General features: G+C 63.7%; 60 protein-coding genes (1 of these 60 running past the window's edge). 24 read left to right on the top strand and 36 right to left on the bottom strand.

What is annotated here, in order from left to right; all coding sequences use genetic code 11:
* Together SKA58_RS14860 and SKA58_RS14855 are read left to right on the top strand one after the other, a co-directional pair.
* A protein-coding gene (locus SKA58_RS14860) for a YjbE family putative metal transport protein (protein ID WP_037543696.1) crosses the window boundary here: on the top strand, positions 1 to 714 show its 3' portion. The gene continues 6 nt to the left of window position 1, outside the view; 714 of the gene's 720 nt are visible here — the last part of the coding sequence; its start codon lies beyond the left edge, outside the window; it ends in the stop codon at positions 712 to 714.
* A 142-nt stretch (positions 715 to 856) separates the two neighbouring features.
* Entirely contained in the window at positions 857 to 1744 is an 888-nt protein-coding gene (locus SKA58_RS14855) for a class I SAM-dependent methyltransferase (protein ID WP_156784222.1), read from the top strand.
* Between the two features lie 33 nt (positions 1745 to 1777).
* On the opposite strand, the gene SKA58_RS14850 is transcribed toward SKA58_RS14855, so the two are convergent.
* Together SKA58_RS14850 and SKA58_RS14845 are read right to left on the bottom strand one after the other, a co-directional pair.
* Positions 1778 to 2728, bottom strand: a complete 951-nt coding sequence (locus SKA58_RS14850) for a quinone oxidoreductase family protein (RefSeq protein ID WP_037543694.1) — start codon at positions 2726 to 2728, stop codon at positions 1778 to 1780.
* A gap of 14 nt (positions 2729 to 2742) precedes the next feature.
* A complete protein-coding gene (locus tag SKA58_RS14845; RefSeq protein WP_009823283.1) occupies positions 2743 to 3441 on the bottom strand; it encodes a dienelactone hydrolase family protein in 699 nt (232 codons plus the stop codon).
* 150 nt (positions 3442 to 3591) lie between these two features.
* Between SKA58_RS14845 and SKA58_RS14840 the strand changes: the two genes are divergently transcribed.
* The 7 genes from SKA58_RS14840 to pepN all read left to right on the top strand — a co-directional run bounded on the left by SKA58_RS14840 (position 3592) and on the right by pepN (position 12095).
* The gene (locus SKA58_RS14840; protein WP_009823282.1) at positions 3592 to 3846 is read left to right on the top strand and encodes a DUF6489 family protein; all 255 of its coding nucleotides are present in this window, start codon (positions 3592 to 3594) and stop codon (positions 3844 to 3846) included.
* A 26-nt stretch (positions 3847 to 3872) separates the two neighbouring features.
* A complete protein-coding gene (gene mnmE, locus SKA58_RS14835) occupies positions 3873 to 5141 on the top strand; it encodes a tRNA uridine-5-carboxymethylaminomethyl(34) synthesis GTPase MnmE (RefSeq protein WP_371388787.1) in 1269 nt (422 codons plus the stop codon).
* 58 nt (positions 5142 to 5199) lie between these two features.
* Entirely contained in the window at positions 5200 to 7050 is a 1851-nt protein-coding gene (gene mnmG / locus SKA58_RS14830) for a tRNA uridine-5-carboxymethylaminomethyl(34) synthesis enzyme MnmG (RefSeq protein ID WP_009823280.1), read from the top strand.
* Positions 7047 to 7691: a 16S rRNA (guanine(527)-N(7))-methyltransferase RsmG gene (gene rsmG, locus SKA58_RS14825; RefSeq protein ID WP_009823279.1), complete on the top strand. Its 645-nt coding sequence runs from the start codon at positions 7047 to 7049 to the stop codon at positions 7689 to 7691. Before mnmG ends, rsmG begins: the two co-directional genes overlap by 4 nt.
* On the top strand, positions 7688 to 8470 hold the full coding sequence (locus tag SKA58_RS14820; protein ID WP_009823278.1) for a ParA family protein: 783 nt from the start codon (positions 7688 to 7690) through the stop codon (positions 8468 to 8470). Before rsmG ends, SKA58_RS14820 begins: the two co-directional genes overlap by 4 nt.
* An 8-nt stretch (positions 8471 to 8478) precedes the next feature.
* Entirely contained in the window at positions 8479 to 9396 is a 918-nt protein-coding gene (locus SKA58_RS14815) for a ParB/RepB/Spo0J family partition protein (protein WP_009823277.1), read from the top strand.
* A gap of 104 nt (positions 9397 to 9500) precedes the next feature.
* Entirely contained in the window at positions 9501 to 12095 is a 2595-nt protein-coding gene (pepN, locus tag SKA58_RS14810) for an aminopeptidase N (RefSeq protein ID WP_009823276.1), read from the top strand.
* 33 nt (positions 12096 to 12128) lie between these two features.
* Here the strand turns inward: pepN and SKA58_RS14805 are convergent, their stop codons facing one another.
* Genes SKA58_RS14805 through SKA58_RS14790 form a run of 4 tightly spaced genes read right to left on the bottom strand, consistent with a single transcriptional unit; the run spans position 12129 to position 15708 of the window.
* Entirely contained in the window at positions 12129 to 12740 is a 612-nt protein-coding gene (locus tag SKA58_RS14805) for an ABC-type transport auxiliary lipoprotein family protein (RefSeq protein ID WP_009823275.1), read from the bottom strand.
* 20 nt (positions 12741 to 12760) lie between these two features.
* Positions 12761 to 13723 (bottom strand): MlaD family protein, encoded by a 963-nt coding sequence (locus SKA58_RS14800; protein WP_009823274.1) that lies wholly within the window; start codon positions 13721 to 13723, stop codon positions 12761 to 12763.
* Between the two features lie 3 nt (positions 13724 to 13726).
* Complete coding sequence (locus tag SKA58_RS14795) at positions 13727 to 14584, bottom strand: ABC transporter ATP-binding protein (protein ID WP_371388786.1); 858 nt, start codon at positions 14582 to 14584, stop codon at positions 13727 to 13729.
* A gap of 14 nt (positions 14585 to 14598) precedes the next feature.
* Positions 14599 to 15708, bottom strand: coding sequence for an ABC transporter permease (locus tag SKA58_RS14790; RefSeq protein WP_009823272.1), 1110 nt, complete (start codon positions 15706 to 15708; stop codon positions 14599 to 14601).
* 98 nt (positions 15709 to 15806) lie between these two features.
* On the opposite strand from SKA58_RS14790, the gene SKA58_RS14785 reads away from it, so the two are divergent.
* The gene (locus SKA58_RS14785) at positions 15807 to 16481 is read left to right on the top strand and encodes an HAD family hydrolase (RefSeq protein WP_009823271.1); all 675 of its coding nucleotides are present in this window, start codon (positions 15807 to 15809) and stop codon (positions 16479 to 16481) included.
* A gap of 4 nt (positions 16482 to 16485) precedes the next feature.
* On the opposite strand, the gene SKA58_RS14780 is transcribed toward SKA58_RS14785, so the two are convergent.
* Positions 16486 to 17412 (bottom strand): 2-hydroxyacid dehydrogenase, encoded by a 927-nt coding sequence (locus SKA58_RS14780; RefSeq protein WP_009823270.1) that lies wholly within the window; start codon positions 17410 to 17412, stop codon positions 16486 to 16488.
* Between the two features lie 5 nt (positions 17413 to 17417).
* Positions 17418 to 18758 (bottom strand): cystathionine gamma-synthase family protein, encoded by a 1341-nt coding sequence (locus tag SKA58_RS14775; protein ID WP_037543692.1) that lies wholly within the window; start codon positions 18756 to 18758, stop codon positions 17418 to 17420.
* Between the two features lie 185 nt (positions 18759 to 18943).
* Between SKA58_RS14775 and SKA58_RS14770 the strand changes: the two genes are divergently transcribed.
* Positions 18944 to 21355 carry a ligase-associated DNA damage response DEXH box helicase gene (locus tag SKA58_RS14770; RefSeq protein ID WP_037543261.1) on the top strand — a complete coding sequence of 804 codons (2412 nt, stop codon included), beginning with the start codon at positions 18944 to 18946 and terminating at the stop codon, positions 21353 to 21355.
* 8 nt (positions 21356 to 21363) lie between these two features.
* Here the strand turns inward: SKA58_RS14770 and SKA58_RS14765 are convergent, their stop codons facing one another.
* From SKA58_RS14765 to gyrB, 4 genes are read right to left on the bottom strand one after another with little or no spacing between them, the layout of a single operon-like run.
* Entirely contained in the window at positions 21364 to 22101 is a 738-nt protein-coding gene (locus SKA58_RS14765) for a DJ-1/PfpI family protein (RefSeq protein ID WP_037543258.1), read from the bottom strand.
* A gap of 36 nt (positions 22102 to 22137) precedes the next feature.
* The gene (locus SKA58_RS14760; RefSeq protein WP_037543255.1) at positions 22138 to 22650 is read right to left on the bottom strand and encodes a hypothetical protein; all 513 of its coding nucleotides are present in this window, start codon (positions 22648 to 22650) and stop codon (positions 22138 to 22140) included.
* Positions 22647 to 23207: a DNA-3-methyladenine glycosylase I gene (locus tag SKA58_RS14755; protein WP_009823265.1), complete on the bottom strand. Its 561-nt coding sequence runs from the start codon at positions 23205 to 23207 to the stop codon at positions 22647 to 22649. The genes SKA58_RS14760 and SKA58_RS14755 overlap by 4 nt, the downstream gene beginning before the upstream one ends.
* Position 23208: 1 nt before the next feature.
* The gene (gene gyrB / locus SKA58_RS14750; protein ID WP_009823264.1) at positions 23209 to 25716 is read right to left on the bottom strand and encodes a DNA topoisomerase (ATP-hydrolyzing) subunit B; all 2508 of its coding nucleotides are present in this window, start codon (positions 25714 to 25716) and stop codon (positions 23209 to 23211) included.
* An 86-nt stretch (positions 25717 to 25802) separates the two neighbouring features.
* On the opposite strand from gyrB, the gene SKA58_RS14745 reads away from it, so the two are divergent.
* The 6 genes from SKA58_RS14745 to SKA58_RS14720 all read left to right on the top strand — a co-directional run bounded on the left by SKA58_RS14745 (position 25803) and on the right by SKA58_RS14720 (position 29141).
* The gene (locus SKA58_RS14745; protein ID WP_009823263.1) at positions 25803 to 26285 is read left to right on the top strand and encodes a hypothetical protein; all 483 of its coding nucleotides are present in this window, start codon (positions 25803 to 25805) and stop codon (positions 26283 to 26285) included.
* 97 nt (positions 26286 to 26382) lie between these two features.
* On the top strand, positions 26383 to 26673 hold the full coding sequence (locus SKA58_RS14740; protein WP_009823262.1) for a YggT family protein: 291 nt from the start codon (positions 26383 to 26385) through the stop codon (positions 26671 to 26673).
* Positions 26670 to 26993: a DUF167 domain-containing protein gene (locus tag SKA58_RS14735; protein ID WP_009823261.1), complete on the top strand. Its 324-nt coding sequence runs from the start codon at positions 26670 to 26672 to the stop codon at positions 26991 to 26993. The genes SKA58_RS14740 and SKA58_RS14735 overlap by 4 nt, the downstream gene beginning before the upstream one ends.
* Positions 26990 to 27886, top strand: a complete 897-nt coding sequence (gene folD / locus SKA58_RS14730; RefSeq protein ID WP_009823260.1) for a bifunctional methylenetetrahydrofolate dehydrogenase/methenyltetrahydrofolate cyclohydrolase FolD — start codon at positions 26990 to 26992, stop codon at positions 27884 to 27886. The genes SKA58_RS14735 and folD overlap by 4 nt, the downstream gene beginning before the upstream one ends.
* Positions 27883 to 28527: a YybH family protein gene (locus SKA58_RS14725; protein WP_009823259.1), complete on the top strand. Its 645-nt coding sequence runs from the start codon at positions 27883 to 27885 to the stop codon at positions 28525 to 28527. The genes folD and SKA58_RS14725 overlap by 4 nt, the downstream gene beginning before the upstream one ends.
* A complete protein-coding gene (locus SKA58_RS14720) occupies positions 28524 to 29141 on the top strand; it encodes a MarC family protein (RefSeq protein WP_009823258.1) in 618 nt (205 codons plus the stop codon). Before SKA58_RS14725 ends, SKA58_RS14720 begins: the two co-directional genes overlap by 4 nt.
* 58 nt (positions 29142 to 29199) lie before the next feature.
* Here SKA58_RS14720 and SKA58_RS14715 read toward each other — a convergent pair whose 3' ends face one another.
* The gene (locus SKA58_RS14715; RefSeq protein WP_009823257.1) at positions 29200 to 31851 is read right to left on the bottom strand and encodes a M1 family metallopeptidase; all 2652 of its coding nucleotides are present in this window, start codon (positions 31849 to 31851) and stop codon (positions 29200 to 29202) included.
* Between the two features lie 165 nt (positions 31852 to 32016).
* The gene (gene queF, locus SKA58_RS14710) at positions 32017 to 32478 is read right to left on the bottom strand and encodes a preQ(1) synthase (RefSeq protein ID WP_009823256.1); all 462 of its coding nucleotides are present in this window, start codon (positions 32476 to 32478) and stop codon (positions 32017 to 32019) included.
* A gap of 133 nt (positions 32479 to 32611) precedes the next feature.
* Here queF and SKA58_RS14705 point away from each other — a divergent pair, with 133 nt between their 5' ends.
* The 5 genes from SKA58_RS14705 (at position 32612) to SKA58_RS14685 (ending at position 37814) form a co-directional block, all read left to right on the top strand.
* Positions 32612 to 33850 (top strand): hypothetical protein, encoded by a 1239-nt coding sequence (locus tag SKA58_RS14705; RefSeq protein WP_232209439.1) that lies wholly within the window; start codon positions 32612 to 32614, stop codon positions 33848 to 33850.
* Positions 33851 to 33921: 71 nt separating this feature from the next.
* On the top strand, positions 33922 to 34767 hold the full coding sequence (gene sseA / locus SKA58_RS14700) for a 3-mercaptopyruvate sulfurtransferase (RefSeq protein WP_009823255.1): 846 nt from the start codon (positions 33922 to 33924) through the stop codon (positions 34765 to 34767).
* Positions 34764 to 35984, top strand: coding sequence for a cystathionine beta-lyase (metC, locus tag SKA58_RS14695; RefSeq protein ID WP_009823254.1), 1221 nt, complete (start codon positions 34764 to 34766; stop codon positions 35982 to 35984). The genes sseA and metC overlap by 4 nt, the downstream gene beginning before the upstream one ends.
* Complete coding sequence (locus tag SKA58_RS14690; RefSeq protein ID WP_009823253.1) at positions 35978 to 37237, top strand: mechanosensitive ion channel family protein; 1260 nt, start codon at positions 35978 to 35980, stop codon at positions 37235 to 37237. The genes metC and SKA58_RS14690 overlap by 7 nt, the downstream gene beginning before the upstream one ends.
* 55 nt (positions 37238 to 37292) lie before the next feature.
* Positions 37293 to 37814, top strand: coding sequence for a sterol desaturase family protein (locus tag SKA58_RS14685; protein WP_009823252.1), 522 nt, complete (start codon positions 37293 to 37295; stop codon positions 37812 to 37814).
* On the opposite strand, the gene SKA58_RS14680 is transcribed toward SKA58_RS14685, so the two are convergent.
* The 10 genes from SKA58_RS14680 to SKA58_RS20110 form a co-directional block, all read right to left on the bottom strand.
* Positions 37783 to 38274 (bottom strand): hypothetical protein, encoded by a 492-nt coding sequence (locus tag SKA58_RS14680; RefSeq protein WP_009823251.1) that lies wholly within the window; start codon positions 38272 to 38274, stop codon positions 37783 to 37785. The genes SKA58_RS14685 and SKA58_RS14680 overlap by 32 nt on opposite strands.
* Positions 38275 to 38342: 68 nt before the next feature.
* Positions 38343 to 38786: a SufE family protein gene (locus tag SKA58_RS14675; RefSeq protein WP_009823250.1), complete on the bottom strand. Its 444-nt coding sequence runs from the start codon at positions 38784 to 38786 to the stop codon at positions 38343 to 38345.
* A 40-nt stretch (positions 38787 to 38826) separates the two neighbouring features.
* Positions 38827 to 39060, bottom strand: a complete 234-nt coding sequence (locus SKA58_RS14670; protein WP_009823249.1) for a hypothetical protein — start codon at positions 39058 to 39060, stop codon at positions 38827 to 38829.
* Between the two features lie 24 nt (positions 39061 to 39084).
* On the bottom strand, positions 39085 to 39336 hold the full coding sequence (locus tag SKA58_RS14665; RefSeq protein ID WP_009823248.1) for a hypothetical protein: 252 nt from the start codon (positions 39334 to 39336) through the stop codon (positions 39085 to 39087).
* Between the two features lie 38 nt (positions 39337 to 39374).
* Positions 39375 to 39719, bottom strand: a complete 345-nt coding sequence (locus SKA58_RS14660) for a hypothetical protein (protein WP_009823247.1) — start codon at positions 39717 to 39719, stop codon at positions 39375 to 39377.
* A 30-nt stretch (positions 39720 to 39749) separates the two neighbouring features.
* Positions 39750 to 40040 (bottom strand): hypothetical protein, encoded by a 291-nt coding sequence (locus SKA58_RS14655; protein ID WP_009823246.1) that lies wholly within the window; start codon positions 40038 to 40040, stop codon positions 39750 to 39752.
* Positions 40041 to 40070: 30 nt separating this feature from the next.
* A complete protein-coding gene (pspC, locus tag SKA58_RS14650; RefSeq protein WP_009823245.1) occupies positions 40071 to 40445 on the bottom strand; it encodes an envelope stress response membrane protein PspC in 375 nt (124 codons plus the stop codon).
* A 1-nt stretch (position 40446) separates the two neighbouring features.
* On the bottom strand, positions 40447 to 40713 hold the full coding sequence (gene pspB, locus SKA58_RS14645) for an envelope stress response membrane protein PspB (RefSeq protein ID WP_009823244.1): 267 nt from the start codon (positions 40711 to 40713) through the stop codon (positions 40447 to 40449).
* 4 nt (positions 40714 to 40717) lie between these two features.
* Entirely contained in the window at positions 40718 to 41386 is a 669-nt protein-coding gene (gene pspA / locus SKA58_RS14640; protein ID WP_009823243.1) for a phage shock protein PspA, read from the bottom strand.
* A gap of 43 nt (positions 41387 to 41429) precedes the next feature.
* Positions 41430 to 41600 carry a hypothetical protein gene (locus SKA58_RS20110; RefSeq protein WP_169534108.1) on the bottom strand — a complete coding sequence of 57 codons (171 nt, stop codon included), beginning with the start codon at positions 41598 to 41600 and terminating at the stop codon, positions 41430 to 41432.
* A gap of 186 nt (positions 41601 to 41786) precedes the next feature.
* Between SKA58_RS20110 and pspF the strand changes: the two genes are divergently transcribed.
* Positions 41787 to 42818, top strand: coding sequence for a phage shock protein operon transcriptional activator (pspF, locus tag SKA58_RS14630; RefSeq protein ID WP_009823241.1), 1032 nt, complete (start codon positions 41787 to 41789; stop codon positions 42816 to 42818).
* A gap of 108 nt (positions 42819 to 42926) precedes the next feature.
* Here pspF and SKA58_RS14625 read toward each other — a convergent pair whose 3' ends face one another.
* The 6 genes from SKA58_RS14625 to SKA58_RS14600 form a co-directional block, all read right to left on the bottom strand.
* Positions 42927 to 43226 (bottom strand): putative quinol monooxygenase, encoded by a 300-nt coding sequence (locus SKA58_RS14625; RefSeq protein ID WP_037543689.1) that lies wholly within the window; start codon positions 43224 to 43226, stop codon positions 42927 to 42929.
* A gap of 126 nt (positions 43227 to 43352) precedes the next feature.
* Complete coding sequence (locus SKA58_RS14620) at positions 43353 to 44783, bottom strand: UdgX family uracil-DNA binding protein (RefSeq protein WP_009823239.1); 1431 nt, start codon at positions 44781 to 44783, stop codon at positions 43353 to 43355.
* 36 nt (positions 44784 to 44819) lie between these two features.
* The gene (locus tag SKA58_RS14615) at positions 44820 to 45284 is read right to left on the bottom strand and encodes a hemerythrin domain-containing protein (protein WP_009823238.1); all 465 of its coding nucleotides are present in this window, start codon (positions 45282 to 45284) and stop codon (positions 44820 to 44822) included.
* Between the two features lie 58 nt (positions 45285 to 45342).
* A complete protein-coding gene (locus tag SKA58_RS14610; RefSeq protein WP_009823237.1) occupies positions 45343 to 45690 on the bottom strand; it encodes a hypothetical protein in 348 nt (115 codons plus the stop codon).
* A 165-nt stretch (positions 45691 to 45855) separates the two neighbouring features.
* Positions 45856 to 46263 (bottom strand): hypothetical protein, encoded by a 408-nt coding sequence (locus SKA58_RS14605; protein ID WP_232209438.1) that lies wholly within the window; start codon positions 46261 to 46263, stop codon positions 45856 to 45858.
* A 92-nt stretch (positions 46264 to 46355) separates the two neighbouring features.
* Positions 46356 to 47603 (bottom strand): putative DNA modification/repair radical SAM protein, encoded by a 1248-nt coding sequence (locus SKA58_RS14600; RefSeq protein WP_009823235.1) that lies wholly within the window; start codon positions 47601 to 47603, stop codon positions 46356 to 46358.
* A gap of 132 nt (positions 47604 to 47735) precedes the next feature.
* On the opposite strand from SKA58_RS14600, the gene SKA58_RS14595 reads away from it, so the two are divergent.
* Entirely contained in the window at positions 47736 to 48893 is a 1158-nt protein-coding gene (locus SKA58_RS14595; protein ID WP_037543687.1) for an FAD-dependent oxidoreductase, read from the top strand.
* Between the two features lie 9 nt (positions 48894 to 48902).
* On the opposite strand, the gene SKA58_RS14590 is transcribed toward SKA58_RS14595, so the two are convergent.
* The 6 genes from SKA58_RS14590 to smpB all read right to left on the bottom strand — a co-directional run bounded on the left by SKA58_RS14590 (position 48903) and on the right by smpB (position 55632).
* On the bottom strand, positions 48903 to 49694 hold the full coding sequence (locus tag SKA58_RS14590; RefSeq protein WP_009823233.1) for a transglutaminase-like domain-containing protein: 792 nt from the start codon (positions 49692 to 49694) through the stop codon (positions 48903 to 48905).
* 759 nt (positions 49695 to 50453) lie between these two features.
* Positions 50454 to 51527 carry a recombinase RecA gene (gene recA / locus SKA58_RS14585; RefSeq protein WP_037543685.1) on the bottom strand — a complete coding sequence of 358 codons (1074 nt, stop codon included), beginning with the start codon at positions 51525 to 51527 and terminating at the stop codon, positions 50454 to 50456.
* A gap of 122 nt (positions 51528 to 51649) precedes the next feature.
* Positions 51650 to 52006, bottom strand: coding sequence for a sensory transduction regulatory protein (locus SKA58_RS14580; protein ID WP_009823231.1), 357 nt, complete (start codon positions 52004 to 52006; stop codon positions 51650 to 51652).
* Positions 52007 to 52089: 83 nt separating this feature from the next.
* Complete coding sequence (locus SKA58_RS14575) at positions 52090 to 54513, bottom strand: hybrid sensor histidine kinase/response regulator (RefSeq protein ID WP_009823230.1); 2424 nt, start codon at positions 54511 to 54513, stop codon at positions 52090 to 52092.
* A 46-nt stretch (positions 54514 to 54559) separates the two neighbouring features.
* Entirely contained in the window at positions 54560 to 55153 is a 594-nt protein-coding gene (locus SKA58_RS14570; RefSeq protein WP_037543243.1) for a DUF2062 domain-containing protein, read from the bottom strand.
* On the bottom strand, positions 55150 to 55632 hold the full coding sequence (gene smpB / locus SKA58_RS14565; RefSeq protein WP_037543240.1) for an SsrA-binding protein SmpB: 483 nt from the start codon (positions 55630 to 55632) through the stop codon (positions 55150 to 55152). Before smpB ends, SKA58_RS14570 begins: the two co-directional genes overlap by 4 nt.
* Positions 55633 to 55661 lie beyond the last annotated feature (29 nt).

Raw genomic sequence — 55661 nt, 5'->3', positions numbered from 1 at the left:
GACCTATTCGCCACCGCCGCTTCGGCTGCTCAAGGGGTCGGCTCACCTGCCGAAATCTGGCAGCATATCATCCATGATTTCAGCAATATAACCTCGCCATCCGCGCTGTCGGCCTTTGTCCAGGTGTTGATGATCGACGTGCTGCTGGCGGGCGACAATGCGATTGTCGTCGGCGCGCTGGCGGCTGGTCTTCCCGCCGCCCAGCGTAAGAAGGTGATCCTGATCGGCATCCTGGCCGCTCTGGTGCTGCGCATCGCCTTTGCGTTGGTGGTCAGCCAGCTGATGCAGATTGTCGGCCTCATTCTGGCCGGCGGTCTGTTGCTGCTCTGGGTCAGCTGGAAGATGTGGCGCGAGCTGCATCCTGCGCGTGGGGCGGATACGCCGGACGATCCCACTGATGACGACGTGTCCGGTTTGCGTCCGGCCAAAAGCTTCGCGGCTGCCGCCTGGGCCGTCGCCGTGGCCGACGTGTCGATGAGCCTCGACAACGTCCTGGCCGTGGCCGGCGCGGCGCGCGACCATCCAGGGATCCTCATGATCGGCTTGGTCCTGTCGGTCGCCCTGATGGGCATCGCGGCCAATGTCATCGCCCATTATATCGAGCGTTTTCGCTGGATCGCCTATCTGGGCCTCGCCGTCATCATCTATGTGGCGTTGAAAATGATCTATGAGGGGTTTGTCGATCAGCAAGTGGGCCTGCTGACCCTGTTTTGATTATATCGGCCCCGCCAGAGCGACGCATACCCCAAGGGATGTGCATCTTTTTTTCGCCTGCTCCTTGATCCCCTTGTCGTGGCTCGGCTACCGCGACCGTATCGGCTTATGCCGAGCGGATCGGCTGGCTGAGGACGGATTAGTGGCAGAATTCTCGAAAATCTTTGACGCGATGCGTGCCACTTCCATGAATGACTGGGTTGGCGGATCGGACCCCGAACAGGTTGGAGACGCCTGCGTCGCCTTGTTTCGAAGTTTGGTTACTTTGAATAGCGAATCCCGCGTCCTCGATTTTGGTTGCGGGATCGGGCGGGGTCTGGTGTCTTTGTACAAGTCTGGCATTCGCCCCAGTCAAGTTGTGGGCATGGACATCATGCCGCCCGTCATAGACTTTTGCGAGCAGCATATTACTCCGCAGTTGCCAAACGTTCGGTTTGAATTGATTGAGGGGGCCAATGATCATTATGATCGGTTTATAGATAAGCGGGACAGGGAAAGCCATGCGGCCCTAGCCAAGAAATATTGCGATCACTTTACGGATGGATATGCATTTTCCGTATTCACCCACGTCACGCAGGATGATTTTGAAACCCTACTGGCCTTTATTTCCGCAATGATGAAACCGGGCGGCCGCTTCTTGCTAACATGTTTCGAGCTCAATGCTTATTCGCGCCATATGGTTATGGCGGGACAGTCCATGTTCCCGCTCGATCGCCAGCGCATGGCGAACGCCGACGATGTATTCATCGCCAACCCTGAAGACCCACTTGCATTCATCGCCTTCGATGCCAGTCTTATCCGCGCCATGATATGGCGTGCCGGTATGGCTGTGACCAAAGTCAAATATGGGTGCTGGATGGGTGGCGGCATCGGAGATGGTTTGCAAGATCTTATCGTCTGTACGAAGCTTCCGGCGATCAACGATGCGGAGGACGTGCCCATGACGGCATTGGTCAGGCGTGACCCCGTGGTCAACGCGCCCTCGCTGTCGTCACGCGCCAGGAAGCTGTTTGAACGGCTGAACTCTTAAGCGGCTACCGCTACACGCTGTTATTCGCGCGACTTACGGGGCAAGCACGGTAGAGCCAATTGTCTGCCTTGCTTCGAGCATACGATGTGCCTGCGCGGCGTCGGTCAGGGCAAAATGTTGGCCAATTTCGGCCTTGATGATGCCTTGGGCCATGCGGTCAAACAGTCTTTGGGCCGTATGCGTCAGCGCTTCGGGCGTAGCCACATAGTCGAACAACGTCGGTCGCGTTACGTACAGTGATCCACCGCGGCTTAAATCGAGCAGATTGACAGGCGGCACAGCGCCTGAGGCATTGCCATAGCTGACCATCATGCCGCGACGTTTGAGGCTGGCGATCGACGCGTTCCAGCTCGCCTTGCCCACGCCATCATAAACGACATCGACACCATGTCCGTCGGTGATCGCACATATATGATCGGCGAGCGTCTCCATGGGATCATGCAGACTATGGTCCGCATCGACCTTCGCAGCTTTCTGCGCCGAGCCACTGTGGGCGATGACGATGACGCCCTTGTCCCGCAGCCAGGGAACCAGCACCGATCCCACACCACCCGCGGCGGCATGAACCAATGCCACCTGCCCGGCTTTCAGTGGGAGCACGTCTTCGGCCAAGTAGCAGGCGGTCATGCCCTTCAGCATCATCGCCGCCGCATCCGTGCTGTCAATAGAATCGGGCAGGGCGACCAGCTGGTCCTGCGACACGACCCAATGGGTGGTGTAGCTGCCCTTGCCCGTGCCGCTCGCCACCCGATCGCCGACGGAAAAGGCAGTGACCCCTGGACCGACCGCCGCTACCCGCCCGGCACCCTCATTGCCCAATGTGAGGGGAAGATCGCCGGGATAAAGGCCAGTGCGAAAATAGGTGTCGATATAATTGAGACCAATGGCCTCGGTCGCCACCAGCACCTGGCCATGGGCCAGAACGGGAGTGTCCACGTCCTCCCGCTCGATCACATCCGGCCCGCCATGCTGCCGGACGATCATGCGATAGGCCTGCGTCAAGACAGATGCTCCGCGAAAAAATCGGCGGTGCGGCCATCGGCCAGAACGGCTGCGGCATCATTCCGACGCTGGCCCATTTCAGTGGCAAAGCCATGATCCAGACCCTCATAATCATGCAACGTCACATGAACATTGTCCTTCAGCCCTTCATGCATCGCTTTCTGCACATCGGGCGTGACGAAATGATCTGCTGTCGGGATATGAAGCATGGTCGGTTTGCCGATCGCGTGCTGTTCGCCCAGCAATCCATCGATGCCGACGCCATAGTAGCCGACAAAGGCGTCGCCGTCGGTCCGACATGCGGCCATGAACGCCAGACGACCTCCCAGGCAATAGCCTACCAGCCCTACCTTGCCGCCGCCGGCCGCGACCCGCGCCGCTTTGATCGTGGCTTCAAGGTCGCGAATACCCTGGTCCTGATTGAACTTCGGCATCAACCCCAAAGCCTGGTCCATCTCGTCGGGGACATCCGGATCAAGTTCGATATGCGGATCGATGCGCCAGAACAGGTCGGGCGCATAGGCGACATAGCCTGCTTTTGCCCAGCCATCGCATTTGCGCCGGATGCCTTCATTGACGCCAAATATCTCCTGGATAACGATGATTGCCGCCTTGGCCTCGCCCTCGGGCTTGGCGACATAGGCGTCAAATTGCGCGTCGCTGTCCAGCGTGTCGACAGGAATGAATGCACCCATTTCTTGATCCTTTCGCAACGAGTCCCGCACGCATATTGGCCCTGCCATCGGGCGGCACAACCATCGATTGGCCCTAAAAATTAGCATTTGCGCGTCCATCTATCGCATGACAGATGATGTGCATGCATATCAGCCGGAAAGGGCAGGGACATGAAGGTTACCGTTGACGTGGACTGCACCCCGGCGGAGGCCCGCGCCTTTCTCGGATTGCCGGATGTGAGCCCGATACACGACAAATATATCCGCACGATGCTGGATAGTTTTGATGGCATTGGCAGTGTCGAGCAAATGGAAACGTTGCTCAAAAGCTTTTCGCCATTGGGCGACGCCAGCATGCGGATGTTCCAGCAGATGATGAATGTCGGGCTGGCCGGTATGGGCGGCGGCAAGGACGACACAAAGTAGCCGTGCGCGAACCGTCGAGGGATACGATTTTCGCTCTTTCAAGCGGCCCGCCGCCAGCAGGGATTGCCGTCATTCGGGTGAGCGGCGCGCTAGCCGGGACGGCGATTGAGATGCTGGCGCATCGAATGCCCGCCCCCCGACAAGCGAGCCTCGCCTTGCTGCGCGATCCGACGGGCGGAATGCCACTCGACCGATCCCTCCTTCTTTGGCTGCCGGGACCTCATACCGTCACTGGCGAAGACATGGCGGAGTTTCACTGTCACGGCGGTCGGGCGGTCATCGACGCGGTCGAAGCCGTACTGAGCGCCATTCCCGGACTGCGGCGCGCTCAGCCCGGGGAATTCACGCGCCGGGCATTCGACCATGGGCGTATGGATTTGAACGCGGTGGAGGGATTGTCGGACCTGCTTGCGGCGGAAACGCAAAGTCAACGCAGAGCGGCCTTGTCCATGGCGGAAGGGCATTTCTCACGACGGATTGACGATTGGCGTGCCCGTTTGCTCGCACTGTCCGCCATGGCGGAAGCGGCTCTGGACTTCTCGGACGAAGATGACGTCCCCGACGCGAGCATCGAAGACGATATCGCGGAGCAATTATCGCTGTTGGAAGGCGATGTTCGAAACGTCCTTGCTGCGCCGTCAGCGGAACGATTGCGGGATGGTATTCGCGTCGTACTGGCGGGTCCGCCCAATGCAGGGAAATCGACCCTGCTCAATGCTTTGGTCGGCCGGGATGCCGCCATCGTGTCGGCCATTGCCGGAACGACGCGCGACCGGATCGAGGTGCCGGCCGCGATTGATGGTGTCGCCTATCTCTTCACCGATACTGCCGGGCTCCGAGACGATGTCGGTGACGATATTGAGGCTATCGGTATCGACCGGGCACGGGCTGCGCTTGAGGCGGCGGATATCATTCTTTGGCTAGGGGCGGCGGATGCGATGCCTCGACCCGACGCTATCCTTATAGCTGCCCAGAGCGACCGACAGAATAATGCTCGGTCCGGTTTGCCGGTATCGGCCCTGACCGGCGAAAATATGGGGGCATTATTGGCGGCGCTCGCAGCGCGCGCCGCCACTCTGCTGCCAGGCGAGGGGGACTATGCCCTCCACCGCAGACAACGCGATCTGGTGGTCCGGTTGGCCGATCACCTCCGCGCGGCGCGCGCACATCATGACCTACTTATAATTGCAGAAGAATGTCGGCTTGGACGCGCAGTTCTTGACACGCTGACTGGTCAAGCGAGCACGGAGGATATGCTCGACCGCCTTTTTTCGGGTTTCTGCATCGGGAAATAATAATGTTCCACGTGGAACGCTTTTGACCAAATAGCCCCGACTCTGATAAGGGCGACGCATGCATAAACCCTATGATGTGATCGTGGTCGGTGGTGGCCATGCCGGCTGTGAGGCGGCCGCTGCTGCTGCACGCAAGGGCGCTGCTGTAGCGTTGCTGACATTTGACCGATCAACTGTCGGAGCCATGTCCTGCAACCCTGCCATTGGCGGTCTGGGCAAAGGACATCTCGTCCGCGAAGTCGATGCGTTGGACGGCCTCATGGCCCGCGCCGCAGATGCATCTGCTATCCATTATCGCATGCTCAACAGCAGCAAGGGTGCTGCGGTGCAGGGACCGCGCGTTCAAGCTGACCGTGTTCGCTATCGGGCCGCCATTCACAGGCTGATCGATGATCTGGATGGTCTGACGATCATTGAGGGTGAGGCGCAGGAACTGCTGCTGGACGCCGGGCAGGTCACTGGCGTCCGGCTGGCCGATGGAAGGATGCTGAACTCATCTGCAATCGTGCTGGCGACTGGCACTTTCCTGGGCGGCAAACTTTTCTGCGGCGACACTCAGGACGTTGGCGGGCGCGTCGGGGAAAGGGCGGCTACCAGTCTCGGAACGCAATTGCGGCTGTTGGATCTGCCGATCGCTCGGTTGAAGACTGGTACGCCACCGCGGATCGATGGCCGGACGATCGACTGGGCTCGTTTGGAAACTCAACCATCGGATGACGACGGGTGGACGATGTCGCCCGTGACGCCAAACCGCATATTGCCGCAATTGGCCTGTGCCATCACGCGGACAAATGATCGAACGCATCGGATCATCCGAGAGGGGCTAGGGCGCTCGCCTTTGTTCAGTGGCGCGATTGAGGGGCGGGGACCGCGCTACTGTCCCTCCATTGAGGACAAGGTTCTTCGCTTCGGCGATCGTGACGGGCATCAGATATTCCTTGAACCAGAGGGGCTCGACAGCCCGTTGGTCTATCCCAACGGTATTTCCACCTCTCTGCCGGCTGACATCCAGCGGGACATGATCCGATCAATGGTCGGTCTTGAATGCGCAGAAATCGTCGTAGCGGGCTATGCCGTGGAATATGATCATGTCGACCCGCGCGCGCTCACCAGCGCTCTGGAGCTGCGGGCGGTATCGGGTCTTTTTTGCGCGGGTCAGATCAACGGCACAACGGGCTATGAGGAGGCGGCGGCGCAAGGGCTGGTCGCCGGTGCCAATGCTGCCGCTCATGCGCTAGGACAATCGCCGATGATCTTGGATCGGGCCAGCTCCTATATCGGCGTTATGATCGACGACCTGGTGCTGCAGGGTGTTACAGAACCCTATCGCATGCTGACGGCGCGCGCGGAATATCGCCTCCGCCTGCGCGCCGACAATGCGGAGACCCGCCTTGGCTCCCTGGGTCTTGCCCATGGCCTGATTGGACCGGATCGTGCGCGACGTCTGCAGCTTCGGTCGGATTGGCGCTCGCGGGTTGAAACAGCGTTGGCCCGGTCGATGACGGCATCTGAAATGGCGAAGGCCGGCGCGGTCGTAAGGCAGGATGGGGCGCGCCGCACGCTGGCCGAATGGGCCCGCTTCCCTGAGGTCCCGCGGCGCTTGCTCATGACGCTCGCGCCCAGCCTGCAAGATGCGCCGGACGATGTGCGAAACGAATTGCTCGAAGATGCCCATTATGCGCCGTATCTCCTTCGCCAGGAGGCGGAAGTCGCAGCATTGCGGCGGGACGAACGAGTGATCATTGCCGCCGACTTTGACTTTCGATCAGTAGGTGGATTGTCCAGCGAGATGATCGAACGTCTGGAGGCCGCTCGTCCGGATACGTTAGCGGCTGCTGGCCGTATCCGCGGTATCACCCCTGCGGCCTTGGCTGCCATCCTGGTTCACGCCCGCCGGATGGCCGCGTGACCGAGGAAGAAGCCAAGGCGTGGCTCCGTTCTCATTTTGACGTTTCACGTGGAACATGGGACCAGCTTGAACGCTTCGTTGCAATCCTGCTGTCCGCCATGGACGAACAGAACCTTATCGCTGAATCGACGCGTACCCAGATCTGGGCAAGGCATATCGTCGATTCTGCCCAGTTGCTGCTTCTGGTCGAAGGAGCCGCTACAGGTACGTGGGTTGATCTGGGTGCGGGGGCGGGATTGCCCGGGGCCGTGATTGCATGCCTTGGTAAGCAGCCAGTGCTGATGATCGAAGCCCGCCGCAAGCGCGTGGATTTCCTAAATGCCGTGATCGCAGAGCTTGGCCTGCAACATGCGGACGTGTTCGGCGGTCGTGTCGAGTCCGTGCCGGCAATGCAGGCAGCCGTCATCAGCGCGCGCGCTTATGCTCCACTGGACAAATTGCTGCATTCGGCGCTGCATCTCTCGGATCGGAACAGCCTTTGGGTGCTGCCAAAAGGACGAACCGCGCAAAATGAACTGGAGGCCGTGCGCCCATCGTGGCAAGGTGTGTTCCACGTGGAACCGAGTGTAACGGACGCGGACAGCGCCATCATCGTTGCCCGGAATGTCGCGCCCGCCGGCAAGAAGAAAGGTCGTTCATGATCCGCATCGCTATCGCCAACCAGAAGGGTGGGGTGGGAAAGACAACCACGGCGATCAATCTGGCTACCGGTCTCGCCGCCACCGGGCTTCGCGTTTTGCTGGTGGATCTTGACCCGCAGGGCAATGCATCGACCGGCCTGGGGGTTGATCAGGCAGCACGCGAGCGCTCCAGCTATGACCTGCTGGTAGGCAATTGCGCGTTGGACGACAGTATCGTGACGACGCGCGTGCCGAAGCTGGATCTGGTGCCCGCGACCCAGGATTTGTCCGGTGCTGAAATCGAACTGATCGAATATGAAGAGCGGACGCACCGGCTCGAGCGGGTATTGTCAGAAGCGCAGCCGGGGCGTTGGGATATCTGCCTGATCGACTGTCCGCCGTCCTTGGGATTGCTGACCATCAATGCCATGGTGGCGGCGCAGTCGCTGCTCGTGCCATTGCAATGCGAGTTTTTCGCGCTCGAAGGTTTGTCGCAATTGCTGCAAACCGTTGAACGCATCCGGGGACGTTTCAACCCTGGCTTGTCGATCATGGGCGTAGCACTCACCATGTATGATCGCCGCAATCGATTGACCGATCAGGTCGCGGATGACGTCCGGGCCTGTTTGGGCGATTTGGTCTTTTCAACCGTCATCCCTCGTAACGTCCGGCTGTCTGAAGCGCCCAGCCATGGCGTTCCGGCGCTTATCTACGACTTCCGTTGCTCGGGGTCGGAAGCTTATATGCGTCTGGCGCGCGAGCTGATCGCGCGCCTGCCCCCAGAGGAGGTTGCGGCTTGAGCGAGGATATGACCGAAAAGCCCAAGACGGCAAAGCGCCCCCAAGGATTGGGTCGTGGCCTGTCTGCTCTATTGGGCGACGTTGCTCGCGAAGAACCGGTTTCTCCCTCTGCGCCCCAGGTCAATGGCAAGGCGGTGCAGAGCATCGAAGTCGCGCTCATCCATCCGCATCCCGAACAGCCGCGCCGCCATTTTGACGATGGCGCCTTGCAGGAACTGGCCGACAGCATCGCCAAACGCGGCGTGATCCAGCCCATCATCGTGCGCCCGCATGGCGGGGGTTTTCAAATCATCGCTGGCGAACGCCGCTGGCGCGCGTCGCAACGGGCGCAACTCCACCGTATTCCTGCGATCGTCCGCGACTTCGACGAGCAGGAAACGCTTGAGATCGCGCTGATAGAAAATATTCAGCGTGAAGACCTGAACCCTATCGAGGAAGCGGAAGCTTATAGAAAGCTGATCGCCGAGTTCAACCATAGCCAAGAGGCGCTCGGTCGTATCGTCGGCAAATCCCGCAGCCATGTCGCCAACCTGATGCGCTTGCTCGACCTGCCGCAGTCGGTGCAACAGCAGGTTATGCACAGCAAGATCAGCATGGGCCATGCCCGGGCGCTGATCGGCGCGCCCGATTGTGAACGGCTTGCTGGCCAGATCGAGGAGAAGGGCCTGTCGGTCCGCGATACCGAACAGCTGGTTCGCCGCGCCAAAACCGGAAATGATGCGCCTGCGGCACGCTCGATGCGGTCCGATCCCAAGGATAAGGACCCCGACATTGCGGCGCTGGAGCAACATCTGGCGGATATATTAGGCCTGAAAGTGGAGATCGCCCATAGCGGTGCAGCCACCGGGGGCACCTTGTCGATGCGCTACTCAAACCTGGACCAGCTCGATATGCTGTGCCAGCGGCTCTCGGGCGAACGCATCTGACGTTGCTCCTCGCAAGCATTTGGAGCGCCTGAAAAGAGGAGGACGCCGGCCGCTCACTTTTCGAAGTGACTGGCTTTTTCCGGTTGCCGCCCTAGGTTGGTAGCATGGATATACACGCTGCCGCCGCCTCGCCTGCCGTCATTCGTCGCTCGGATTATCGTGTGCCGGACTGGCTGGTGCCCGACGTTACGCTTGATTTCGATCTTGATCCTGCGCTCACGACCGTTCGTGCGAAACTCGCCGTAGCGCGCAATGGCGGTCATGACCGATCGCTGCGTCTCGATGGCGACGGACTGGTGCCCTTGGAAGTCAAGGTCGATGGTCGGTCCCTGACGCAGGCGGAATGGCATTTGGAAGCCGGCGCGCTCATTCTGCCCTTGCCGGGCGACGCGCATGAGGTGGAAACGCTCGTCGAACTCGCCCCTGAGCGAAATAGCAAGCTGATGGGGCTGTATGCCAGCGGCGAGCTGCTATGCACCCAATGCGAGGCGGAGGGGTTCCGCCGCATAACCTTCTTTCCCGATCGGCCCGATATATTGTCGCGCTACAGCGTGCGCATGTCCGCGAATAAGGCATGTTTCCCAATCCTGCTCGCCAACGGCGATCCAGTAGAGCAAGGTGATGGCGAAGATGGCCGCCACTGGGCGATCTGGAACGATCCTTATCCCAAACCCTGCTATTTGTTCGCTCTGGTGGCGGGCGACCTTTCCTGCAACCGGGACCGGTTTGTCACCATGAGCGGCCGCGACGTACAGCTTGGGATATGGGTAAAGGAGGCCGACCTTCCCCGCACCATCCATGCCATGGAGGCCCTTAAAAACAGCATGGCCTGGGATGAGCGTCTCTACGGCCGTGAATATGATCTCAATGTCTTCAATATCGTCGCTGTGGCTGACTTTAATTTTGGCGCGATGGAGAATAAGGGCCTCAACATCTTCAATTCGCGTTATATTTTGGCTGATCCGGATACCGCGACCGACATCGACTATGACGGCGTAGAGGGCGTGGTCGCCCATGAATATTTCCACAATTGGTCAGGGAACCGTGTCACGTGCCGTGACTGGTTTCAGTTGTCCTTAAAGGAAGGCTTTACCGTCTTTCGCGACCAGAATTTTTCGGCGGATATGGGCAGCCATGCGGTCAAGCGGATTGAGGATGTCCGCATCCTGCGCGCGGGCCAGTTCCCGGAGGATTCAGGCCCGCTCGCGCACCCGGTGCGGCCTGAATCCTACATGGAAATCAGCAACTTCTACACCGCGACCATCTATAACAAGGGCGCCGAGCTGATCCGGATGATGGCGTTGATGCTTGGACCTGAACGCTTTCGTGCCGGCACGGACCTGTATTTCGACCGGCATGACGGGCAGGCCGCAACCTGTGAGGATTTCGTCCGCGCCATGGAGGATGGGGGCAACATCGACCTCACTCAATTCCGGCTTTGGTATGAACAGGCCGGCACCCCGCGCGTGCGCGCGCTTCTGTCGCATGACGCTGCCACCGGTCGCGTCGATCTGGTTCTGAGCCAAATCATCCCGCCGACCCCAGGTCAGCCAGAAAAACGGCCGATGGCGATCCCAATCCGCGTTGCCCTGTTCGACCGGGAAAGCCGGGCTAATCATGGCGACGAGACTCTGATGCTGACCCGGTCGGAGCAGCGCTTCACGTTCCAGAATGTCGCCACCGCGCCCGTGCTGTCGATCAATCGCGGCTTTTCCGCGCCGGTGATCGTGGATACCAACCGCAGCCAAGCCGACCTCGCCTTTCTATCAGCGCATGACGATGATCCGTTCGCCCGCTATGAAGCGATGCAGCAATTGATGGTCAATGTGCTTGTGGGCCAGATCGGCGGCCAGCCGGTGGATGAGACGACGGTGGTCGATGCGGTCCGCCAGACGCTGATCGACCCGGCTTTGGACTCCGCATTCGTGGCGGAGGCGATCCGTTTGCCCAGCGAAGCCTATCTGGGTGACCAGATGCCTATCGTCGATCCTGATGCGATACACGACGCCCGGGACGCGCTTCAACATCGTATCGGCGCGGAACTGGAGCCGCTATGGCGTGATATGCATGCCCGGCTGCGCGCGAACAGCTTTTCCTTGTCGCCGGCGGCCAAGGGTGCGAGAAAATTACGCAACGCGGCGTTACATTATCTGGTGGCATCGGGCGCGGCGGACGGCCCATTAACGGCCTTTGAGCAGTTCGACAGCGCCGACAATATGACCGAACGTCAGGCCGCACTGGGCATATTGGCGAACGGGGAAAGCCCCGAACGCATCGCTGCCCTCGATATTTTCTATAACCGTTATTGCGCCGATGCGCTGACGCTGGACAAATGGTTCCAGACCCAGGCCTTCGCTTTGCACCCTGATACGGTGGACCTTGTGGAGGAACTGGGCCGACATAAGGATTTTACCCTCAACAACCCCAACCGGGTTCGCGCGCTTTATGGCGCTTTTTCGGGCAATCAGTGGGCGTTTCATCATCGCTCGGGCAAGGGATATCGGCTCGTCGCCGACTGCATCCTCGCCCTGGATCCCATCAACCCGCAGACAGCAGCGCGCTTGGTGCCTCCGCTTGGCCGCTGGAAAAGGTTCGATGCGCAGCGTGCGACCCTGATGCAAGCGCAGCTTCAACGCATTCTGTCTCAGCCGGGCTTGTCGAAAGACGTGATGGAACAGGTCCGCAAGAGCCTGGATTGAGAAACTTGGCAGGATGTCCCGGCGGCCTGTGCCTTAGTCCTTCATCGCCGCAACCCAAGCGGCGACATCAGTCGCCACCTGATTGGCCGCCGCATTGAGCGGGGCGCCGACGCTGGTCGCATTGATCTTCCCGCCGACCGGCGCGCTGGCGGTAAATCGCTGACGCGCCAATGCGACCCCGCTCGGCGTCATTAGCATCGCATCATAGGTTACGATCGCACTCTGCTGCGCTTCGTCGATACCGAAATCGATCAGTTCGCCCGTCAGCCGCTGGCCGCCATCGCCCGAAAATTGGCCCGTATCCAGAACCACGCGGTCGGTCGTGGCCGAAATCGTCTCCGCCAGCAGACGGCGGAACAGGTGACGCGGCGTATCCGCCCACTGCACATCGGTCACATAGGCAACTGACGTCGGGCTCGTCTGGACAGGCACTCGAACCGTATCGACTGTCTTTGGCGCTTCAGGCTCGGTCACGATCAGCGTCCGCCCGTTCCCTGCGACGCGCGGCGTGCCGGACGGCACCTTGTGCGCAGCATCGAGCGACAGCAGCCGCTCGGGCGGTTTCCCCCCGAAGGATACGCAGCCCGACAGCAGGAAAGCCGCAGCCAGCACCGCCGTGACGCCATGGGGTTTCGCGTGGAACATGCGCCTCATCCTTATCTTCCTCATGGCTTGTAATCCGGCAATTTGGGCGATCCGACGATCGACCCGGCGCCTTGCTGGTCGAGCTTTTCAGCAACGCCGCGGAACGCGCGCGACATTTCCCGCAGGTCGCGCACCAGCTGATTGACTTCCGGCATGGTCTGCGTGCTGAAACTCTTCACGCCAGGCTGCGCCTCGCCGATCGTCTTGTCGAGTGTGTCGATGCTGCGGGTTGCGGACTGCACGGTCTTGCGCAGGTCGGCCATCAACGGCTTGCCCTGTTCATTCAGCAGCGAATCCGTCGTCGCGGCCAGCTTGCCGATCTGCTCGACGGCAACACCGGTACGTTGGACAGCAATGCGCGCTTCCGCCAGGGTCGCGGCGATTTCGGGGCTGCGGTCGGCCAGCGATCCCGAAATACGCTCCACATTGGCCAGGATGCCCGCGATCGATTGCTGATTCTTGTCGTCGAGCAATTCGGTGAGGCGTTCGGTCAGTGTGGACAGACGCTCCAGCAGCTGCGGCGCATTGTTAAGCAGTTCGCCCAGCGCACCGGGCTTGGTCGGTATGACAGGCACGCCATCCGGGCAGGCCGCCGGGGCATTTTGCGCGGGGCACTGGATGGGCGGGGCGCCCTTCACCGCGCCGTCCAGCACGATCTCACTCACCCCTGTAAAGCCAACGCCCTGAATCGTGGCGGTGGTGCCTTGCAGGATAGGGGTGCCATCCCGGACGGAGATACGCACCTTCACGAAGCTGGGGTCGCGCTTCCACAATTCGATCTTCTCGACTTGGCCGGACGGCACGCCGGCATAGTTGACGCCCGATCCTTTCGCCAGGCCACTGACCGACTGCTTGAAAAAGATGTCATATTCCTTGTTGTCGCCTTGCGACAGGCGCGAAAACCAGAAGGCGGCAATCATAATCGCGGCCAGCAACAACAGCGTGACCGTGCCGACCAGCACATGGTTGGAGCGGGTTTCCATATCCTATTGCCTTCCCTCGGGCGACGCGGACGCCACCTTGTTCTTTTCGCGTTCCACCGCCGCTGTGGCGGCCCGGCCTCTTGGACCATTGAAATATTCCTGGATCCACGGGTGATCCAGCGCCAGCAATTCCTCGATCGTGCCCACGGCGATCACCTTCTTGTCCGCCAGCACGGCGACCCGGTCGCAAATCGAATAGAGCGTGTCGAGATCATGGGTGATGAGGAAGACGGTCAACCCCAATGTCTGTTGCAGCTTGCGAGTCTGATCATCGAACGCAGCCGCGCCGATCGGGTCCAAGCCAGCTGTGGGTTCGTCCAGGAACAACAAGTCGGGGTCCAGCGCCAATGCGCGCGCCAGCCCGGCGCGCTTGCGCATGCCACCGGACAGTTCGGCCGGATATTTGGGTCCAGCCTCGGCAGGCAGGCCGGTCATGCGGATCTTGTAGGCGGCGATCTCCTCGCGCAGCTTCGGCCCGATATTGGGGTAATATTCGCGGATAGGCACTTCGACATTTTCCGCGACCGTGAGCGTTGAAAACAGCGCGCCGCCCTGAAACAGAACGCCCCAGCGCTTGCGGACCGCCAGCGCTTCATCGTCCAGGCGGCCGACCATGGCCTCGCCAAACACGCACACATCGCCTTCATCCGGGGTCTGCAATCCGATGATGGACCGCATCAAGACGGATTTGCCCGTGCCTGATCCGCCCACGACCCCCAGTATCTCGCCCTTGCGCACGTCGAGGTCGAGTTTTTCGTGCACAACCTGATCGCCGAAACTGTTGCGCAGGCCGCGCACGCGGATTGCAACCCCGTCTTGCGCGATGGCGTCATCGACGCGCCGTTCGTCGGCCTGCTGCATGTCCATCTCGCTCATCAGTTCCACCCGACCCAGGTGAAGAAGACGGCGAAGAAGGCGTCGATCACGATAACGAGGAAAATTGCCTGAACCACGGCTGCGGTGGTGCGCAGGCCGACTTCCTCGGCATTGGCCTTGACCTGCATACCTTGATAGCAGCCCGATAGCGCGATGATGATGCCGAACACCGGCGCCTTGATCAATCCGACCCACAGGTCGGTGATCGGCACGACTTCGCGCAGCCGCTGGACGAAGGTGATGGGCGGAATGTCGAGCGCAACGGCGCACAGGAACCCGCCGCCGATGACCGCGACGATGGACGCGTAGAAACCCAGCAGCGGCATCATCACCACCACCGCCAATGTGCGCGGCATGACCAGCGCTTCCATCGGCGACACGCCGATGGTGCGCATCGCGTCGATTTCCTCGGTCAGCTTCATCGTGCCAAGCTGTGCGGCAAAAGCCGAACCGGATCGGCCGGCAACCATGATCGCGGTCATCAACACGCCCAGTTCGCGGAACGTTAGGCGTCCGACCAGGTTGATGGTCAGCATTTCCATGCCGAACTGCCGCAACTGCACCGATCCTTGCTGGGCGATGACGATGCCGATCAGGAAACTCATCAGGCCGATAATGCCCAGGGCCGACACCCCCACCACTTCGAACCGCTGGACGACCGCATTGACGCGAAACCGGCTTGGATGCCGGATCAGCCCCCATGCCGCAACCAGGCTGGCGCCGAAAAAGCCGAGCAGGCCCATCAAGGTTGTCCCGGCGCTGATCACCGCATCGCCAATCTGGCCGACGACGCGCGTCAGCGGCGACACCTTGTCCGGGCGGAGGGAAAACGGCTCGTCCAGCGTACCGACCGCCTCTATCAGCCTCTGTGCATCTTCGTTCGCGCCGGTGATTGGCGCGTTCAATCGCTTGGCCGCGCTATGCACGGTCCATGCGCCGATCGTGTCGATATGATCGACCTGCGACACGTCGACAGCATTGATCGGCCCCTGCACAGCGTCCAGGCGGGCAGGCAGATCATGAAGGCACGCTATGGCCAGGTTTCCCGAAAGCCGTATTACCGTGCCGCCATCGCGTTGCTCTTCTGTGAGTTCGGCGGCTTTGTTCATCAGGGGGATTTAGTGGTCCATTATCGGTTGCACGGCAAGCCGAAACGGCCCATCCGCAGGTCAGAACGAAGGGCTGGGGCAAAAGTTTCGGATACGGCATGACGCATCTTCTGGCGATCTATGACATGGACCGCACGGTCACGGTCACGGGCACCTATACCGGTTTCCTGATTCACGTTGTCCGCGCCATGGCGCCGTGGCGGCTGATCCTGCTGCCCTGCGTCGCGTTGCTGATGCTGGCCTACGTCCTTAAACTGATCAGCCGTCAGAGGCTTAAGGAACTCAATCAGGCGCTGATGGTCGGCTACAATGTCGAACGCGCCCGGTTGATGCCGCATGTCGAAAGCTACGCTGACAAGGTGATCGCCACCAATGTGCGCAAGGGCGCGTTGGCGCAGATCGCGCGAGACCGCGCGAACGGCTACACTCTGGTGCTCGCCACTGCATCCTATCGCCTCTATGTCGAACCGATCGCCCGCCGGCTGGGGTTCGACGCCGTCATCGCCACGGATCATCTCAGCCAGGATCTGCGCTACGTCCGTGCCAAGATCGCCGGCGAAAACTGCTATGACACCGGCAAATTGCGCATGATCAAGGCATGGATGACGGCCCAGGCGATCGACCGCAGCGACGCGCATATCCGGGCCTATTCCGACCATGTCTCGGACGCGCCGATGCTGGAATTTGCCGACCTGCCCTTTGCCGCCAATCCCCACCGCCGCCTTGCCCTGCTGGCGCAGGCGCGCGGCTGGCCGCGAGTAGACTGGGACTGACCACCTATACCACGCGGGCCGGCAGCGGCTCGCCGGCGAAATGCGCGGCCAGATTGGCGCGCAGCGTTTCGAGCATCCGGCCCACTGCCTCATGCGTCGCGCCGCCGGTATGGGGCGTCAGCACGATGTTCGGCACGTCCTTCCACCGCGCGGGATCGGTCGGTTCAGGATCGAACACGTCCAGCGCCGCGCCGCCCAGCCGCCCCGATGTCAGCGCCTCGATCAGCGCCGCCTCCTGAACCAGCTGACCCCGCGCGACATTGACCAGCAGCCCGTCTGCGCCGACCGCCTCCATGATCGCCGCATCGATCATGCCGCGATTGTTTTCGTCCGCTCGGCACGCGACGATCACGATATCGCTTTGCCGGGCCAGCGCCATCAGGCTGTCGGCGCGCGGCCAGGCCAGGCCCGGCTTGGGGCGTGGTCCCCACCAGCCGATCTGCATCTTCATCGCCTGCGCCCGTTCCGCAATGGCGATGCCGATCGCGCCCATGCCGACAATCCCCAGCCGCGCGCTGCCCATCGACCATGTGCGTGTCTTCGCCTCGATCGTCCATTGGCCAGCCCGCAGATGCCGGTCGGCGCCGACGATCCAGCGGCGATGCGCGATCATCAGGCCGATCGCATGGTCGGCGACGTCGTCGGCATTGGCTGCGCCCGCATGAGCGACGGCAATGCCGCGCGTTCGCGCCAGGTCCAGGTCCACGCCGTCATAGCCGACAGTGAAGCAGGCGATCAGGCGCAGCTGCGGCATTGCGTCGATCAGCGCCCGATCGAGCGGGAACTCCCCGGCCCACACGATCGCATCGACGCGGGCGAGCGCTGCCGGGTCCGGGTCGTCCCACAGCGCGATCACATCATATTCGGCGCGCAGCACGGGCAACAACGGCGCCAGCAGCGGCTGCCCCACCAACAACGAGGGTCTGGTCATGCCGCTCAGCCTATCTGCCGCAGCGCCTGCGCGAAATCGGCGATCAGATCGTCGGCATCCTCGCAGCCGATCGAAATGCGCACCATATTGTCGCCGATCGCCAGCGCCTTCTTGCGCTCGGCCGGCACCGACAAATGGGTCATCGCCGCCGGGTGGCTGGCCAGCGTTTCAGTGCCGCCCAGGCTGACCGCCAGCTTGGCGATCTTGAGCGCGTCGAGGAAGGCGAAGGCTTCGGCTTCTCCGCCTTTCAGGTAGAGCGAAAAGGTCGATCCCGCGCCGGTGCAATGCCGCCTGTAAATGTCCGCTTGGCGCTCGGTTTCGGGAAAGCCCAGATAGACGACCTTCTCCACCTGCGGCTGGTCGCGCAGCCAGGCGCACACCTTGGCGGCATTCTCGCCCGCCCGGCTCATCCGCAGTTCCAGCGTCTCCAGGCTGCGCAGCAGCATCCAGGCGCTGTGCGGGTCCAATATGGTGCCGATCGTGTTGCGCATCAGGCGGATGGTATTGATCAGCGCATTGCTCCCCAGCACGCCGCCCGCCACAAGATCGCTATGGCCGCCGGCATATTTTGTGAGGCTGTAGATGACCAGGTCCGCGCCATGGGCGATCGGCTTGTGCCATAGCGGACCAAGGAATGTATTATCGATGGCGATCGGCGGCACATGGTCCACCCCGGCGAACACGGAGTCGCGCCGCGCGACTACCGCTTCTAAATCGACCAGGACATTGGTCGGATTGGCCGGACTTTCCAGATAGATCATCGCCACCCGGCCCAGTTTCTTGGCCTGCTCGATCACCGCGCCAATCTCCTCGGCAGTCGCGCCGGCCGGGAAGTCGACCCATTGCACGCCGAACTTGCCCAGAATGCGCCCGATCAGCGATTCGGTCGCGGCATAGAGCGGCGCGCTATGGACGATGACGTCGCCCGGCTGCACCAGCGCCAGCAGGGTGGTGGCGATCGCCGACATGCCGCTGGAAAAGAGCAGCGCGTCCTCGGCTTCCTCCCACACCGATAGCCGGTCCTCGCAAATTTCCTGATTGGGGCCGTTGAACCGCGAATAGACCAGCCCCTCCGCGCCGCCGGGGCGGATGCCCGTCACGCCCTCGAAATGCCGCTTGCCCGCCGCGGCGCTTTCAAAGGCAAAGGTGGAGGTGAGGAAGATCGGTGGCTTCAAAGACCCTTCCGACAGGGTCGGGTCATAGCCATGGCCCATCATCAAGGTCGCGGGCTTGAGCTTGCGGCCGTCGATTTCCAGGATGGACGCCTTGGGACGGCGGCGGTTGCCGGTGACTTCGACGCCGCTCAGGTCGGCTTCGGTGACGGGGGGCGGGGTTTCGCCGGTCATGATCATGTCTCCTGCTTCGCGACGTCTGCAGCGCCGCTGATGATGGACCGGAGTGTAACGCAGGAGCGGGGGCGGGGGCCAGAGGGTCGCGACATAATATTTCGCTGCCAAGCATGTTAATTGCCAAGGACGGATGGCTGGACGAGAGGGTGACGAAGGCCATAGGCGCACCTACATTCCCGACGATGCCCGTCACGCTCCCCCCCATTATCGGCAACTGGTTCGACGCGCGCGGCTGGCGTCCGCGCCGGCATCAGATGGAAATGCTGGCGGCGGCACGGCAGGGCGATCATGCGCTGCTGGTCGCGCCCACCGGCGCGGGCAAGACGCTGGCCGGCTTCCTGCCGACGTTGGCTGATCTTATCGACCATCCCACCGAGGGCCTGCACACCCTTTATGTCTCGCCGCTCAAGGCGCTTGCCGTCGATGTCCGGCGCAACCTGCTGACGCCGATCGAGGAAATGGGCCTGCCCATCCGCGTGGAAACCCGCACCGGCGACACCCCCTCCGACCGAAAGGCGCGGCAGCGCGCCCGCCCACCGCAGATATTGCTCACGACGCCCGAATCGCTGTCCCTGCTGCTCAGCTATCCTGACGCACGGATCATGTTCGCCCATCTGCGGACAATAATCGTCGATGAAGTCCATGCCTTTGCCACCCAGAAGCGCGGCGACCTGCTCAACCTGTCGATGGCGCGGCTTCAGACGATCAACCCCGATCTGCGCCGTGTCGCTCTGTCCGCGACGGTCGCCGATGTCGATGCCTATCGCGCCTGGCTCGCGCCTGATGGCGATATCGGCGCGGTGACGCCGGTGCTGGGGGAGGCTGGCGCGGACCCGCATGTCGCCATTCTCATTCCCGAAGGCCGCGTTCCCTGGTCGGGCCATTCGGGCCGCTATGCCGCCTCGCAGGTCATGGCGGAAATCCAGTCACGCGGCACCACCCTGATCTTCTGCAACACCCGCGGGCTTGCCGAACTCATCTTCCAGGATCTCTGGTCGGCCAACGATGCCAATCTGCCGATCGGCATCCATCATGGCAGCCTGTCGATCGAAGCGCGGCGCAAGGTGGAGAGCGCGATGGCGGCGGGCAAGTTGCGCGCGCTGGTCGCGACCGCCTCACTCGACCTTGGCGTCGATTGGGGCAATGTCGATTGCGTCATCCAGATGGGCGCGCCCAAGGGCAGCTCGCGCCTGCTCCAGCGGATCGGCCGCGCCAATCACCGGCTCGACATGGCCTCGCAAGCGATCCTCATTCCCGGCAATCGCTTCGAATATCTGGAAGCGCGCGCCGCGCTCGACGCGGTGGAGGCTGGCGAACGCGACGCCGATGATTTCCGTCCCGGCAGCCTCGACGTGCTGGCCCAGCATGTCATGGGGCTTGCCTGTGCCGGGCCGTTCCGCGCGGAGGATTTGCTCAAGGAGGTGCAATCCGCCACTCCCTATAGCGCGCTGACCGCCGAAGCGTTCGATCATGTCCTTCACTTCATCGAAGGCGGGGGGTACGCCCTGCGCGCCTATGACCGGTTCAAGCGGCTGACCAGAGAACAGGACGGGACCTGGCGCGTATCCCATCCCCGCTTCATTCAGCAGCACCGCCTGAACGCAGGCATCATCGTCGATCAGCCCGCACTCGCCGTACGCTTCGCCAATGGCCGCAAGCTCGGCACTGTGGAGGAAGGCTTTGCCGCGCAACTCCGCCCCGGCGACAGTTTCTTTTTCTCCGGCATGGCACTGGAGGTCGTGCGCATGGACACGAGCGACCTCACCGTGCGCGCCACGTCAAAACAGGCGCGCGTGCCCAGTTGGGGCGGGTCGCGCATGGCGATGTCCACGCGTCTGGCCGACCGCGTGCGGCATTTCCTGGCCGAACCGCAGGAATGGAATCGCTTTCCGCAGGACGTGCGCGAATGGCTGGAAATGCAGCAGGCCCGCTCGGTTCTGCCGCAGCCGGGGCAATTACTGATCGAAACCTTCCCGCATGAAGGGCGGCATTATCTCGTCTGCTACAGTTTCGAAGGCTGGAATGCGCACCAGTCGCTCGGCATGTTGCTCACGCGCCGCATGGACGCGCAGGGGCTGATGCCACTGGGCTTCGTCGCCAACGACTATGCGCTGGCGGTCTATGGCCTCAAGCCCGTCACTGACCCCAGGAGCCTGTTTTCGGCTGACATATTGGACCATGAATTTATCGACTGGGTCGAACAGTCAAGCCTGCTCAAGCGCGCATTTCGCGATGTCGCTGTGATCTCCGGCCTCATCGAGCGGCAGCATCCGGGCAAGCGCAAAACCGGGCGGCAAGTCACCTTCTCCACCGACCTCATCTATGATGTGCTGCGCAAATATCAGCCTGACCATCTGCTTATCAAGGCGGCCTGGGCGGACGCCCGCGCGCGCATGACCGACGTGGGGCGTCTGGGCGACCTGATCGACCGCGCGGCGACCACGATGCTGCATATCACACTGGATCGCGTCAGCCCGCTCGCGGTGCCGGTGCTGATCCTGATCGGGCGCGAGCAGGTGGCGCAACAGGCGGCCGAGGACGCGCTGCTGATGGAGGCCGAAGCGCTGGTCAACGAAGCGATGCGCGCGGATTAAATATTCTATTACAATCCATTGATAGCTGCGAAGGGATCGTCGCTCGCGTCCTCGTTCCAGCGATATTCGGCCCGGTCGGCGACCCATTGCGCCAGCACCTTGCCATAGAGCTTGGCGATCAGCGCGAGCGCCATGTCGGTGCCGGCGGACACCCCCGACGACGTGATGAAGCGGCCATCCTCGACCCAGCGCGCATGGGGCACCCAATGCACTTCCTTGCCCTGCGCGGTCGCCCATTGCCACGCCATCTTGTTGCTGGTGGCGCGCACACCGTTCAACAGCCCTGCCTTCGCCAGCAGTCCCGATCCGGTGCAGATGCTCGCCACCTGCGGCGTCGCCTCCGCAAGCCGCTTCATCGCGCCCAGGAACGCCGGATTGTCGACCTCCCGCCGCGTGCCCGATCCGCCTGGCACCATCACAATGTCCAGCTTGGGCGCGTCGGCAAAGCTGACATCGGCAATGGTCTTGGGGCCGGTACGGCTCGCGACCGGCCCTGCCTTCTCGGCAATCAGCACCGTATCGACGCGGTCACTGATCATGCCGAACATTTCCAGCGGCCCGAACACGTCGAGCAGCTCAAACCCCTCGAACACCACCATGCCCAGCGTCTTGCGCGGCCCTTGCGGCGGCACCGGCGGCGTGCCGGTAACGGGCGTGGCGGCGGTCGACGGGGTCGGCGCGGCCGCCATCAGCGCGGACCCGATGAGCAGGTCGCGGCGCGACGGGGTGATGGGCGGCATGGGCATGATCGCATCTCCTTTCCTTCCTCAACGATTGGCGGATCAGAAACCGCGATCCTCTTCGCGGTCCCCTCCGCATCCCTTGTACACGCCCTGCGCAAAGGCGATCTGCACCCGGTCGGACCAGAGCGCGTCGCTCATTCCGTCACTGCACGGCCCCTCGCTGATTGTCATGGTAAAGCCGTCGCCCAGATAGCGCAGCGACTTGCTGTCCATTTCCTGGCGCACGCCGTAGCGGAGAGGCGGTGAATCTGGCCGCTCCAGCACCGCCGTCGCGCCCCGCACGGTTACAGCCCAAAAGGGTTCGGTGCCAATGGCGCGATAGTCGGACGGAGCCGGATCGCGCGCTGATGTTCCACGTGAAACCAAAGGCTTGGCCGGTGGCGCAACCGCCGTCGATCTGTCGCGTTCGCCGTCGGACTTTGCGGGCTCCATGGTGATCGGCGCGCGCACCACTTCCGCTTCGCGCTCGATCCCGGCCGCGTTCACCACTGCCCTTGGCTCGTCCCCACACCCGGCCGACAGCGCCAGCAGTAGCAAGGCCGCCAGCCTCATCCCGCCACCGCCTCGCGTCGGAAGCAATCCGCCGCATGGTCGTTCACCAGCCCCGTCGCCTGCATCCAGGCGTAAACGATCGTCGGGCCGACGAATTTGAAGCCGCGTTGCTTCAGATCCTTGGAAATAGTCTCCGACAGCGCCGTTTTCGCCGGAAAGGATCGCCCATCATTGCGGATCGGCTGCCCGTCCACGAACGCCCAGGCATAATCCGCGAAATTCTCGCCGGAATCGCGCATCGCGCCAAAGATGCGCGCGCCGGCAATCGTCGCTTCTATCTTCGCGCGCGCGCGCACGATGCCGGGATCGCCCATCAGCCGCTCGACATCGGCCGGGCCGAACGCCGCCACGCGGTCTGGATCGAACCTGGCAAAGGCAGCGCGAAAGGCGTCCCGCTTGCGCAGGATGGTGATCCAGGACAGCCCCGCCTGAAACCCCTCCAGCATCAGCATTTCCCACAACATGCGGGAATCGCGCTGCGGGACGCCCCATTCCTCGTCATGATAGGCGCGATAGAGCGGGTCGGTGCCGCACCAGCTGCACCGGACCGGCTCCATCTCAAACGTCCAGATTGGCGACGTTCAGCGCATTGTCCTGGATGAACTCGCGGCGGGATTCGACCACATCGCCCATCAGCTGGCTGAAAATTTCGTCGGCAATGTCCGCCTGCTCCACCTCGACGCGCAGCATCGACCGGTTGTCCGGGTCCAGCGTGGTTTCCCACAATTGCTCGGCATTCATCTCGCCAAGCCCTTTATAGCGCTGGATCGACAAGCCCTTCCGCCCGGCGGCCAATATCGCCTCCAGCAGGTCGCTGGGGCTGGTGATGGTCGCGCCCTTGGCGGGGGCCGCCGGCAGGTCGTCTTCGCCCGCATCTTCCGCTGCCTGCGCCGCCTTGGCCGAAACCAGCCGGCTGATGCTCTGGTAGCTCGCCGCTTCCTCGCTGGCGATGGTGTGCAGCTTGCGCGCTTCGGCCGACCCGATGAAGCCACCCTCGATCATGTGGTGATCGGTGACGCCGCGCCACAGCCGTTCGAAATGGAAACCGCCCTCCTGCGCGATACGGCCCGACCAGCGGCCTTCGGAGTCATGGGCGCCCAGCCAGGTCACGGTCGCGGCCAGCCGCTCCGCCTGGCTCTCCTTCGACAGTTCCGGGTCGAGCGCGCCATTGATGCTCAGCGCTTCAATGATCTGCGGATTATAGCGGCGCGGCACATAGCGCATGACCGCGCGCATCCGCCGTCCATGCTCGATCAGGCCGCGCAGATCATCTCCGCCGCGGGCACCGCCGCCGGTTTCCAGCACCATCGTCTCGACGCCATTGTCGACCAGATATTGCTCCAGCGCCGCCTCGTTCTTCAGGTAGACTTCCGACCGGCCCCGGCTCGCCTTGTAGAGCGGCGGTTGCGCGATGTAGAGATGCCCCGCCTCGATAATCTGCGGCATCTGGCGGTAGAAGAAGGTCAGCAGCAGCGTGCGGATATGCGCGCCATCGACGTCGGCGTCGGTCATGATGACGATCTTGTGGTAGCGCAGCTTTTCCAGGTTGAAATCGTCGCGAATGCCCGTGCCCATCGCTTGGATGAGCGTGCCCACCTCCTTGGACGACAGCATCCGGTCGAACCGCGCCCGTTCGACGTTCAATATCTTGCCCTTCAATGGCAGGATCGCCTGATTGTGGCGATTGCGCCCCTGCTTGGCCGAACCGCCGGCCGAATCACCCTCGACCAGGAACAGTTCGGACTTGGCCGGGTCACGCTCCTGGCAGTCGGCGAGCTTGCCGGGGAGCGACGCGATGTCCATCGCGCCCTTGCGCCGGGTCAGCTCGCGCGCCTTCTTCGCCGCCTCGCGCGCGGCGGCGGCGTCTATCACCTTCTGCACGATCATCTTGCCGTGCGCGGGATTTTCTTCCAGCCACTCGGCCATCTTGTCCGCCATCAGGCTTTCGAGCGGCTGACGCACTTCGGACGACACCAGCTTGTCCTTGGTCTGCGACGAGAATTTGGGATCGGGAAGCTTCACCGATACGATCGCCGTCAGCCCCTCGCGCATGTCCTCGCCGGTGAGGGACACCTTCTCTTTCTTGAGCGCGCCCGACTTTTCCGCATAGTTGTTCAAGGTGCGGGTCAGCGCCGCGCGGAACGCGGCCAGATGCGTGCCGCCGTCGCGCTGTGGGATGTTATTCGTGAAACACAGCACATTTTCATAATAGCTGTCGTTCCATTCCAGCGCGACGTCGATGGTCACATCGTCGCGCGTGCCCGCGATCGCGATCGGATCGGGCATCAGCGCATTCTTGTTGCGATCCAGATATTTGACGAAGGCCGCGATCCCGCCTTCGTAGAACAGCTCGACTTCCTTCTTCTCCTCATGCCGCGCATCGACCAGAAACAGGCGCACGCCGCTATTGAGGAACGCCAGCTCGCGATAGCGATGCTCCAGCTTGTCGAAATCATAGTCGGTCTGGTTCTTGAACGTGCCGCCGTCGCCGGGCGCCTTTTCGGTCGACGCCAGGAAAGTGACGCGCGTGCCCTTCTTCCCTTCCGGCGCGTCGCCGATCACCTTCAAAGGCGCGGTCGCATCGCCATAGGCGAAGCGCATATAATGTTCCTTGCCGTCCCGCCAGATATTGAGGTCCAGCCATTCGGACAGGGCGTTGACCACAGATACGCCCACGCCGTGCAGGCCGCCCGACACCTTATAGGCATTATCGTCACTGGTATTCTCGAACTTCCCGCCCGCATGCAGCTGGGTCATGATGACCTCGGCCGCCGACACGCCCTCTTCCTTGTGGATGCCGGTGGGGATGCCGCGGCCATTATCCTCGACGCTGACGGAGCCATCGGGGTTGAGCGTGATGACGATCCTGTCGCAATGACCGGCCAGCGCCTCGTCGATCGCATTGTCGCTGACCTCGAACACCATATGGTGCAGGCCGCTGCCATCGTCGGTGTCGCCGATATACATGCCGGGCCGCTTGCGCACGGCGTCCAGACCTTTCAGCACCTTGATGCTGTCGGCGCCATAATCATTTTTGTTGCTGCTATTCAGGGGTTCTTCGCTCATGCCAAGCCTATAGGGAATGCGCCTATGAAACTAAAGCGAAACATGGCGTCTTTCCCCCGCGTCCCGCCCGGTCTATCACGCTTTCCATGCGCATTGTCCCTGCCCTGATGCTGGTCCTCGCCGCCTGTTCGCAAAGCAACGACGTCTATGAGGAATTGCCCAACAGTTCGCTCGCGGGCGCGCCGCGGGAGGTGGTGCCCGACAGCCGGATCGAATCCACGCTGGCGCGGCCGGTGACGATCGGCGAGGATGGCCCGCGCCTCGACGCTTGCGGGGTGATGGGGCAGGTGACGCGCGCGGGCGGCAATGGCCTTGCCTTGCGCGCCGCGCCTTTTGCCGAAGCCAAAAGCGTCGCAACCCTGGAGGAGGGCGCGCGGCTGCATGTCTGCACGCGCAGCATCGACCAGAAATGGCTGGGCGTCGTCGTGCGCCCGGCTCCGGCGGACGGTGACGGCACCCCGGCCGTCGATTGCGGCGTGTCCTCGCCAGTGGACCGCAAACAGGCCTATGAAGGGCCGTGCGCCAGCGGCTGGGTCGCCAGCGCCTATGTCCGGCTGGTCGCGGGATAGGCGCGGGCCTGCCCTTCGCCAAAAGAGCCAGCACATGGCTTGTCCCGGCCCCTGCGCCTCGGCTAGAGCCGGGGGCAACGCTTTTACGGAGACCCTTGTGGCCTACGCGCTTTATCAGATCATCGTCATCCTGCTCGACGTGCTGTGGTGGATCATCATCATTCAGGCGATCATGAGCTGGCTGATCGCCTTCAACGTCGTCAACATGGGCAATGACTTCGTGCGCACCGTCATGGTCGCGCTCGACCGGATGACCGCGCCCATCTACAACCCCATTCGCCGGGTGATGCCGGACTTGGGCGCGCTCGACCTGTCGCCGATGGTGGTGCTGCTCGCCATCCTGATCATCCGCCAGGCCATATTGCCGCCGCTCTTCGGCTTCGTGTGACGGCCTGGAGCCGATCGGGCGCGGATCTGCTGCTGGCGATCCGCCTGACGCCCGGATCGGCCCGGCAGGGGATCGGCGGCGTCTGGCGTGATGACAGGGCCGCGCCGTGGCTTACCGCAAGGGTGCGCGCGGTGCCGGAAAAGGGCCGCGCCAACACTGCGCTCATCGCCCTGCTGGCGCAGGCGCTGGATTGGCCGAAAAGCGCGATTATGCTGGAATCGGGTGATAGCAACCGGCTAAAGCGGCTGCGGATCATCGGCGGCGGCGGGGCGCAGGACCGACTGGTGGCCTGCATCGAACAGTGGATGGAACAGATATGAGCATCGGCAAGATCATCGACGGCAAGGCGTTCGCCGCCAGCCTGCGCGAACGGATCGCGCAGGCGGTCCCGGTTTTCGTGGAACAGGCGGGACGTAAGCCGGGCCTGGCGGTCGTGCTGGTGGGGGAAGACCCGGCGAGCAGCGTCTATGTCCGCTCCAAGGGCAAGATGACGGTCGCGGTCGGCATGGACAGTTTCGAGTTCAAGCGGCCCGCCACGATCGGCCAGGACGACCTGCTCGACCTGATCGAGGAACTCAACCAGGACGAACGGGTCGACGGCATCCTCGTCCAGCTGCCGCTGCCCGACCATATTGACGAAGCCGCCGTGATCGCCGCCATCGATCCGGCCAAGGATGTCGATGGTTTCCACGTCGTCAACGCCGGCCGCCTCGCCACCGGGCAGGAGGCGCTGGTGCCCTGCACGCCAATGGGCTGCATCATGCTCCTGAAGGATGAACTGGGCGACCTCAGCGGCAAGGAAGCGGTGGTGATCGGCCGCTCCAACATCGTCGGCAAGCCAATGGCGCAATTGTTGCTCGCCGAAAACGCGACCGTCACCATCGCGCACAGCCGCACCCATGATCTGGCCAGCGTCGTCCACCGCGCCGACATCGTGGTCGCCGCCGTGGGTCGCCCGGAAATGATCAAGGGCGAATGGATCAAGCCCGGCGCGACCGTGATCGACGTGGGCATCAACCGCGTCCCCGATGACGAGGATACCGGAAAAAGTCGTATTGTGGGTGATGTCGCCACGGCCGAGGCGCTGGCCCATGTCGGCGCGATCACCCCCGTTCCCGGCGGTGTCGGGCCGATGACCATTGCGGTCCTGCTGCGCAACACGCTGGTCGCCGCCCACGCTCGCGCCGGGCTGGCGAAGCCGGACGGCCTGTGAGCGCGCGGCTCGCCCTGCTGGCGATCGGTGCTGCGGCCCTGGTCGCGGCCCGCCCGCCAATGCGCTATCAGCCCGATCCCAGCTCCGTGATCGCCGCCGAAATCGCCTTCAACCGGCTGGCGCAGGACAAGGGACAATGGACCGCCTTCCGTGAAACCGCCGCCGACGATGCGGTGATGTTCGTGCCCGACAAAGTGCTGGCGAAGGACTGGCTCAAGAAACAGGCGGACCCGCCGGCATCGGTCAATTGGTCGCCCTCCACCGTCTATGTCTCGTGCGACGGGCGGCTCGCGGCCAGTACCGGCAACTGGAAGCGCCCGGACGGATCGGTCGGCTATTTCACCACCATCTGGCGGCGCGACAAGAAGGGGCGCTGGCAGTGGATCCTGGATCATGGCGACACGCTCGCCACGCCGCGCCCAGCGTCCGATATCCTGTCGGGCAAGGTCGCCACCTGCAAGCGCCCCACCCGGCCCAACGGCCCGCCCGCTAAGGACGGCAAGGACGCGCCGCATGCCGATGACAGCCTGCTCTGGACCGCTGAAGTCGCCCCCGACAAAAGCCGCCGCGTCACCGTCCGCATGTGGACGGGCGCGGCCTATGAAACCGTCATCGACGATAACGTAAAGGCCGGATCATGATCGCCCTGTTCCTGTCCGCCTTCGTCACCTTGTTCGTGGTGATCGACCCGCCCGGCTGTGCGCCCATCTATGCCAGCATCACCAACGGCGCCAGCGCGGCGCAGCGCCGGGCCATGGCGGTGCGCGCGGTGGGCATCGCCGCCGCGATCCTGCTGGTCTTTGCTTTGTGGGGCAAACAGCTGCTCGGCATGCTGGGCATCGAACTGGACAGTTTCCGCATTGCCGGCGGCATCATGCTCTTCATCATCGCGATGGACATGGTGTTCGAAAAGCGTACCCAGCGGCGCGAGGATCGGGCGCAGAAGATCGCCGATACGCCCGAGGTGGAGGATGTTTCCGTCTTCCCCATGGCGATGCCGATGATCGCCGGGCCGGGGTCGATTGCGACGGTGATGCTGCTGATGTCGCGCACCGACGGCTTGATCGAACGCATGGTCGTGCTGGGCGCGGTCGTCGTGACGTTGCTCCTGATGCTTGGCGCACTGATCGCCGCGGGGCCGCTGATGGCGCTGCTGGGGCACAAGATCGAAGCGGTCATCACCCGGCTCCTGGGCGTGCTTCTGGCGGCCCTGGCGTCCCAATTCGTGATCGATGGGCTGAAAGCCAGCTTCTGACCCCGCGCTCGATCGTTGAATGAAAAAGGGCGACCCGTCTGGGCCGCCCTTTTTCTTGTTACCGCTTGCCCGCGAACCAGCTGGCGAGCGGGGCCTTCAACCGTTGCCGCGTTTCGACCCGCGTCTTGACCGACGCGATGGCGCGGTCAACGACCTTGCGCGATTCCGGCGTCAGATATTGGGTGGCATAGGCGTCCAGCTTGGTCGCCATCGCCGGGTCGGCCGAACCGCCACCCAGCCGCGCGAGCGCCTGGCTGCGCGCCGACACGTCGATCAGCGCCTCATATTGCGCCCGGTGCGCCAGCACGAAGTCCACCGCCTGCATCGGATGCGCATAGCCGACCTGGCCGATGATCGCGGCGCTGGTGGTCTTGCCCGGCTCGTCAGTCAGCGCCAGGTCCAGCGCCTGCGCGGCCAGCTTTTCGTCGCGCGCACCGCCCAGCAGCGCATAGAGCGTGCTCTTTTCCAGGTCGGTCTTCGCCCCCTTGGCCATGGCGCGCAGTTTGTCCCAGGTCGCCTGATCGGCGTTTTTGGCGATGATGCCCAGCCACACATTGCGCAGCGGCCCGTCCAGCGCGGTCGGGTCGCTGTCCAGCGCGGCGAAGCGGCGATTGGCCTCGGCCACCACGGCCTTGTCGCCCATGTCGCCCAGCGTCGATATCAGCGCGGAGCGCAGCACCGGCACCTGCGACCCTTCGCCCGCCTTGGCGTCATAGCCGATCGTGGTGAGGACAGGCGTCAGCTTGCGCGCGCTATAGGCGACGACCCGGTCCTGCGCGGCCTTGTCGCCATCCAGCATGTCATAGGCGCTGCCCAGATAGCCGGGCACTTCGGCCAGCACGGCAGGGCTGGCGGTCGTCGGCACCGCGTCGACCAGATCGAGCGCCAGCCCGATCGACTGATATCCGCCCAGGCCCAGCGCGAAATTGTCGGCCAGCAGGCCGGTCTGGTCGATGCTGGCCAGCTTGGTGAAGTCCTTGGCCAGCGCCTTCACATTGGCTTCCGGGTACAGCGAGCGATAATAGCCCGTCTGGCCCGCATTGACGACATAGGCGCCGCATCCGGGCAGCGTGACCTGTCCCTTGCCCTGCAGGATCAGGCGCTGCGCCTCGCCACCGATCGTTTGCGCCTTGACCGGCACGTTCCAGCTGAGCGGCGTTTTATTCTTCTGGTCTCGGCTAAATTCACCCTGGCTGAGCGACAGCACGGTCTGGCCGCCCCGGCACTGGGCGCTATCGACCTTCACCAGCGGGATGCCCGGCTGGCTGGTGAAGTCATGGGCGATGCTGACCAGCCCCTTCGCGCCCGCGCCCTCGACCGCCTTCCATAGGTCGTCGGTGACGGTGTTGCCATAAGCGTGGCGCTTCATATAGGCCTGAATGCCCGACTTCCATGCATCCTCTCCGGCATAGCCCTCCAGCATGGTGATGACCGCTTCACCCTTCTGATAGGTGATGGCGTCGAACGCCTGGTTCACCTGATCGACGGTGGTGATCTTCTGCACGACCGGATGGGTGGTGGCGAGCGAATCGAGGCTCATCGCCGCCTCGCGCCCGTCGACGCGGGTCAGCAGCATTTCCCAATCCGGTTGCAGCTTGTCCGTCACCTTGGTCGCCATCCAGCTGGCGAACCCTTCGTTCAGCCACAGATCGTCCCACCACGCCATGGTGACGAGGTCGCCGAACCACTGGTGCGCCATTTCATGCGCGACGGTTTCGTAGATACGCCGCTTGGTCGCTTCCGACGTGAAGCGCGGATCGACCAGCAGCGCCCGTTCAAAGGTGAAGATCGCGCCCCAATTTTCCATCGCGCTGAAAAACTGGCTCTGGCCCGGTCCCGCCACATTGTCGAGCTTGGGCAGGGGGAAGGGCACGCCGAAATAGTCGTTGAAATAGGGCAGGATGCTGGCCGACGCGTCGAGCGCCAGCTGCGCCTTGCCGCTATTGCCCTTGCCGGTGATGACGCCGACTTCGGTCTGGCCGGCCATCTTGGTGGCGCGTTCCAGTTCGCCCAGGCCAAAGAACAGCAGATAGGTCGACATTTTGGGGCTGGTGCCAAATGTCACGCGGGTCTTGCCGCCGCCCATGTCCGCCGTCGATTTGACCGGCATGTTGCCGACCGCCATCAGGCCCGTGGGGATGACGGCGCTCAGGTCGAATGTCGCCTTGTAGCTCGGTTCGTCCCAGCTCGGCACGAAACGGCGCGCATCGGGCGCTTCGAACTGGGTGAACAGCGCGCGCTTCGCCTGACCGTCATTATTGGTATAGTCGAGCGCGAAAAGGCCGTTCGCCTGTTGGTTGATGACGCCGGCATAGGCGATGGCCAGCCGGTAATTGCCCGGCGCGACCGGCTTGCCGAAATCCAGGCTGACGGTCTGCGCCTGCGCATCGACCGTCGCCTTGCCCTTCATGGCGCGGCCGGTCGACGGTGTCAGCGTCACGTCGCCAAAGCTCAGGTCGGCGGCGTTCAGCACCAGCTGCGGCATGGTCTGGGTGACGGTCACGTCGATGACGGTGTTGCCGGTGAAGCGCAGGTTGGCCGCGTCGGGCGTCACCTCAATGGTGTAATGGCTGGGCACCGCGCCATGCGGCAATTGCGTGGTGATGCCGGCCGCCGGGCCAGTGGGGGCGGCGCTCTGCGCCAGCGCGGGCGTGGCAAGGGCGACGGGGGCAGCCGCGATCAGCAGCGGCAGGATTTTTGCAAAGCTCATGGGGTGACAGACTCCGACACGTCTTGAAGGGCGGCATGAGATTGTATCTCGCGCCCGATGAACGCGGGATCAACCGTTTCGTCGCATCGGTCAAGCGATCGCGCCGCGCATCCCTGTCGTTGGTCGATGTCTGTTGCCCGTTTGTCAAACAAGCGGGCGCATTGGTCAGCCTCGTCCGCGATAGCCCGGCACGTCCTGCGGCGGCAGCCACATGCCCACCGGCGGTTCGCCGGACTGCCAGAAGACGTCGATGGGAATGCCGCCGCGCGGATACCAATATCCGCCGATGCGCAGCCAGATCGGCTGCATTTCCGTGAACAGCCGTTCGCCAATGCCCACGGTGCAATCCTCATGGAAACCGGCATGGTTGCGGAACGCGCCCAGGAACAGCTTGAGCGATTTGGATTCGACGATCGTGTCGCCGGGCGCATAATCGATTACCAGATGCGCGAAATCGGGCTGGCCAGTCACGGGGCAGAGCGACGTGAATTCCGGCGCGGTAAAGCGCACCAGATAGGGGCGGCCGGGCCGGGGATTGGGCACATAGTCCAGAACGGCGTCCTGTGGCGAAGCGGGCAGGGCGCTGGTCTGGCCCAGATGAATCGGGGTGGTGGGAAGGTCGGTCATGACCGCGCATCTACGCGATCGCACGGCTGATGTCATCGCCGCGCATTGTTCACTTGCGGTTCAGTCCGTCTTGTGCCTTGGCTTGCCTATGGGGTCTCTTATTCGTTCGTTCTGGATTGCCGCGCCATTGCTGATGGCCGCGCCGCTCGCCGCGCAGGAAACGCAGCAGCCGAGCGGCGGATTTTCCCTTCCGCCGTCCCGCCCCGCGCCCGACCCCAATCGGCAGGGTCCCGAACTCGACGTCTATCGAGATCCGGTAACGCCGCGCGCCAATCCGCCCGTAACCGCTCCCTCCACAACGACGCCGGCCGTCAGCGCGCCACCTGTAACCGCGCCAACCGTGACGCCCCCGCGGGCCACGGTCCAGCCCGTGCCCTCGACCCCCCGGCAACAGGCGTCGCCGCCCCGATCGCAAGCGCCTCGCACAGCGCCATCGACCGAGCGCGACACCCCCACCCGCGCGTCCCCGCCGTCCGAACCCGTCGAGCCGGAACCACAGGCGACGCCAACCCTGTCCAACGACGCTGCGCCCGCCCCAGCGCCAGCGTCGCCTCCTGCGCCTGCGGAAAATGCCGCGACGCCGGATGTTGCCAGCGAACCACCGCCCGCGCCTGCCCCCCAGCAGGAGGCGTCAGCGCTATCGTGGATCATCGGCGTCGTTGTGGCTCTGCTCGCCATACTAGGAGCCATCCTCCTGCAGCGCCGTCGCCGATCGTCCGACGCAGCGCGCGCTCCTCTCGCTCCCGCGCCCGAACCAGCCGCCGCCGCACCCCCACCGGCCCGCCCGCGCCTCGCCACCCCGCCGCCCGCTCCAGCTCCCGCGCCCGCCGATCCCGCATCCCCGCCATCCGATCGCCCCTGGATCACCATGGATTTGGTCGTCAACCAGGCGCGCTATTCGCTGATGGGCGTGACCGTCGCCTACGTCCTCATCCTCCATAATCGCGGCACGCTCGCCGCGCAGGACGTGCTGGTGCGCGGCGTCATCGGCAACGCCGGCGCGCAGCAGCAGGCCTTGTTGCAGGACTTTCTCGCCGGGCAGGAAGGCACGCCACTGCACAGCGTGGTGACGATCGCGCCGGGCGAAACGCGGCAGCTGACGGGCGAACTGCGCCTCACCCCCGATCGGATCGTCCCGGTGGCGATGGGCCAGCGTAGCCTGCTCATCCCGCTGGCCGCGTTCGACGCCGCCTATCGCTGGGGGGGGGTGGAAGGTGACGATCTCCCGTCGGGACGGACCGCGCGCGCCTTCATCGTCGGCCAGGAGCAGGAACCTCCGACCGATCGACTCGCGCCCCTGCGGCTGGATCAGGGCCCGCGCCAATATCGCCGACCCGCCGCGCGCGCCGCCGCCGAACTCGCGCCGGCCTGACGCCTCTTTCCACGGCCGCTCCATCGCCCTAAACCGGGATTGGCTTATAAACTCTCCGGGAAAGGCGCCGCATGACCATTTTCGTGTCCACCGACTGGCTGGCGGACGAATTGGGCAAGCCCGATCTCGTTATTCTGGACGCCAGCCTGTTCCTGCCCGGCACGCCGCGCGATCCGCGGGCCGAATATGCCGAAGCCCATATTCCGGGCGCAGCGTTCATGGATCTTCCCAGCCTTAACGATCCCGATGATCCGACGCCGGGCATGCTGCCACCCGACGCGATGATGACGCAGCGCATGCAGGCGCTGGGCGTGAACGCGAACAGCCGGATCATCGTTTATGACAACAGCCCGACGCACAGCGCCGCGCGCGGTTGGTGGATGATGCGCGTCTATGGCCTGGGCGCGTCGGCCGCGATCCTCGACGGGGGTCTGCCCAAATGGCGGGCGGAAGGGCGGCCGGTGGAAAGCGGCCTGCCGACGATCGCGCCCGGCAACGCCGTCGCCCGGCTCGACCGGACACAGGTCCGCACCAAGGCCGATCTGCGCGCCAATCTGGAGAGCGGGCGGGCGCAGGTGATCGACGCGCGCGGCGCAGGCCGCTTCACCGGGGAAGAGGCGGAGCCGCGCCCGGGCATGGTGTCGGGCCATATCCCCGGCAGCCGCAATCTCCCATCCTCCGCGCTGTTCCTGCCCGACAACCGCATGAAGCAGGGCGACGATCTGCGGCAGGCGTTTGCGGATGCCGGCACCGATTTCGATCGTCCGATCATCACCAGCTGCGGCAGCGGCGTCACTGCGGCGATCCTGATCGCGGGCCTTGAATCGCTCGGCAAGCACGACGTTAGCCTGTATGATGGCAGCTGGTCGGAATGGGGCTTCGATCCCGCCACGCCCAAGGCGAACGGCCCGGCATGAGCGGCAAGGACAAGGGAAAGGACGGGCGCAAGCCCCTGACGCAACTGGTGCAGGCGGGCCGCAAGCCGGAATGGACCGGTATGCTGGGGCAACCCGGCGGCATCGTCAGCCCGCCGGTCTGGCGCGCCTCCACCATCCTTTATGACGATGTCGCGCATCTGCGCACAGCCGCCGCCAGCAGCACGCATGAACGGCTCTTCTACGGGCGCAAGGGGACGCCGACCGCCTGGAGCCTGGCCGACGCGCTCACCGAAATGGAGCCGGGGGCGGCGGGGACGATGCTATTCCCGTCGGGCGTAGCGGCGATCGCCTGCGCGCTGATGGCTGTGCTGAAACCTGGCGATCGGCTGCTCATGGTCGATAGCGCCTACGATCCGACCCGGTCCTTCTGCACCCAGATGCTCAGCCAGCACGGCATCGAAACCGTCTATTACGATCCGCTGGCACCCGACCTTGACGCGCATCTCGCCAGCGGGCCGATCCGCGCCATCTTCCTGGAAAGCCCCGGAAGCCTCACTTTCGAAGTGCAGGATGTGCCGGCCATCACCGCCTGGGCGCGGGCGCATGGCGTCGTTACGCTCATGGACAATACCTGGGCGACGCCGCTCTATTTCCCGGCCATGGCGCATGGCGTCGACATCGCCATCCTCGCCTGCACCAAATATATCGTCGGCCATAGCGACGTCATGATGGGTAGCGTCACCGCCAACGCCGACTGGTTCGGCAAGGTCCGCCAGACCGCCTATCTCTTCGGCCAGATGGTCAGTCCCGACGACGCCTGGCTGGCCTCGCGCGGGCTGCGCACGCTGGGCGTCCGGCTGGCGCAGCACCGCGATGGCGCGCTCGCGGTGGCGCGCTGGCTCAAGGATCAGCCCGGCGTCGCGCGCGTCCTGCATCCGGCGCTTCCCGACTGCCCCGGTCATGCCCATTGGTCGCGCGATTTTTCCGGGTCGACCGGCCTCTTCACCTTCATCCTCGATGGCGGGGATGACGCCGCGCGCGCCGCCCTTATCGACGGGCTGGCCTATTTCGGCATCGGCTATAGCTGGGGCGGCTTTGAAAGCCTGGCGCTGCCCGTCGATCCCGCCCGCTACCGCAGCGCAACCCGTTGGCAGGCGGCTGGGCCGGCGGTGCGGCTGCATATCGGGCTGGAGGACCCGGCCGACCTCATCGCCGATCTCGACGCCGGCCTCGCGCGCTTCAGGGCGGCATGCTGATGCGGCTTGTCCCGCCCGAATTGCTGGCGCGGCTGGAGCGCAGCACGGACTGGATCGAAGCCGGCATCGCACTTGGCGTCGCGATCGGCCTCTATATCCTGTGCGCCGCGCTGGCGCGAATGATCGCGCGGCGCATCGAGCCACATTGCGCGCATCTTGGCCCCACTTTCACGCCGCATGTGCGTCCGCTCGTCCGCCACGGGCTGGCGACGCTGCTCGTCGGGATCGCCACGGCGGTCTGGCCGACCGGCACGACCGCCAATATCGTCCTGGCCTGTGTCATGGGCTGGGCGCTGGCAATGGTCGCCAATCATCTGCTGCGCGGCGTGTCGATCCCGCTCTGGGCCACGGTGCCGCTCTCCATCCTGATCTTTGTCATGCTGCTGTCGGGCAGCACGGGGGGCATCACCCCGCTGGCGCAGATGATGGACAGCGTGGGCCTGCAACTGGGCAAGAGCCGGATCTCGCTGCTCGACGTCACCTCGGTCGCGGCGATCGGCGTCGGCCTGTTCGGTGCCGTGCGCCTTGCCAATCGCGTGCTGGCGCGCAGCATATCCCGCTCGCGCGGACTGGACCCGACCCAGAAATTGCTGGCCGAAAAACTGGCGGGCATCGCCATCATCGCCGCCGCCTTCTTCTTCGGCATCGACGTGCTCGGAATCGACCTCACCGCTTTCGCCGTTTTCTCCGGCGCGCTGGGCCTAGCGGTCGGCTTCGGCCTGCAAAAGACGGTCGGCAATTTGATCGCAGGCATCATCCTGCTGCTCGACCGGTCGATCAAGCCGGGCGACGTCATCGTCGTGGGCGACAGTTTCGGCTGGGTGAACAAGATCGGCGTGCGCGCCGTCAGCGTCATCACCCGCGACGGCAAGGAACATCTGATCCCCAACGAAAATCTGATGACGCAGGAGGTTGAAAACTGGTCCTATTCCGACCGCAATGTGCGCATCCATATTCCCGTCGGCATCGCCTATGACAGCGATCTCGACCTCGCGCAGAAGCTGATGATGCAGGCCGCGCTGGAAAGCCCGCGCGTGCTCAAGGATCCCAAGCCCAATGTCTGGCTGACCGGCTATGGCGACAACAGCGTCGATCATGAAATCCTGGCCTGGATCGCAGATCCCGAAGCGGGCGTCGGCAATGTCAAATCCGATGTGCTCGGCCGGCTGTGGCACCTGTTCCGCGATCACGGCGTCACCATCCCCTTCCCCCAGCGCGTGGTGCACATGGCAAAGCCACCGGCGGACGACTGACCATCCGTTGCTTTACGGGGTCGCATAGTGCGCCGGCCATGCCTATAAAGGCGTCATGTCGCCACCGCTGCTTCTGCTCATCTTCGTCGCCACCGTCGCCGCGATGGAGGGTTTTGCCTATGTCATGCACCGCTGGGTGATGCATGGGCCGGGCTGGTTCCTGCATGCCAGCCATCACCGCCCCCGCACCGGCAACTGGGAAGCCAATGATCTTTATTTCGTGATCTTCGCCTTGCCTTCCATCCTGCTGCTGCTGGGCGGCGTTCAGTGGAATTGGGGCAGCTGGGCAACGGCGGTCGGGGCGGGCATTGCGGCCTATGGCGCTATCTATCTGGGCTTTCACGACATCATCGTGCATCAGCGCGTACGCAACCGCTATGTCGCCCGGTCGCGCTATATGAAGCGGATCGTGCAGGCGCATCGCCTGCACCATGCGGTGGAGACGAAGGACGGCACGGTCAGCTTTGGCTTTCTCGTCGCGCCCCATCCCGCCGCACTCAAGCAGGAACTGGCCCGCCGTTCGCGGGCCGGGGTGCGAAAGCCCGTCAGCCCGGCAGGTCCAGTCCTGCCACGTTGAACCGGAACCGGGTGGTTTCATCCTTGGTCCCGGTGATCAGGTCGACGTCGATGGTCCTGGCGGCCTTGATCGCCTCATAGGCCTTTTGCGATGGCGGCAATTCGATGCCGTCGTCGGTGGTGGTCATCCGCCCCTTCCACTCCATCGGCTCCCCGCCGTCCGCGCGCGCCGTTACCGCGCAATCGGACAGGTCGCACCGGAAAGGCGCGCCGACCAGCTTCACGCGCACCGTCTTTTCCCCATTGCTCATCGGCTGGACCAGCAAAACCGAAAATGTGTCGGGTGCGGTCATGGTGGCGACGCTGTTCGCGCTGCCGACATAGGCCAGCTTCGTTCCCTCGGCCTCTTCATATTTCCAGCTCTGGCCGATCTGCTCGCGCTGGGTGGGTTCCTTCGCCTTTTCCCCTGCCGAACAGGCGCTGATGAGCGCAATGCCGGCCATTATGATGACATGACGCATGGCAACGTCCTCCTTTTGACGAAAGGCAGGAACGCACAGGCCGTCAGGCCGGTTTCATGCTACCCGTCTCACCCCGCATAACGCGCCGCCGTTTCCCGGATCAGGGCGATCATGTTGGGAATACCCTGCGTACGGTTGGAACTCAGTTGGTTCTTGAGGTCGAAGGGCGCCAGCGCGGCTTCGATATCGGTGCGCGCAATCTGCGCCGGGGCACTGTCCTGCACCGTCAGCAGCACCAGTGCGATGATCCCCTTGGTGATGGCCGCATTGCTGTCCGCCAGGAAATGGAGCCTGCCTCCCGTTTCCGAATCGCCGTCCAGCACGGTGGGATAGACCCACACGGCGGCCGAACAGCCCCGTACCAGCGTCGCATCGGTCTTGAGCGCGTCAGGCATCGGCTCCAGCGCGCGCCCCAGGTCGATCAGCAGCCGATAGCGATCGTCCGCGTCGAGAAATTCATATTCGTCCTGAATGTCGGCAAGTGCCGGGGGGGCAGCGGGCATGTCGGTCATGGCCGCCCATATAGGCGCAAAAGCGGGCGCGGGAACCCCGTTACAGATCGACTCCCGCCGCAATTGCTTCCAGCTTACGAATACGTTCCTTAAGATCCGCTACCTCGATCCGGGCGGCGGCCGATGGCGGCGCGGCGTCTTCGCCCTGCCGGCCCAGTTCCGCGCGCTTGAGGTCCAGCCAGCTATTCCAGCCGCGCAGCGCCGCTGTGGTCAGGATAGCGATGCCCGCCAGGGCCGTCGTCGCCAGCGTCAGATAAATATAGGGGTCGTGCATCTTGGCCTCCCTGTCGCACCGCGCTCAGTCGCGGCTGCGCAATTTGTCGAATTCCCGCTCCAGCGCGGTCGAATCATCGGTGGCGAGCCGTTCCAGCACGGCCACCCGGTCCTTGAGCGCCTTCACTTCGGCGCGCAGCCGGTCGGCTTCCGGATCGGGGCCGCGATGGATGAAATCCTCGCCCTTGTGGCGGTTCACCACGCCCATCCGGGCCTTCACCACCTGCGCGATCATCACGATGGCGATGATGGCGACGACCATTTCAAACGGATTCATGTCTCTTTCTCCCTGTTGGCGCGTCGTGCCACCGCATCTCAGTTGGCGGGGCCGCGCAGCCTTTCGATGTCGCGGGTCAACTGGTGGCTTTCATCGGTGACGATGCGCTCCACCACTGCCAGCCGGTCCTTCATCGACCCGATCTCGGCGCGCAGCTGGGCATTTTCCTGGCTCAGCAATTTGATGCGCTCGACCATTTCCTCATTCTTCTGCGGGTAGACGGCCTGGCCCCAAGCGCCGTCCAGCGGATAGCCGTGGCGCACGCGCAACCATGTGGTGAAAATCCAGCCGCCAATCGCGATGATCGCGATGAACAGCCCGGCGCCGATGATCCACGGCAGGTTGGGCATGATGATGGCGTTCACCATATCGGTCTTGTCCATGGTCCCTTACTTCCCTTGGCTCACACCGGCTCAGCGCAGCGCGTCGATTTCACGGGCCGTCCGGGTGGCGGGATCGGTGGCGATCCGCTCCAGCACGGCGATGCGTTCCTCCAGCCGGCTGATCCGGCCCACCAGCTTTTCGTTTTCGCTGGACAGGAGGTCGATTTTTCGACCGGCGTCGGGATCGGTTCGATGAACGGTGTTTCCGTTATCATCCGTAACCGGATAGCCGTGCTTGACGCGCATCCAGGTTGTGATGACCCAGGCGCCCATGGACAGGGCGATGATGGCGATCACGAAATTGGGTCCGGCAAAAGTCATTGGCTCTCTCCTCCCTTAAGGATGCGGGGCTCAGCGCAGACTGTCGATTTCGTCAGCCAGGCGCGTGTTGCGGCTGGTATAATAGAGTTCGATGTCGGCGAGCCGGCGGTCGATGTCGCGGAATTTGGACCGGACGTCGCGGGTGGAACGGGCCGGATTGGCGCGCACCCCTTGCCAGAATTTCTCGTCGTCCCGGTCGCTGTAGAGGTCATTGGGCTTGGTGTCGGCGACAAAGCCGATCACGAAATAGCCCAGCAGGGTCCAGCCCACGATGAAGAAGGACAGGACCATCGCGACGCGAACCCAGACCACGTCGATCCCGGTATAGTCGGCGATGCCGGAGCACACGCCCATGAACTTCCCGTTCTTCTTGTCGAGATAGAATTTGGTGCGGCGGGCGCTCATGTCAGTTCCTCCGGTCGAAAGTGTAGCTGTCGTCCTGTGCCGGACGTTGCGGGCGGAAATCGGGATTGTCGGCGGCGACGATCCGTTCGACCGTCTGCAGCCTGTCTTCCAGCCGGCGGGCGAGAAGGTGGAGTTCATCCAGCAGCTTCTCGTCCTCGTCGGTGATCTTGGGGGCCTGCTTCCACTTGGTGACATAGTGGAAGATCAGCCAGGGCATGCCGATGAACAGCATGCCGCAGATCATGATGGGCAGGAACACCTCTTCCATCGGGTCAGCCTTCCTTGTTCATGCTGGCCTTCAGAGCGGCGAGATCGGCATCGACTTTGTCGGCCGACTTCAGCTCGGCAATCTCTTCCTCCAGCGTCTTGGGCTGCTGGCCCAGGCCCATGGCGTCGGCGCGGCCTTCGGCCATGTCCACGCGGCGTTCCAGCATGTCGAACCGGGCAAAGGCGTCGTTGACCTTCTCGCCGGCATAGGCTTCGCGCACCCGCAGGCGGTTCTGTGCGCTTTCCATACGGCTCACCAGGCTGTTCTGGCGGGCGCGGGCTTCGCGCAGCTTGCCCTGCAACTTGGCGATATCCTCTTCCGAAGCCTTCAGCGCCTCGTCCAGCGTCTCGATCTCGTGCGCCAGATGCTCGGCCATGTCGGCCGCTTTCTGCCGCTCGACCAATGCCGCCTTGGCCAGGTCCTCGCGGTCCTTCGACAGGGCAAGCTGCGCCTTCTCGGTCCAGCTGTCCTGCAACGCGGTCAGCTTGGCGATGTGCCGGCGCATTTCCTTCTGGTCGGCGATCGTGCGGGCGGCGGACGCGCGCACCTCGACCAGCGTCTCTTCCATCTCAAGGATGATCATGCGGATCATCTTCGCCGGGTCTTCCGCCTTGTCGAGCAAGTCGGTGACATTGGCGGCGATGATGTCTCGGGTGCGGGAAAAAATACCCATGTCTTGGCTCCTGGTGCGTGTTCTTGTGGTTTGGCCCTTGCCCTTACGCCAGATAACGGGCGGGGGCAGGCATGTCGCTCGACGCGAGGATCGGCGCTTCGCTGGCGCGGGCCGGGCCGACCGCCGACAGGATCATCGTGGATCCGAACAGGACGGCGGCGATGGCGACTGACATCAGCTGGCCGATTTCGCGCATATTGGTGGTCTTTTCCATGTTTCTTGCTCCCTGAACCTTGGCCTTCATATGATTTCCGCATCTTGCTGCGGATTGCCGATAGCTTTGCAGGGGGCGTGCCAATTTTCGAAAAGTGGCAGAATTGCGCGCCTTCGGGGCGTTTTAATCTAGTGCCGGCGGTATCCCTCTTGCCAAGGGGTGGGAAATTTCACCATAAGTTGGCGCATGGAGAAAAATACGCAATTTATCGGCCAGAGCTTCGCCTTTCTCGATGCGGTGGAGCAGGCCGGGCGCGCCGCCGAGCTCAATCGCCCGGTGCTGGTCATCGGTGAACGCGGCACCGGCAAGGAACTGATCGCCGAACGCCTGCATCACCTCTCCCCACGCTGGGGCGAACCGCTCATCACCATGAATTGCGCGGCGTTGCCCGAAACCTTGATCGAGGCAGAGCTGTTCGGCCATGAACAGGGCGCCTTCACCGGCGCCAACCGCGCGCGCCCCGGCCGGTTCGAGGAAGCCGATGGTGGCACGCTCTTCCTCGATGAACTCGGCACATTGTCGATGGCGGCGCAAGAAAGACTACTCCGTGTGGTGGAGTATGGGGAGGTCACGCGCATCGGCGCATCGAAACCCGTTCGGGTCGATGTCCGCATCGTCGCCGCCACCAATGAAGACCTGCCCGCCGCCGCCGATGCCGGTCGTTTTCGCCCCGACCTGCTCGACCGGCTGAGTTTCGAAGTCATCACCCTGCCGCCGCTGCGCGCGCGCGAAGGCGATGTCGCGGTGCTTGCCGATCATTTCGGCCGCCGTATGGCCGCAGAAATCAACTGGCCGCAATGGCCCGGCTTCACCGCTGCCTGCGCCGCCGAACTGGAAGGGCATGGCTGGCCCGGCAATGTGCGTGAACTGCGCAACGTGGTGGAACGCGCGGTCTATCGCTGGGACGATCCCGCCCGGCCGATCAGCCGTATCACCTTCGACCCCTTCGCCTCTCCCTGGAAACCGCGCGCGATGATGCCGCGCCCTGAAACGCGCGAAGAAGCCCCCTCCCTCCCGCCAGCCGCGCCCGCATCCTTATCCTCGCCCTGTGACGGCATCAGCGACCTCAAGGCCGCGGTCGACGCCTATGAAGCCGCCATCGTCCGCGCCGCCCTCGAACGCTACCGCTACAACCAGCGCGCCACCGCCAAGGGCCTTGGCCTCACCTACGATCAGCTGCGCCATTGCATGAAAAAACATGATTTGAGCGCCGGGTGAGCGTGGACATTAACAGGTTGGATGGGGGGCGTACCTACCCATGAATGGCCGGCTACATTCAGCATCGGACTCCGGCATGCCCTATTTCATGCAAAAGCCGAAGGTCGGTCATGTAGATCGCGGTGCACCGACTTCATAAACCTGCAAGTGGCGCTCTCCGATGCCAAGGCTCGCCCATGTAGATCGCCATTCATGGAGATGAGCAGCGTTGAAGTGACGGTCGAGGGCGAGCTGGTCGGCCCACATCTCCTTGACGTGAATGAGGCCAGGCTCGAACACATCTTCGGCGTAAACATAGTCCATGCAGCCCGCTTCGCCTCGGCTGATTTCAGCCATCCGCTTCATGACAGGGCGGGCCGCCGCCATATTCTCGGGCGGCAGTCGAATCGTTCCGATAATCAGCAGCATGACCGCAGCATAGGCTGCGTAAAGGACCAGAAGAATCCTCATTTCGATTGCAGATAGTCAGCTGAAACCTTCGTTGGCTGAGAATAAGGCATTTTGCGCGTGGCACGATGATTGGCAAACGCAAGTTTATGCCAGCGCCTTCACCCGCTCCCCGATCACCCGCAGATCTTCGACGAACCGCGCGCGTTCTTCCGCCTTCTTCGCTTCGTCGGGGACGCGCAGCAAATAGCTGGGGTGCACCGTCACCCATCCTTCAGCGCCATTGTCCAGCGTGATCGCGGAGCCGCGCGTGCGGCTGATCGTCACGGCCTTGCCCAGCATCGCCCGCGCCGCCGTCGCCCCCAGCGCCACGATCAGGCGCGGCCGCACGATGTCCAACTCCTGGGTCAGCCACCATCGGCATGCCTGCACCTCTCCCGCGTCGGGGGTCTGGTGGATGCGCCGCTTGCCGCGCGCTTCGAACTTGAAATGCTTGACCGCGTTGGTGACATAGGCGCGCGCCCGGTCCACGCCCGCCTCGATCAACGCCTGATCCAGCAACTGACCCGCCGGTCCGACAAAGGGGCGGCCGGCCTGGTCCTCCTGATCGCCCGGCTGCTCGCCAATGAACATCAGCGGCGCGTCGAGCGGTCCTTCGCCAAACACGGTCTGCGTCGCCCCCTGATGCAGCGGGCAGCGGGTGCAGCCCAACGCTTCCTCCCGCACCGCCGCCCAAGCTGTCCCGCTGTTACCGCCCGCGCCCGCCTTGCCGGCCTTGCCGCCACCCGGTTGCGCCGGCGCACGCGGTGCACTGGCGATCATCGCCGCCTCCCGCGCCTGCGCGCCGGCGACCAGGTCGGGGATAAGCGCCGCCTCTGGCAGGTTGCGCCAATATTTCTTGGGCATTTCGGACAGCATGGCCCCGGTCTTGAGCCGGGCCGGATTGAAGATCGCGGCATAATAGCCCTTCCACAGCGCCTCGACCGGGTCGCCCTCCGGCGCGTCGGCGCGGGTCGCGCCCGGTCCCTCGCGCAGCGTTTCGCCATCCCAATGGATACTGATCTCGGGTGTCAGGATCGACCAGCGCATCGTGGCGAAGCGGCGCACGAAAAAGCCTGCATTGGCGCGCACGATATGATGGTCCGGTTCGAACCAGGCGACGAAGCGCGCCGCGCCGTCCTCTTCCACTTCCCGAAACCGGACGAAGGCGCGCATCTTGTGGATATCACGCCGCACCGCCTTGGCCAGCATGTCGATCCGCCGAAGCAACGGATCGGCCTTGTCCTCCATCAGACCCGGCTGATCGCGCAGTCGTGTCAAAAGCTGATAGAGCAAGGCGAAGCGCTCCGCGTCGCTATGCAACACCACCGTCTCGGCTAGGGCGACGAACGCGCGCGGTACGGAAAAGGCCGCCCGTTCCGGCGCAGGGGGCAAAGGCGCGTCGCCGAACAGGTCGCCGCTCTCGCCCCTTATCTGCCAGGTCACATGATCCGGCTCGACCCCCGCAATCGCCAGCCGCCGCGCGGCATCGCGCCAGCCTTCGAAATCATCGGGCGCATCCAGCACTACGCGGTGCATGGATACGCCCTGATGGCCGGCCGGGGGAGGCAGGGATCAGTCCTCGGCCTTGGCGCGTTCCAGTTCGGCAGGCTTGCGCTCGGCGAACTTGGCGCCCAGTGTCTTTTCCTCTTCGGCGGTCAGGTCCTTGGCCGCGTCGGGGAACATCTCTTCCTCTTCCTCGTCGATATGATGCAGGTAACGCTTCTTCAGCTGCGCGAACGTCTCGCGCCACTCCTTGCCGTTGAAGTCCTGCTCTTCCATCTCTTCCAGATAATCGTCGATTTCCTTATGCTCGGACACGCTATGCTGGGCATCCTCGCGCAGATCGGGGCGAGCGAGCATGGTGGCGTAAAGCGTTTCTTCCTCCGCCGCGGCATGGGCGGTCGCTTCGACCTTGAACTGGTCGAACAGCTTTTTCAGCCGATCATCATCGCCCTGCGCCTCGTCCATCTTCTTGAACAGCTGGCGGTGGCTATCATGATCCTGTTTCAGGCGGTGGAATATGGTGGCGTCGGCCATGGTCGCTTCTCCTCTTGTCGAGGGGGAGAACGACGCGCGCGCGGATTGGCTCCGACTTTCAGCCGAACAGGAACCGAAAGATGATGGCGACGGGAATCCACAGCAACGCGCCGATCACGCAGGCGCCCCAGAGCTGCACCAGATCGCGGCGAAAGCGCAAGGCAAGCCCGCTATGCGACAAGCCGCTTGCGTCCAGCATCTGCCAGCGGCGCTCCAGCCCGCGCGCCGCCACCGCATAGCCGCCGATCGCGACGATGATACCTAGGTGCAGCGCGAGCGATCCGCCCATTTTCGCGACAATGAAAATCTGCGCCAGGCAAAAGACCACGAGCGCCGCCGCCAGATGGCTGCTGATCCGCTTGGCGAAGCCCTTGCGGTCCGCCCGATGGCCCAATGTCGTCGCCACGACCCAATCTCCTTGTCCGACCTTATCAGCAGTATTTCGTACAGGGCGCTGTCAATCAACCCGAAATTGCCACGAGGCGGGGATAAATTGACGTTCGTCGGATGGCTGGGTTGGGTGGATAGGAGACTGTCTGCTTCCGGTGATCGAAACCATGTAATCGGACGTTCAATCGAGCAGTGCCAGCGCAGTGAGGATTTCGTCGCGCGTCGGACGCCAATCATCCTCGCCCGCTACGAAGCGTCCGGTATCGTCTTCCACAAGGTATATGGCATCCCGCACAGCTTCGTCTGCGAAATCGAAATGATCATTCAAGACGATGCATTCTGCGACGTAGTTCGCCGCGTCGAAGGGTAGCTGTCCATTGGCGACCGCCTCAAGCAGTCTACGCGCGCCATTTCTTGTCACGAGATACAACGGGCCGTCAGAAATCATGATATGCCCGCTCGCGGTTGCCTTAAGAGATGCTCTAAAGGCCGCGACCTCAGCAGCTATCTCTGTGGCTAGAATTTCAGGCGAGACAGTGCCTGACAAGAATCCGACGATTGAAGCGTGTTGCATTCGGCCAAACTGCATCGTTGGTCGAATGTCAGCAATCGTGAATTGCGCTGATCGCCGCTGACGGCAAAAACTGGTCGTTTGCAGACCATCCAAATTCGTCCCGACCCTTACGCCGCAAACAGATCCAGTTGCTTGGCGGGCGGGGCCAGCCTCGCGCGCAGGTCGACGCTGTCGGTCAGCGTCATCGGCCGCCAGTCCGCCGCTACCAGAAACGGCCGCAATTTGGTGATGGAAACGGTTAGCCGCGCGACATCCTCCAGCCGCAAGCGTCGGTGCCGCCGGCTGGCAAGGATGCGATCCACCGCTTTCACCCCCAGTCCCGGCACGCGCAGCAGCGCCTCGCGCGGGGCGCGGTTGACGTCGACCGGGAAATGGGCGCGATGGTTGAGCGCCCAGGCGAGCTTGGGATCGATGTCGAGCGGCAGGCAGCCGGTCGCCGCATCGGTCGCCGCCGCGATCTCCAGCGCGTCATAGCCATAGAAACGCATCATCCAGTCCGACTGGTATAGCCGATGTTCGCGCAGCAATGGCGGTCGCTTGAGCGGCAGCACCGCGCTGGGCGAAGGGATGGGGGAAAAGGCGCTGTAATAGACGCGGCGCAGACGATGCCTGTCATAGAGGCTGCTGGCGCGCGTGATGATCGCGCGATCATCCGCCGCATCCGCCCCGACGATCATCTGCGTCGATTGCCCCGCCGGCGCGAAGCGGGGCGCGTGGCGATATTTCCGCCGCGCCTCGCCCTTGTCCTCCATTTCGGTGCGCAAATGCCGCATCGCCCCTTCGATCCGCGCGCTGTCCTTCTCCGGCGCCAGCCGCTTGAGGCCCCCTTCCGTCGGCAATTCGACATTGATTGACAGCCGGTCGGCATGCAGCCCCGCCTGCCGCAGCAAATCTGGGTCGGCATCGGGGATGGTTTTCAAATGGATATAGCCGCGAAAATCATGATCCTCGCGCAGCGACCGCGCCACTTCGACCATCTGCTCCATCGTATAGTCCGACGATCGGATGATGCCCGACGAGAGGAACAGACCCTCGATATAATTACGGCGATAGAAATTGAGCGTCAGGTCCACCACTTCCCTGGCGGTAAACCGCGCGCGCCGCACATCGCTCGACCGGCGATTGATGCAATAATGGCAATCGAAAATGCAGCTGTTGGTCAGCAGGATCTTGAGCAGCGATATGCATCGGCCATCGGGCGCATAAGCATGGCAAATGCCCATGCTCTCGGTCGATCCGATCCCCTTGCCGCCACGCGAATCGCGCTTTGCCGTCCCGGACGATGCGCAGGACGCATCATATTTGGCGGCGTCTGCCAATATTTCGAGTTTCTGCCGGGTGGACATCTGCGCCATGATGTTCCTTCTATGTTCGCATTTGACGCTTGTCCATGATCTGGGTTGTGTCGGATCATTTTGTGGCGAACAGTCGGCGGGATTTGGCCGCCTGCTTCGTTGTTGTCGGTGGCGCAGCATGAAGGGATGATCATGGACAGACGGCATTTTCTGCGCGCGGGGCCGGGCGGTGGTGCGCTGTTGCTAATGGCCGCGCGGGCAGGGGCAGCGTCGCCCTTCAACGCCCTGGCCGGAGTGGAACCGATCCGCGCCAGCGTGGACCGCATCTTCCGCACCACCGTCTGCCTGCGCCCCTTTCGCGCCGCCGGCCCGCGCATCGAGGTTGAGCAGGTCGGGCGCAAGCGCGTCGTCCACAATTATGGCCATGGCGGCAGCGGCTGGACGTTGAGCTGGGGATCGGCGCAGCTGGCGGTTCCGCTCGCCATGGCTGATGGCGTGCGCGACATCGCCGTCATCGGCGCGGGTGCGCTGGGCCTTACCGCAGCCTTGACGGCGCAGCGCGCCGGCGCGCGCGTCACCATCTACGCCAAGGAGCAGTTTCCCGATGTCCGCTCTGCCCGCGCTACCGGCACCTGGTCGCCCGACAGCCGCATCGCGATGGCGGGCGCGGTCGATGTCGGGTTTGCCGACCGGTGGGAGACGATGGCGCGCACCTCCTTCGCTCGTTATCAGAGTTTTCTCGGCCTGCCGGGCGATCCGGTCGAATGGACCGACCGCTACATCCTGTCCGATGCGCCAGCCGCCGCACCGACCATCGCGCCCGTCGCGCCCGCGCCCCCACGCCCCGACGCCTTTCTCCGTCTGGAAGGGCGGCTGCGCGACATCACGCCGCGCTCGGTGGAACTGCCGCGCGGCGCGCACCCCTTTCGCGCCGACCGCGTCCGCCGCAATTCCTCACTCACCTTCAACGTCGCTGATCTCGCCCATCAATTGACCAGCGATTTCCTGCTCGCTGGCGGGCGGATCGAACCGCGCATCTTCCACGCGCCCGGCGACCTTGCCGCACTTCGCGAAAAGGTGATCATCAACTGCACCGGCTATGGCGCACGGGCGCTGTGGCGCGATGAGAGCATTGTGCCGGTGCGCGGCCAGATTGCCTGGCTGATCCCGCAGCCGGGCGCGACCTTCGGCATCTATTATCACGGCATCGCGCTGCTCGCGCGGCGCGACGGCATCGTCGTCCAGCCGGTCGGCGAGGATGACTGGTTCGGCTATGGCGACGCCAACGAAACGCCCGATCCCGCCGCGGCGCGCGCGGCGGTGGAGGAGGTGGCGACCTGGTGGGCCTGACCCCGCCGCTCAGTCCTCGTCGGGCAGGCGGCTGACGCGGATCGACTGGGCGTTCATCTGCCCGCCGCCGAAGATGGTCATGAAGGCGATGTCGGTCGCATCCCGGCCCACGGCGATGCGCGCCATCGTCTCCACCGGCGCCAGCCCGGTCGCATCGATAAGGTGCCAGGCCCCGTCCAGCCAGACCTCCACCACCGCGTGGAAATCGGGCGGGTCGAGATCGAGCGCATAGACCGACACCAGCCGCGCGGGAATGTCGCGCGACCGGATCAACGCGGCCGTCAGATGCGCGAAGTCGCGGCACACGCCCTGCTGCGCGACGAAGGTGTCGGCGGCCGTTGTCGTGACGGTCGAACTGCCTGACACATAGGCGACATTGTCGCGCACCCAATCGACCAGCGCCTGTACCAGCGCCCCGCCGTCCAGATCGGGAAAATGGCCGCCGACAAAACTGCCGAAGCGATCGGCCTCGCAATAACGGCTCGGCCAGATGAAGGGCAGCACGTCTTCGGGCAGGCTGGGCAGCGGACTGCGGGGCAGGTGACGAATCTCGATCGGAGCGCGGTCGATTGCCATGGTCGCGCGATAGGTGCTGACCATGCGTCCCGTGCCGGTGCGGGTCCAGGTCCGCCGGCCGATGCCGCTGCCGCCGACCTTGTTGGTCAGCGGGCCTGCATTGTTGATGATATGGGATTGTGTGAGCACGCGCTGGTCGGGCACCGCCGCGGCTTCGACCGCTAACAGCACATCGGTGGGGCAGGCGAAGTCATAGTCGAGAATCGCTTCGATCGCGATGCGCATGGGGATGGTCCAGATTTGGAGAGCGGGCGCGAATCGGCCCGTGCCGCGCAGCTTCGCTGTCCTGCAGGCCCGACGCAAGCGCCATCGATCAAGGCGATCGGGAGGGAGCGACCTCAGGCATCTTGGAGCCGTTCGCCTGCGGCCCGAGCGGGGCGGGCGGCGCCAGCGTGACGGCAGGGTTGAAAGGCTGGGGATGCGTCGGACGATATGGACAGCGGCCGTGGTGTCAGCAGAATTGGTGCGCGCTTAATGACGCATTCCCACTCATTCTCTTGTCAGATTGGCGGGACTAATCCTCGTGACATTGCGCCGGTGGCCCACGTCCTTGTCGCAACGACCGAAGCCGACCGCATGAGCCATCTTTCCGCCACCGGCGCATCGATCCCTGACGACGAGCCCGCTATCCTGTTCACTCCGTTTAACACCGTGCGGGCTGGCCCACGCACATAGCCTCCCGAGGTCACAACCGCCGCTGCCGCTGCCCGTAGCGCAGCGGTCGACACGTTCGAGCGATTTGCGTGGCTTGCACCCACCAGCGCGCCACTCGACTGGGGCCAAAGTTGGGATTTTGCGGACGCAATCGCCATCGTGGCGGGAAAGGCCACCGGGCGAAATGCGGCGGCCCGATCCGGCGATTGCCAACGGTAAAAGGCCCGCAGCGCGGGGGGCGCGGCGGGCCTTTTCGGTGCGTGATGCGCCAGGCGGGCGAGTCATGTGCGAACGGCGCGCCGGTTGATCCGGCCAGCGCGCCTGTCCGGCTTATTCGCCATCATCCTCCGCATCGGGTCCGGTCATCATCCCGTCGGCCACTTCCTCGGTCTTGCCGCGGATCGCCTTTTCCAGCCGATCGGCCAGTTCGGGATGCTCTTTCAGATAGGTCTTGGCATTTTCACGACCCTGACCAATGCGGATCGAGTCATAGGAGAACCAGGCGCCGGATTTCTCCACCAGCCCGGCCTTCACGCCAATGTCGAGCAGTTCGCCGATCTTGGAAATGCCCTCGCCATACATGATGTCGAATTCGACCTGCTTGAACGGCGGGGCGACCTTATTCTTGACCACCTTCACGCGGGTCGCATTGCCGACAATATCGTCGCGATCCTTGATCTGGCCGGTACGGCGGATGTCGAGTCGGACCGAGGCGTAGAATTTGAGCGCATTGCCGCCGGTCGTGGTTTCCGGATTGCCGTACATCACGCCAATCTTCATGCGCACCTGGTTGATGAAGATCACCATGCATTTGGAGCGGGAAATGGAGCCGGTCAGCTTACGCAGCGCCTGGCTCATCAGCCGCGCCTGCAAACCGACATGGCTGTCGCCCATCTCGCCCTCAATCTCCGCCCGCGGCACCAGCGCGGCGACCGAATCGATCACCAATATGTCGATCGCGTTCGACCGCACCAGTGTGTCGACGATTTCCAGCGCCTGTTCGCCCGTATCGGGCTGCGACACGATCAGTTCGTCGATATCGACGCCCAGCTTCTTGGCATAGGCCGGGTCCAGCGCATGTTCGGCGTCGACGAACGCGGCCGTTCCGCCCGCCTTCTGCGCTTCGGCGATGGCATGCAGCGTCAGCGTCGTCTTGCCCGAGCTTTCCGGCCCGTAAATCTCGATGATGCGGCCCTTGGGCAGGCCGCCAATGCCCAGCGCGATATCGAGCCCCAGCGATCCGGTCGAAATGGATTCGATCTCGATCTTTTCGCGCGACCCCAGCTTCATCGCCGAGCCCTTGCCAAAAGCGCGGTCGATCTGGGCGAGCGCGGCATCCAATGCTTTTTGTCTGTCCATATTCCCCGTCTTCTTGGAATCGATAAGTTGCAGCATTGCGGTCATCGGCCCATCCCCTGTCAAGCGGATCGCGCCGAATCTGCCGGCGCTGGACAATGATGTATCCCATTTGTTCTCATGGAACAAGGGGGGAACGGAATTTTCCTATCGGCCGGAAAAATCCCGCCTCAATCGCCTACAATCCGGCCGAGCACCCGCTCCACCGCACCCACGGTGAAGGGCTTGGCGAGCGTCGGCCGATCGGCATGGGCGGGCGGCAGGTCGTCGGCCATGCCCCCGGTCGCAAAGGCGAAGGGAATCCCCGCCTGCGCCAATATGTCGGCGATCGGCCAGCTTTTCTCGCCCTGCAAATTGCAATCGAGCAGCGCGCCGTCAAAGCCGCCGCGGCGGGCCTGCTCACATCCTTCATCCACCGTCGCGACCAGCGCGTGCAGCCGATAGCCGAGTGCGTCGAGATAATCCTCAAGCATCATGCCGATCATCGCTTCATCTTCGACGACGAGGATGGATTTTGCGTCCGACATGCCTGTTTCCTTTGTTCGACCGGGGCTTCGCTAGCCCAATGGCGCGCGCTTGCCCAGCCCCCACGCCGTGATCGGGCGCAAGATCATTCGGCGGCGGGTTGCATCGCCATGGTGTCGCGCGCTGCCTGCGCCAACTGGTTGACGGAAAAGGGCTTGGGCAGGAAGGCGACATTGGCGATGTCGATCGACTTGCGCAGCTGTTCCTCGGCATAGCCGGACATGAACAGCACGGGCAGGTGCGGATGACTGACGCGCGCCCGCGCCACCATCGCCGGACCATCCATATTGGGCATGACCACGTCGGAAATCAGCAGGTCGATGCCGTCATGGGCGGCCAGCACCTCCAGCCCCTGTTCGCCGTCATTGGCGGTCAGCACCGTATAGCCCTGCCGTGTCAGCGCCCGTTCGGCGACCGCGCGGACCATATCCTCGTCCTCGACCAGCAATATGGTGCCCGATCCCCAGGTTTCGGCGCGTTTCACCGGCTCGCGTACCGGCGTCTCCTGCTGCGCGTCGGCACCGGCATAGACGGGCAGGTAGATGACGAAGCTAGCGCCCCGGCCCAGTTCGGATTCGGCAAAGATATAGCCGCCCGACTGCTTGACGATGCCATAGACGGTGGAGAGGCCCAGACCCGTGCCCTTGCCCAGTTCCTTGGTGGTGAAAAAGGGTTCGAAAATCTTCGCCAATATGTCGGGCGGAATGCCCAGGCCCGTGTCCGACACGCGCAGTGCGGTATAGTCACTGATGGGCAGGATCTGCTGGCGCATCTCGCGCGCCTTCGCGGCGGGCACGGCATAGGTCTGGATGTTGAGCGTGCCGCCTTCGGGCATGGCGTCGCGCGCGTTGACGGCCAGGTTGACGATCACCTGTTCCAGCTGCCCGGGATCGGCGCGCACCGCGCCCAGATTGCGACCATGGCTGACCTCCAGCCGGACATTTTCGCCCAGCAGCCGCTTGAGCAGGTTCGACACGTCCGACACGATATCGGGCAACTGCAATATCTGCGGCCGCAATGTCTGCTGCCGGGAAAAGGCAAGCAATTGCCGCGTCAGCCCCGCCGCGCGGTTGCTGTTCGACTTAACCTGCTGGATATCGTCATAATCGCTGTCGCCCGGCACATGGCGCATCAGCATCAGGTCGCAATGGCCGATGATGGCGGTCAGGATATTGTTGAAATCATGCGCCACGCCGCCGGCCAGCTGGCCGATCGCCTGCATCTTGGTCGCCTGCGCCACCTGCCGCTTGAGCTTGCTTTCCTCGCTATTGTCCTTGAGCGACAAAAGCACCGCCGCCTCGCCCAGGCCGCGCACGCCCGCCAGGCTGAGCGCGGTCGGTTCGTCGGGCTGGTCGCGCATGCGCACCACGATGTCGCCCGACATTTGCGGGCCGACGGCAAAGCGCCGCACCGCGTCCGCCACCGCCGCCTGATCCTCCCGCGCGACCAGATCGCCCGGATAGCTCGGCTTGTCGCCAGACTTGAGGCCCGCGGCGCGTGCGAACGCCTTGTTGACGAACAGGATGCGCCCGTCGCGGTCCGCCATCGCCAGGCCAAAGGGCAGCAGAGACAGCAGGGTTTCGATATAGGACAGCGCCGACGTGCCGCCCCCGCCGGTCGGCTCGTCGATCAGCAGCAACAGCATCGGCCCGTCCTGCACCGTCGCCTGCGTGGCGCCGGGCTGGCTCGCGCGGCGCAGCGGCACCTGGAGCAGGCGCAGCGGCAGGCCGCCATTTTCCTCGCGCGCCAAGAACAGCCGGCCCTTGTCGTCCACCCGCATATGCGCGGCAAAGTCGCGACCGGTGATATTGGCGTCGATGCGTCCCGCCGCGCGCAGCAGAAAGGCGCCATTGGCGGCGCGAATGCGCCCCTCTCCGCCGATCATCGCCGCCATGATGCCCGCTTCGCCCAGTTGTCGCCCGGCCTCCCCGGTCAGGAAGCGATGCACGTCGTCCAGCGCGCTGGGCTGGCGCACGGGGGTGAAGCGCCAGAGCAGATAATCCTCGGTCCGGCCAGTGCGGGCAATGTCGACATCCAGCCGCAGCGCCCCCATCGCCAGCCCCTCCAGCTTGCCGTCGCCGTCGCGCCAGGCCGCGCGCGCAGCCTGCGACAGGCTTTCGGTCAGGCCCGCGTCATTGCTGACGCCCGGTGGGGTGGGATAGCCGGGAAACCATTCGCCGAACAGGTCGCTGGCGCAGACCAGCCGGCCCGACCGGTCGGTGACGGCGATGGCGATGTTGGATGCGTCGGCGGCGGCGCGCGCGACCGTCCAGTCGGGCGTCGCCTCCCGGTCCGACAGGGCAGGGGCATAGAGGTGGCGATACCAGCGCATCAGGCCCGCAATGGCGATCACGCTCGCGGCAAAGCCCGCGGCCAGCACCCCATTGCCCGCCGCATAGAGGACGAGAGCCGCCGACAGCAGGGCCGCGCCCAGCAGCATGGGCAGGACAAAGGGGGACGGTGGCTGGCCCAGCCACGCTTCCTCGTCCGTCTTCAGCCGTGCCGCCATGACCGGCCAACCCCCTGCATCGCCATCGAAACCTGCGGCCGCGGCGTCAGGCGCCGGCCGCCTTCTCCAATGGCCTGCTTTGATGGACCTTGCCAATCCTCAATTTGCGCGCCCGCCATTTGCGGCCCATGCGATGGCGCCAGAACCAGTCGGCCAGGACATAGCCGATCGCGGTGCACACCAGCGAAATGATCAGCAGGCCGATCAACATGGCGGGCGCGGCTTCCGACACCAGCCAGGCGGTCCATTCGCGCACGCTCGCATGCCCGTCGACCAACGCCATGAAGCCCGACGCATCGGCGCTGCGCCCCAGCATCCAGTTGCCCAGCCACACCGACGCCATCAGGATCAGCGGCGTCGTCGCTGGGTTGGACAGGAATGTCATGGCGGCGGCGACCGGAATATTGGCGCGAAAAGGCAGCGCCAGCAGCGCCGCGCCCGCAATCTGCACGCCCGGGATCATCAGGAATATGCCGACGAACAGGCCCAGCGCCACGCCGCGCGGCACCGACCGGCGGGTAAAGCGCCACAGCGATGGTTCGAGCACGCGATGCGCGACCGGGGCGAGGATGCGGCTGCGCTCCATCGACTCGCGGGTCGGGCAATTGGCATGCCACCAGCGGGTCAGTCTGCTCATCAGCTATGCGCCTTCATGATGCGCTGCTGGTCGCGCTTCCAGTCGCGCTCCTTGATCGTCTCGCGCTTGTCATGGGTCTTCTTGCCCTTGGCCAGCGCCAGCTCGACCTTCACCTTGCCGCGGCTGTTGAAATAGAGCGCCAGCGGCACCAGCGTCATGCCCTTGCGCTCGACCGCGCCGTGCATCCGGGCAATCTCCCGCTCGTGCAGCAACAATTTGCGGGGGCGCTTGGATTCATGGTTGAACCGGTTGCCATGGCTGAATTCGGGAATGTTGCTGTTGACCAGCCATACCTGATTGCCCTTCACCTCAGCATAGCTTTCGGCGATATTGCCTTCGCCAAAGCGCAGCGATTTGACCTCGGTGCCTTGCAAGGCGATGCCCGCCTCGAACACATCCTCCAGGAAATATTCGAACTTCGCGCGCCGGTTTTCGGCGACGATCTTCTTCTTGTCGAAGGTTTCGGGACGGGGGCGGGCCATTGGCTTATCAAATTTCCGTTCGGTTCGAG

This window comes from Sphingomonas sp. SKA58, from assembly GCF_000153545.1.
GTDB lineage: Bacteria > Pseudomonadota > Alphaproteobacteria > Sphingomonadales > Sphingomonadaceae > Sphingobium > Sphingobium soli.
The sequence above is the reverse complement of the archived record's forward strand: the minus strand, read 5'-3'. Positions and strand labels throughout refer to the sequence as shown.

Bases quoted from the DNA above. Each gene is read 5' to 3' on its own strand.
- SKA58_RS14850 (WP_037543694.1), bottom strand. From the start codon at position 2,728: ATGATCGTCCGGCAGCATGGCGGGCCGGATGTGATCGAGCGGGAGGAC.
- SKA58_RS14845 (WP_009823283.1), bottom strand. From the start codon at position 3,441: ATGGGTGCATTCATTCCTGTCGACACGCTGGACAGCGACGCGCAATTT.
- SKA58_RS14840 (WP_009823282.1), top strand. From the start codon at position 3,592: ATGAAGGTTACCGTTGACGTGGACTGCACCCCGGCGGAGGCCCGCGCC.
- mnmG (WP_009823280.1), top strand. From the start codon at position 5,200: ATGCATAAACCCTATGATGTGATCGTGGTCGGTGGTGGCCATGCCGGC.
- SKA58_RS14820 (WP_009823278.1), top strand. From the start codon at position 7,688: ATGATCCGCATCGCTATCGCCAACCAGAAGGGTGGGGTGGGAAAGACA.
- SKA58_RS14815 (WP_009823277.1), top strand. From the start codon at position 8,479: ATGACCGAAAAGCCCAAGACGGCAAAGCGCCCCCAAGGATTGGGTCGT.
- pepN (WP_009823276.1), top strand. From the start codon at position 9,501: ATGGATATACACGCTGCCGCCGCCTCGCCTGCCGTCATTCGTCGCTCG.
- SKA58_RS14805 (WP_009823275.1), bottom strand. From the start codon at position 12,740: ATGTTCCACGCGAAACCCCATGGCGTCACGGCGGTGCTGGCTGCGGCT.
- SKA58_RS14800 (WP_009823274.1), bottom strand. From the start codon at position 13,723: ATGGAAACCCGCTCCAACCATGTGCTGGTCGGCACGGTCACGCTGTTG.
- SKA58_RS14795 (WP_371388786.1), bottom strand. From the start codon at position 14,584: ATGCAGCAGGCCGACGAACGGCGCGTCGATGACGCCATCGCGCAAGAC.
- SKA58_RS14790 (WP_009823272.1), bottom strand. From the start codon at position 15,708: ATGAACAAAGCCGCCGAACTCACAGAAGAGCAACGCGATGGCGGCACG.
- SKA58_RS14785 (WP_009823271.1), top strand. From the start codon at position 15,807: ATGACGCATCTTCTGGCGATCTATGACATGGACCGCACGGTCACGGTC.
- SKA58_RS14780 (WP_009823270.1), bottom strand. From the start codon at position 17,412: ATGACCAGACCCTCGTTGTTGGTGGGGCAGCCGCTGCTGGCGCCGTTG.
- SKA58_RS14775 (WP_037543692.1), bottom strand. From the start codon at position 18,758: ATGACCGGCGAAACCCCGCCCCCCGTCACCGAAGCCGACCTGAGCGGC.
- SKA58_RS14770 (WP_037543261.1), top strand. From the start codon at position 18,944: ATGCCCGTCACGCTCCCCCCCATTATCGGCAACTGGTTCGACGCGCGC.
- SKA58_RS14765 (WP_037543258.1), bottom strand. From the start codon at position 22,101: ATGCCCATGCCGCCCATCACCCCGTCGCGCCGCGACCTGCTCATCGGG.
- SKA58_RS14760 (WP_037543255.1), bottom strand. From the start codon at position 22,650: ATGAGGCTGGCGGCCTTGCTACTGCTGGCGCTGTCGGCCGGGTGTGGG.
- SKA58_RS14755 (WP_009823265.1), bottom strand. From the start codon at position 23,207: ATGGAGCCGGTCCGGTGCAGCTGGTGCGGCACCGACCCGCTCTATCGC.
- gyrB (WP_009823264.1), bottom strand. From the start codon at position 25,716: ATGAGCGAAGAACCCCTGAATAGCAGCAACAAAAATGATTATGGCGCC.
- SKA58_RS14745 (WP_009823263.1), top strand. From the start codon at position 25,803: ATGCGCATTGTCCCTGCCCTGATGCTGGTCCTCGCCGCCTGTTCGCAA.
- folD (WP_009823260.1), top strand. From the start codon at position 26,990: ATGAGCATCGGCAAGATCATCGACGGCAAGGCGTTCGCCGCCAGCCTG.
- SKA58_RS14720 (WP_009823258.1), top strand. From the start codon at position 28,524: ATGATCGCCCTGTTCCTGTCCGCCTTCGTCACCTTGTTCGTGGTGATC.
- SKA58_RS14715 (WP_009823257.1), bottom strand. From the start codon at position 31,851: ATGAGCTTTGCAAAAATCCTGCCGCTGCTGATCGCGGCTGCCCCCGTC.
- queF (WP_009823256.1), bottom strand. From the start codon at position 32,478: ATGACCGACCTTCCCACCACCCCGATTCATCTGGGCCAGACCAGCGCC.
- SKA58_RS14705 (WP_232209439.1), top strand. From the start codon at position 32,612: ATGGCCGCGCCGCTCGCCGCGCAGGAAACGCAGCAGCCGAGCGGCGGA.
- sseA (WP_009823255.1), top strand. From the start codon at position 33,922: ATGACCATTTTCGTGTCCACCGACTGGCTGGCGGACGAATTGGGCAAG.
- metC (WP_009823254.1), top strand. From the start codon at position 34,764: ATGAGCGGCAAGGACAAGGGAAAGGACGGGCGCAAGCCCCTGACGCAA.
- SKA58_RS14690 (WP_009823253.1), top strand. From the start codon at position 35,978: ATGCTGATGCGGCTTGTCCCGCCCGAATTGCTGGCGCGGCTGGAGCGC.
- SKA58_RS14685 (WP_009823252.1), top strand. From the start codon at position 37,293: ATGTCGCCACCGCTGCTTCTGCTCATCTTCGTCGCCACCGTCGCCGCG.
- SKA58_RS14680 (WP_009823251.1), bottom strand. From the start codon at position 38,274: ATGCGTCATGTCATCATAATGGCCGGCATTGCGCTCATCAGCGCCTGT.
- SKA58_RS14675 (WP_009823250.1), bottom strand. From the start codon at position 38,786: ATGACCGACATGCCCGCTGCCCCCCCGGCACTTGCCGACATTCAGGAC.
- SKA58_RS14670 (WP_009823249.1), bottom strand. From the start codon at position 39,060: ATGCACGACCCCTATATTTATCTGACGCTGGCGACGACGGCCCTGGCG.
- SKA58_RS14665 (WP_009823248.1), bottom strand. From the start codon at position 39,336: ATGAATCCGTTTGAAATGGTCGTCGCCATCATCGCCATCGTGATGATC.
- SKA58_RS14660 (WP_009823247.1), bottom strand. From the start codon at position 39,719: ATGGACAAGACCGATATGGTGAACGCCATCATCATGCCCAACCTGCCG.
- SKA58_RS14655 (WP_009823246.1), bottom strand. From the start codon at position 40,040: ATGACTTTTGCCGGACCCAATTTCGTGATCGCCATCATCGCCCTGTCC.
- pspC (WP_009823245.1), bottom strand. From the start codon at position 40,445: ATGAGCGCCCGCCGCACCAAATTCTATCTCGACAAGAAGAACGGGAAG.
- pspB (WP_009823244.1), bottom strand. From the start codon at position 40,713: ATGGAAGAGGTGTTCCTGCCCATCATGATCTGCGGCATGCTGTTCATC.
- pspA (WP_009823243.1), bottom strand. From the start codon at position 41,386: ATGGGTATTTTTTCCCGCACCCGAGACATCATCGCCGCCAATGTCACC.
- SKA58_RS20110 (WP_169534108.1), bottom strand. From the start codon at position 41,600: ATGGAAAAGACCACCAATATGCGCGAAATCGGCCAGCTGATGTCAGTC.
- pspF (WP_009823241.1), top strand. From the start codon at position 41,787: ATGGAGAAAAATACGCAATTTATCGGCCAGAGCTTCGCCTTTCTCGAT.
- SKA58_RS14625 (WP_037543689.1), bottom strand. From the start codon at position 43,226: ATGCTGCTGATTATCGGAACGATTCGACTGCCGCCCGAGAATATGGCG.
- SKA58_RS14620 (WP_009823239.1), bottom strand. From the start codon at position 44,783: ATGCACCGCGTAGTGCTGGATGCGCCCGATGATTTCGAAGGCTGGCGC.
- SKA58_RS14615 (WP_009823238.1), bottom strand. From the start codon at position 45,284: ATGGCCGACGCCACCATATTCCACCGCCTGAAACAGGATCATGATAGC.
- SKA58_RS14605 (WP_232209438.1), bottom strand. From the start codon at position 46,263: ATGCAGTTTGGCCGAATGCAACACGCTTCAATCGTCGGATTCTTGTCA.
- SKA58_RS14600 (WP_009823235.1), bottom strand. From the start codon at position 47,603: ATGGCGCAGATGTCCACCCGGCAGAAACTCGAAATATTGGCAGACGCC.
- SKA58_RS14595 (WP_037543687.1), top strand. From the start codon at position 47,736: ATGGACAGACGGCATTTTCTGCGCGCGGGGCCGGGCGGTGGTGCGCTG.
- SKA58_RS14590 (WP_009823233.1), bottom strand. From the start codon at position 49,694: ATGCGCATCGCGATCGAAGCGATTCTCGACTATGACTTCGCCTGCCCC.
- recA (WP_037543685.1), bottom strand. From the start codon at position 51,527: ATGACCGCAATGCTGCAACTTATCGATTCCAAGAAGACGGGGAATATG.
- SKA58_RS14580 (WP_009823231.1), bottom strand. From the start codon at position 52,006: ATGTCGGACGCAAAATCCATCCTCGTCGTCGAAGATGAAGCGATGATC.
- SKA58_RS14575 (WP_009823230.1), bottom strand. From the start codon at position 54,513: ATGGCGGCACGGCTGAAGACGGACGAGGAAGCGTGGCTGGGCCAGCCA.
- smpB (WP_037543240.1), bottom strand. From the start codon at position 55,632: ATGGCCCGCCCCCGTCCCGAAACCTTCGACAAGAAGAAGATCGTCGCC.